The organism is Eikenella sp. NML03-A-027 (assembly GCF_001648395.1).
Lineage (GTDB): Bacteria > Pseudomonadota > Gammaproteobacteria > Burkholderiales > Neisseriaceae > Eikenella > Eikenella exigua.
This window is the reverse complement of the sequence record NZ_LXSM01000005.1, coordinates 1-57,223: the sequence shown is the minus strand read 5'-3', so window position 1 is coordinate 57,223 and position 57,223 is coordinate 1. Positions and strand designations below refer to the sequence as shown.

Annotated in this window: 55 protein-coding genes and 1 pseudogene; 31 read left to right on the top strand and 25 right to left on the bottom strand. The window is 55.2% G+C overall.

The features are described 5' to 3' along the window. Window positions 1-157: 157 nt before the first annotated feature. The 5 genes from A7P96_RS02260 to A7P96_RS02240 all read left to right on the top strand — a co-directional run bounded on the left by A7P96_RS02260 (window position 158) and on the right by A7P96_RS02240 (window position 5,526). On the top strand, window positions 158-907 hold the full coding sequence (locus A7P96_RS02260; protein WP_067524434.1) for an electron transfer flavoprotein subunit beta/FixA family protein: 750 nt from the start codon (window positions 158-160) through the stop codon (window positions 905-907). A gap of 10 nt (window positions 908-917) precedes the next feature. Then, window positions 918-1,853 (top strand): electron transfer flavoprotein subunit alpha/FixB family protein, encoded by a 936-nt coding sequence (locus A7P96_RS02255; protein ID WP_067524432.1) that lies wholly within the window; start codon window positions 918-920, stop codon window positions 1,851-1,853. A 113-nt stretch (window positions 1,854-1,966) separates the two neighbouring features. Further along, the gene (locus A7P96_RS02250; protein WP_156496244.1) at window positions 1,967-2,605 is read left to right on the top strand and encodes a YigZ family protein; all 639 of its coding nucleotides are present in this window, start codon (window positions 1,967-1,969) and stop codon (window positions 2,603-2,605) included. Between the two features lie 65 nt (window positions 2,606-2,670). Then, a complete protein-coding gene (gene purD / locus A7P96_RS02245; RefSeq protein ID WP_067524429.1) occupies window positions 2,671-3,936 on the top strand; it encodes a phosphoribosylamine--glycine ligase in 1,266 nt (421 codons plus the stop codon). Between the two features lie 390 nt (window positions 3,937-4,326). Then, window positions 4,327-5,526, top strand: a complete 1,200-nt coding sequence (locus A7P96_RS02240; RefSeq protein ID WP_067439993.1) for an acetate kinase — start codon at window positions 4,327-4,329, stop codon at window positions 5,524-5,526. Window positions 5,527-6,182: 656 nt separating this feature from the next. On the opposite strand, the gene A7P96_RS02230 is transcribed toward A7P96_RS02240, so the two are convergent. The 3 genes and pseudogenes from A7P96_RS02230 to A7P96_RS02225 form a co-directional block, all read right to left on the bottom strand. Beyond that, a complete protein-coding gene (locus A7P96_RS02230) occupies window positions 6,183-7,580 on the bottom strand; it encodes a dihydrolipoyl dehydrogenase (RefSeq protein WP_067524426.1) in 1,398 nt (465 codons plus the stop codon). Between the two features lie 64 nt (window positions 7,581-7,644). Continuing rightward, window positions 7,645-7,769, bottom strand: a pseudogene (locus tag A7P96_RS10610) (IS5/IS1182 family transposase); the annotation flags it as partial. 92 nt (window positions 7,770-7,861) lie between these two features. Next, the gene (locus A7P96_RS02225) at window positions 7,862-8,617 is read right to left on the bottom strand and encodes a glutathione peroxidase (RefSeq protein WP_003824569.1); all 756 of its coding nucleotides are present in this window, start codon (window positions 8,615-8,617) and stop codon (window positions 7,862-7,864) included. Window positions 8,618-9,022: 405 nt separating this feature from the next. Here A7P96_RS02225 and dnaK point away from each other — a divergent pair, with 405 nt between their 5' ends. After that, on the top strand, window positions 9,023-10,954 hold the full coding sequence (gene dnaK, locus A7P96_RS02220) for a molecular chaperone DnaK (RefSeq protein ID WP_067524424.1): 1,932 nt from the start codon (window positions 9,023-9,025) through the stop codon (window positions 10,952-10,954). A gap of 134 nt (window positions 10,955-11,088) precedes the next feature. On the opposite strand, the gene trkA is transcribed toward dnaK, so the two are convergent. Then, window positions 11,089-12,498, bottom strand: a complete 1,410-nt coding sequence (gene trkA, locus A7P96_RS02215; protein WP_067524422.1) for a Trk system potassium transporter TrkA — start codon at window positions 12,496-12,498, stop codon at window positions 11,089-11,091. Window positions 12,499-12,580: 82 nt separating this feature from the next. Continuing rightward, entirely contained in the window at window positions 12,581-13,306 is a 726-nt protein-coding gene (locus A7P96_RS02210; protein WP_082880726.1) for a helix-turn-helix domain-containing protein, read from the bottom strand. 642 nt (window positions 13,307-13,948) lie between these two features. Here A7P96_RS02210 and A7P96_RS10605 point away from each other — a divergent pair. The 5 genes from A7P96_RS10605 (at window position 13,949) to A7P96_RS02190 (ending at window position 17,074) form a co-directional block, all read left to right on the top strand. Then, window positions 13,949-14,107, top strand: coding sequence for a hypothetical protein (locus A7P96_RS10605; RefSeq protein WP_156496243.1), 159 nt, complete (start codon window positions 13,949-13,951; stop codon window positions 14,105-14,107). Between the two features lie 124 nt (window positions 14,108-14,231). After that, on the top strand, window positions 14,232-15,005 hold the full coding sequence (gene rnc, locus A7P96_RS02205) for a ribonuclease III (RefSeq protein ID WP_231863620.1): 774 nt from the start codon (window positions 14,232-14,234) through the stop codon (window positions 15,003-15,005). 137 nt (window positions 15,006-15,142) lie between these two features. Then, window positions 15,143-15,586: a hypothetical protein gene (locus A7P96_RS02200; RefSeq protein WP_067524420.1), complete on the top strand. Its 444-nt coding sequence runs from the start codon at window positions 15,143-15,145 to the stop codon at window positions 15,584-15,586. Window positions 15,587-15,672: 86 nt separating this feature from the next. Next, window positions 15,673-16,587, top strand: coding sequence for a GTPase Era (gene era / locus A7P96_RS02195; protein WP_067524419.1), 915 nt, complete (start codon window positions 15,673-15,675; stop codon window positions 16,585-16,587). Between the two features lie 118 nt (window positions 16,588-16,705). After that, window positions 16,706-17,074 carry a DUF4298 domain-containing protein gene (locus A7P96_RS02190; RefSeq protein WP_067524417.1) on the top strand — a complete coding sequence of 123 codons (369 nt, stop codon included), beginning with the start codon at window positions 16,706-16,708 and terminating at the stop codon, window positions 17,072-17,074. 48 nt (window positions 17,075-17,122) lie between these two features. Here A7P96_RS02190 and A7P96_RS02185 read toward each other — a convergent pair whose 3' ends face one another. Further along, a complete protein-coding gene (locus A7P96_RS02185; protein ID WP_067524415.1) occupies window positions 17,123-17,911 on the bottom strand; it encodes a DsbC family protein in 789 nt (262 codons plus the stop codon). Between the two features lie 161 nt (window positions 17,912-18,072). Then, entirely contained in the window at window positions 18,073-19,263 is a 1,191-nt protein-coding gene (earP, locus tag A7P96_RS02180; RefSeq protein ID WP_067524562.1) for an elongation factor P maturation arginine rhamnosyltransferase EarP, read from the bottom strand. A 346-nt stretch (window positions 19,264-19,609) separates the two neighbouring features. Here earP and A7P96_RS10600 point away from each other — a divergent pair, with 346 nt between their 5' ends. Beyond that, window positions 19,610-19,756 carry a hypothetical protein gene (locus tag A7P96_RS10600; protein ID WP_156496242.1) on the top strand — a complete coding sequence of 49 codons (147 nt, stop codon included), beginning with the start codon at window positions 19,610-19,612 and terminating at the stop codon, window positions 19,754-19,756. A gap of 162 nt (window positions 19,757-19,918) precedes the next feature. After that, entirely contained in the window at window positions 19,919-20,731 is an 813-nt protein-coding gene (prmC, locus tag A7P96_RS02175; RefSeq protein ID WP_067524414.1) for a peptide chain release factor N(5)-glutamine methyltransferase, read from the top strand. Window positions 20,732-20,882: 151 nt separating this feature from the next. Here prmC and A7P96_RS02170 read toward each other — a convergent pair whose 3' ends face one another. The 6 genes from A7P96_RS02170 to rarD form a co-directional block, all read right to left on the bottom strand. Further along, entirely contained in the window at window positions 20,883-21,863 is a 981-nt protein-coding gene (locus tag A7P96_RS02170; RefSeq protein WP_067524412.1) for a peptidoglycan DD-metalloendopeptidase family protein, read from the bottom strand. A gap of 87 nt (window positions 21,864-21,950) precedes the next feature. Next, entirely contained in the window at window positions 21,951-22,616 is a 666-nt protein-coding gene (locus A7P96_RS02165) for a protein-L-isoaspartate(D-aspartate) O-methyltransferase (RefSeq protein ID WP_067524410.1), read from the bottom strand. After that, window positions 22,613-23,368 carry a 5'/3'-nucleotidase SurE gene (surE, locus tag A7P96_RS02160; protein WP_067524408.1) on the bottom strand — a complete coding sequence of 252 codons (756 nt, stop codon included), beginning with the start codon at window positions 23,366-23,368 and terminating at the stop codon, window positions 22,613-22,615. The genes A7P96_RS02165 and surE overlap by 4 nt, the downstream gene beginning before the upstream one ends. A 166-nt stretch (window positions 23,369-23,534) precedes the next feature. Next, entirely contained in the window at window positions 23,535-23,918 is a 384-nt protein-coding gene (gene panD, locus A7P96_RS02155; protein ID WP_067524406.1) for an aspartate 1-decarboxylase, read from the bottom strand. A 139-nt stretch (window positions 23,919-24,057) separates the two neighbouring features. After that, window positions 24,058-24,555, bottom strand: coding sequence for an acyl-CoA thioesterase (locus tag A7P96_RS02150; RefSeq protein WP_067524404.1), 498 nt, complete (start codon window positions 24,553-24,555; stop codon window positions 24,058-24,060). A 61-nt stretch (window positions 24,556-24,616) separates the two neighbouring features. Next, complete coding sequence (gene rarD / locus A7P96_RS02145) at window positions 24,617-25,516, bottom strand: EamA family transporter RarD (protein WP_197476433.1); 900 nt, start codon at window positions 25,514-25,516, stop codon at window positions 24,617-24,619. Between the two features lie 292 nt (window positions 25,517-25,808). Between rarD and A7P96_RS02140 the strand changes: the two genes are divergently transcribed. The 3 genes from A7P96_RS02140 to A7P96_RS02130 all read left to right on the top strand — a co-directional run bounded on the left by A7P96_RS02140 (window position 25,809) and on the right by A7P96_RS02130 (window position 26,967). Beyond that, window positions 25,809-26,120, top strand: a complete 312-nt coding sequence (locus tag A7P96_RS02140; RefSeq protein WP_003824529.1) for a YqjD family protein — start codon at window positions 25,809-25,811, stop codon at window positions 26,118-26,120. A 125-nt stretch (window positions 26,121-26,245) separates the two neighbouring features. Beyond that, on the top strand, window positions 26,246-26,668 hold the full coding sequence (locus tag A7P96_RS02135; protein WP_067524401.1) for a phage holin family protein: 423 nt from the start codon (window positions 26,246-26,248) through the stop codon (window positions 26,666-26,668). Then, complete coding sequence (locus A7P96_RS02130) at window positions 26,665-26,967, top strand: hypothetical protein (RefSeq protein WP_067524399.1); 303 nt, start codon at window positions 26,665-26,667, stop codon at window positions 26,965-26,967. The genes A7P96_RS02135 and A7P96_RS02130 overlap by 4 nt, the downstream gene beginning before the upstream one ends. A gap of 235 nt (window positions 26,968-27,202) precedes the next feature. Here A7P96_RS02130 and hslV read toward each other — a convergent pair whose 3' ends face one another. The 8 genes from hslV to mnmG all read right to left on the bottom strand — a co-directional run bounded on the left by hslV (window position 27,203) and on the right by mnmG (window position 34,171). Next, a complete protein-coding gene (gene hslV / locus A7P96_RS02125; protein WP_064106263.1) occupies window positions 27,203-27,736 on the bottom strand; it encodes an ATP-dependent protease subunit HslV in 534 nt (177 codons plus the stop codon). A gap of 127 nt (window positions 27,737-27,863) precedes the next feature. Then, window positions 27,864-28,142: a hypothetical protein gene (locus A7P96_RS02120; RefSeq protein WP_197476432.1), complete on the bottom strand. Its 279-nt coding sequence runs from the start codon at window positions 28,140-28,142 to the stop codon at window positions 27,864-27,866. Between the two features lie 40 nt (window positions 28,143-28,182). Continuing rightward, complete coding sequence (locus tag A7P96_RS02115) at window positions 28,183-28,956, bottom strand: ParA family protein (protein WP_023887486.1); 774 nt, start codon at window positions 28,954-28,956, stop codon at window positions 28,183-28,185. A 58-nt stretch (window positions 28,957-29,014) separates the two neighbouring features. Then, entirely contained in the window at window positions 29,015-29,644 is a 630-nt protein-coding gene (gene rsmG / locus A7P96_RS02110; protein WP_003824470.1) for a 16S rRNA (guanine(527)-N(7))-methyltransferase RsmG, read from the bottom strand. A 123-nt stretch (window positions 29,645-29,767) separates the two neighbouring features. Further along, window positions 29,768-30,193, bottom strand: coding sequence for a PACE efflux transporter (locus A7P96_RS02105; protein WP_067524397.1), 426 nt, complete (start codon window positions 30,191-30,193; stop codon window positions 29,768-29,770). A gap of 118 nt (window positions 30,194-30,311) precedes the next feature. Further along, window positions 30,312-31,370 carry an AI-2E family transporter gene (locus A7P96_RS02100; protein ID WP_067524395.1) on the bottom strand — a complete coding sequence of 353 codons (1,059 nt, stop codon included), beginning with the start codon at window positions 31,368-31,370 and terminating at the stop codon, window positions 30,312-30,314. 322 nt (window positions 31,371-31,692) lie between these two features. Further along, a complete protein-coding gene (locus tag A7P96_RS10595) occupies window positions 31,693-32,130 on the bottom strand; it encodes a hypothetical protein (protein WP_156496241.1) in 438 nt (145 codons plus the stop codon). A gap of 145 nt (window positions 32,131-32,275) precedes the next feature. Further along, complete coding sequence (mnmG, locus tag A7P96_RS02090) at window positions 32,276-34,171, bottom strand: tRNA uridine-5-carboxymethylaminomethyl(34) synthesis enzyme MnmG (protein WP_067524392.1); 1,896 nt, start codon at window positions 34,169-34,171, stop codon at window positions 32,276-32,278. Between the two features lie 303 nt (window positions 34,172-34,474). On the opposite strand from mnmG, the gene uvrA reads away from it, so the two are divergent. Further along, complete coding sequence (gene uvrA / locus A7P96_RS02085; protein ID WP_067524390.1) at window positions 34,475-37,324, top strand: excinuclease ABC subunit UvrA; 2,850 nt, start codon at window positions 34,475-34,477, stop codon at window positions 37,322-37,324. 269 nt (window positions 37,325-37,593) lie between these two features. Continuing rightward, on the top strand, window positions 37,594-38,259 hold the full coding sequence (locus tag A7P96_RS02080) for a hypothetical protein (RefSeq protein WP_067524388.1): 666 nt from the start codon (window positions 37,594-37,596) through the stop codon (window positions 38,257-38,259). An 886-nt stretch (window positions 38,260-39,145) separates the two neighbouring features. Here A7P96_RS02080 and A7P96_RS02075 read toward each other — a convergent pair. Beyond that, entirely contained in the window at window positions 39,146-40,174 is a 1,029-nt protein-coding gene (locus tag A7P96_RS02075; protein WP_067524386.1) for an ACP S-malonyltransferase, read from the bottom strand. 312 nt (window positions 40,175-40,486) lie between these two features. Then, a complete protein-coding gene (gene lpdA / locus A7P96_RS02070) occupies window positions 40,487-42,289 on the bottom strand; it encodes a dihydrolipoyl dehydrogenase (RefSeq protein ID WP_067524384.1) in 1,803 nt (600 codons plus the stop codon). 240 nt (window positions 42,290-42,529) lie between these two features. On the opposite strand from lpdA, the gene pssA reads away from it, so the two are divergent. The 12 genes from pssA to pyrE all read left to right on the top strand — a co-directional run bounded on the left by pssA (window position 42,530) and on the right by pyrE (window position 55,056). Continuing rightward, on the top strand, window positions 42,530-43,318 hold the full coding sequence (gene pssA / locus A7P96_RS02065; protein ID WP_067524382.1) for a CDP-diacylglycerol--serine O-phosphatidyltransferase: 789 nt from the start codon (window positions 42,530-42,532) through the stop codon (window positions 43,316-43,318). A gap of 143 nt (window positions 43,319-43,461) precedes the next feature. Further along, window positions 43,462-44,274 (top strand): sulfite exporter TauE/SafE family protein, encoded by an 813-nt coding sequence (locus tag A7P96_RS02060; protein WP_067524380.1) that lies wholly within the window; start codon window positions 43,462-43,464, stop codon window positions 44,272-44,274. Window positions 44,275-44,518: 244 nt separating this feature from the next. Next, on the top strand, window positions 44,519-44,944 hold the full coding sequence (ndk, locus tag A7P96_RS02055; RefSeq protein ID WP_067440086.1) for a nucleoside-diphosphate kinase: 426 nt from the start codon (window positions 44,519-44,521) through the stop codon (window positions 44,942-44,944). A 125-nt stretch (window positions 44,945-45,069) separates the two neighbouring features. Continuing rightward, entirely contained in the window at window positions 45,070-46,161 is a 1,092-nt protein-coding gene (gene rlmN / locus A7P96_RS02050; RefSeq protein WP_067524378.1) for a 23S rRNA (adenine(2503)-C(2))-methyltransferase RlmN, read from the top strand. Between the two features lie 5 nt (window positions 46,162-46,166). After that, window positions 46,167-46,940 carry a type IV pilus biogenesis/stability protein PilW gene (gene pilW / locus A7P96_RS02045; protein ID WP_082880724.1) on the top strand — a complete coding sequence of 258 codons (774 nt, stop codon included), beginning with the start codon at window positions 46,167-46,169 and terminating at the stop codon, window positions 46,938-46,940. Continuing rightward, window positions 46,937-47,827, top strand: a complete 891-nt coding sequence (locus A7P96_RS02040; protein ID WP_067448737.1) for a RodZ domain-containing protein — start codon at window positions 46,937-46,939, stop codon at window positions 47,825-47,827. Before pilW ends, A7P96_RS02040 begins: the two co-directional genes overlap by 4 nt. Window positions 47,828-47,839: 12 nt before the next feature. Next, a complete protein-coding gene (gene ispG, locus A7P96_RS02035; RefSeq protein ID WP_067524376.1) occupies window positions 47,840-49,117 on the top strand; it encodes a flavodoxin-dependent (E)-4-hydroxy-3-methylbut-2-enyl-diphosphate synthase in 1,278 nt (425 codons plus the stop codon). Window positions 49,118-49,416: 299 nt separating this feature from the next. After that, the gene (locus tag A7P96_RS02030; RefSeq protein WP_067440095.1) at window positions 49,417-49,812 is read left to right on the top strand and encodes a hypothetical protein; all 396 of its coding nucleotides are present in this window, start codon (window positions 49,417-49,419) and stop codon (window positions 49,810-49,812) included. A 93-nt stretch (window positions 49,813-49,905) separates the two neighbouring features. Next, complete coding sequence (locus A7P96_RS02025; protein ID WP_067524374.1) at window positions 49,906-50,325, top strand: hypothetical protein; 420 nt, start codon at window positions 49,906-49,908, stop codon at window positions 50,323-50,325. Between the two features lie 99 nt (window positions 50,326-50,424). Next, the gene (gene typA / locus A7P96_RS02020; RefSeq protein ID WP_067524560.1) at window positions 50,425-52,236 is read left to right on the top strand and encodes a translational GTPase TypA; all 1,812 of its coding nucleotides are present in this window, start codon (window positions 50,425-50,427) and stop codon (window positions 52,234-52,236) included. A gap of 126 nt (window positions 52,237-52,362) precedes the next feature. After that, entirely contained in the window at window positions 52,363-54,276 is a 1,914-nt protein-coding gene (locus A7P96_RS02015) for an acyltransferase family protein (RefSeq protein ID WP_067524372.1), read from the top strand. A gap of 135 nt (window positions 54,277-54,411) precedes the next feature. Then, the gene (gene pyrE / locus A7P96_RS02010; protein WP_067524371.1) at window positions 54,412-55,056 is read left to right on the top strand and encodes an orotate phosphoribosyltransferase; all 645 of its coding nucleotides are present in this window, start codon (window positions 54,412-54,414) and stop codon (window positions 55,054-55,056) included. Between the two features lie 320 nt (window positions 55,057-55,376). Here the strand turns inward: pyrE and A7P96_RS10930 are convergent, their stop codons facing one another. Both A7P96_RS10930 and A7P96_RS02005 read right to left on the bottom strand, forming a co-directional pair. Then, window positions 55,377-55,547, bottom strand: coding sequence for a hypothetical protein (locus A7P96_RS10930; RefSeq protein WP_167508176.1), 171 nt, complete (start codon window positions 55,545-55,547; stop codon window positions 55,377-55,379). Beyond that, window positions 55,531-55,872, bottom strand: coding sequence for a hypothetical protein (locus tag A7P96_RS02005; protein WP_067524369.1), 342 nt, complete (start codon window positions 55,870-55,872; stop codon window positions 55,531-55,533). Before A7P96_RS02005 ends, A7P96_RS10930 begins: the two co-directional genes overlap by 17 nt. 384 nt (window positions 55,873-56,256) lie before the next feature. Between A7P96_RS02005 and A7P96_RS02000 the strand changes: the two genes are divergently transcribed. Further along, window positions 56,257-57,030: a KilA-N domain-containing protein gene (locus A7P96_RS02000; protein WP_082887888.1), complete on the top strand. Its 774-nt coding sequence runs from the start codon at window positions 56,257-56,259 to the stop codon at window positions 57,028-57,030. Window positions 57,031-57,223: the final 193 nt, after the last annotated feature.

Below are 57,223 nucleotides of genomic sequence, written 5' to 3'. Positions count from 1 at the left end.
TTTGCTATATCAAAATAGGCAGAAGGTTTTCGGGTAGCCTCAAGTGTTTACAGCTGGGTCTGGGTCATACTTGCATTATTTCTGCCAAATCGGCACAATCAGCCCGTTTTGCAGGATAAGTGAATCACTAAAATAGAGAGAAGGAAAAGGAAATTTCATGAAAGCACTGGTTGCCGTAAAGCGGGTAGTGGATTACAACGTGAAAGTGCGGGTGAAGGCCGACTGTTCGGATGTAGACATCGGCAATGTGAAAATGTCGATGAACCCGTTTGACGAAATCGCCATGGAAGAGGCGGTGCGCCTGAAAGAGGCTGGGAAGATCAGCGAAATCGTGGTCGTATCGCTGGGCGTGAAGCAGTGCGAAGAAACGCTGCGCACTGCGCTGGCTATGGGCGGTGATCGTGCCATCCATGTACAAACCAATGATTGTTTAGAGCCTTTGGCTGTGGCCAAGCTATTGCACAAAATTGCCGAGCGTGAACAGCCGCAGCTGATTTTGCTGGGAAAACAGGCGATTGATGATGATGCCAACCAAACTGCACAAATGCTGGCCGCCTTGCTTAACGCACCGCAGGGCACGTTTGCCAGCAAGGTGGAATTGGGCAAAAACGAAGTAACCGTGGTGCGCGAAGTGGATGGCGGTTTAGAAACCGTGGCTCTGAAGCTGCCGGCAGTAATCAGTGCCGATTTGCGTTTGAACGAGCCGCGCTATGTGAAACTGCCCAATATTATGCAGGCCAAGAAAAAACCACTGGAAAAGCTTGCGGTGGAAGAATTGGGCGTGGACATCGCGCCCAAATTGCAGCGGCTGAAAGTGGCCGAGCCCAAACCGCGCAGCGGTGGCGTGAAGGTGCAAAGCGTGGCCGAACTGGTGGCCAAATTGAAAAACGAAGCCAAAGTAATTTGAGGATAATGCCATGACTGTATTGATTATTGCCGAACACGACAACCAACATTTGGCCGCTGCCACGCGGCATGCCGTTACTGCTGGCAGCAAGCTGGGCGAAGTGCATGTATTGGTGGCCGGTAGCGGCGCGGCAGCGGTGGCCGAGCAGGCCAAACAAGTGGCCGGGGTGGCCAAAGTATTGCTGGCCGATGCCGAACATTATGCTGGCGGGCTGGCCGAAGAACTGGCGCCTTTGGTGGTGAAACTGGCGGCGGATTACCGCTACGTTGCCGCCGCCGCCAGCACCTTCGGCAAAAACCTGCTGCCGCGTGTGGCTGCCCTCTTGGATTGCCCACAGGTTTCCGATTTAACCGAAATCGTAGACGGCAAAACTTTTGGGCGCCCGATTTATGCCGGTAACGCCTTCGCCACCGTTTCCAGTGATGCGGAAACTTTGGTGCTTACCTTCCGAACCACTGCCTTTGCCGAAGCTGCTGCCAGCGGCGGGCAGGCTGAAGTGGTGCAGGCAGAAGCCACACCGGCTCAGGGTTTGAGCCGTTTTATCAGCCGCGAGTTGGTAAAATCTGATCGTCCGGAGCTCACGCAGGCTAGAGTAGTGGTTTCCGGTGGTCGTGCCTTGGGCAGCGTGGAGCAGTTCAACGAATTGCTGCTGCCTCTGGCTGACAAACTCGACGCTGCTATTGGTGCTTCACGCGCGGCGGTGGATGCCGACTATGTGCCCAATGATTACCAAGTGGGCCAAACCGGCAAAGTGGTGGCACCGGAGCTGTATATTGCCATCGGTATTTCTGGCGCCATCCAGCACACCGCCGGCATGCAGGACAGCAAAGTTATCGTGGCCATCAACAAAGATCCGGAAGCAGCTATTTTCAATATTGCCGACTACGGCTTGGTGGCCGACCTGTTTGAAGCCGTGCCTGAGCTGACTGTGGCATTGGGTAATTAAGCGTTTCATGCGTTCGTGTTTCACGTGAAACACGGCAGGCTATCTGAAAACAATCTGCTTTCAGGTAGCCTGTTTCTTATATAATCAGCTTATTTCCTGATACCACCATTGCTATGTCAACTTCTGATATTCCCTGCACCTACCGCACCTTGGCCGAACCCGGCCAGGCCGAGTTTAAAGACAAAGGCAGCCGCTTTATCGCCTTTACCTATCCCGTGCGTACGGCAGCAGAAGTGAAAAACCATGTGGACGCACTACGGCAGGAACACCACAAGGCGCGGCATTGGTGCTATGCCTACCGTTTAGGCACAGACGGCTTGCAGTTTCGCGCCAACGACGACGGCGAGCCTTCCGGCAGTGCCGGCCGGCCGATTTTGGGTCAGATTGATTCGGCCGGGCTGACCGATGTTTTGGTGGTGGTGGTGCGCTATTTCGGCGGTACGCTGCTGGGCGTGCCTAGCCTGATTCATGCCTACAAAACCGCCACCCAAATAGCCTTGCAGCAAACCGCGCAGGTGGAAAAAAATATTGAAAAAAGGGTAACCCTGCGCTGCGACTACCCGCATTTGAGCGAGGTTTTACGGCTGGCCAAACAACACGGCGTGGAAGTGTTACAGCAGGATTTGCAACTGGATTGCTGCCTGCATTGCGCTGTGCCGCTGGCTAATTATGCTGCTTGTATTGATGCCTGGCAGAAAACACGTGCGGTGGAAATTTTAGAAGATACGCAAAGCAACGAAGAGGCTACCTGAAAACCAACAAATGGTTTTCAGGTAGCCTTTATTATAAATTACGCCTTCTTTAAAAGGATAATACTATGAAATTACTCGTTATCGGCAGCGGCGGGCGTGAACACGCGCTGGCGTGGAAGCTGGCGCAGTCACCCAAAGTGCAAACCGTATTTGTTGCGCCGGGTAATGCTGGTACGGCACAAGAACCCAGGCTGCAAAATCTGCCTTTGAAAACACATCAGGAACTGATTGATTTCTGCCGCCGTGAGCAGATTGTCTTCACTGTGGTCGGCCCCGAAGCGCCGCTGGCAGCCGGCATAGTGGACGATTTTCGCGCCGCCGGTCTGCCCGTGTTCGGCCCTACCCGCGCTGCCGCACAGTTGGAAAGTTCCAAAGATTTCGCCAAGGCCTTTATGGCGCGGCACGGCATCCCCACCGCACAATATCAAACCTTTGCCGATGCCGATGCCGCCCATAATTATGTGGCTGCCAAAGGCGCACCGATTGTGATTAAGGCAGATGGCTTGGCTGCTGGTAAAGGCGTAGTGGTGGCACAAACCGAAGAACAGGCACATCAAGCCATCGACCAAATGCTGCTCGACAATAAAATGGGCGATGCCGGTGCACGTGTGGTGATTGAAGATTTTTTACAGGGTGAAGAAGCCAGCTTTATCGTGATGGTAGATGGCGAAAACGTGCTGCCGATGGCCACCAGCCAAGACCATAAACGCCTGCTCAACGGCGACCTTGGCCCGAATACCGGTGGCATGGGTGCATACAGCCCCGCGCCCATCGTTACGCCCGAGGTGTATCAGCGTGCCATGGAAGAAATCATCCTGCCCACCGTGCGCGGCATGCGCGAAGAAGGTCATGAATTCACAGGGTTTCTCTATGCCGGCCTAATGATTGGTGCCGATGGTGCGCCTTATACCGTGGAATTCAACTGCCGTTTCGGCGACCCGGAAACCCAGCCGATTATGAGCCGTTTGGACAGTGATTTGGTGGATTTGATCCAAGCTGCGTTGGATCGGAAACTGGATACGGTTAAAGCCGAATGGAAAGCGCAAAGCGCCGTGGGCGTGGTGCTGGCTTCCGCAGGTTATCCCGAACGCTCCAGCAAAGGTGGCATCATCGAAGGCATCGAAGCGGCTAACCGCATCAGTAAAGTTTTTCATGCCGGTACAGCCACAGAGGCTGGTCACACCGTTACCAACGGCGGTCGTGTCTTGTGTGTGGTAGGCTTGGGCGATAATATGGCGGCCGCCAAGCAGCAGGCCTACCAAGCCGTGTCCGAGATTAATTTTCCCGGCGTGCAGTATCGCCATGATATTGCCGATAAGGCTTTGCGCTGAGATATAATCGCTCCAAGGCATGATACAGCTGTTGTTGTTTCGCCTTGCTGTACTACTTGTACTGTCTACGGCTCGTCGCCTTGTTTCATGCCTATTTGAAACGACTAAATATTGAAACAAAAACGTGGTTCCAACTGGAACCACGTTTTTGTTAGATAGGTGAATTAAGCTGTGCGCGGCGAGTTTCAGGCAGCCTGCCAATATCTGAAGGCTACCTGAAAGCATAGTTTATACCCTGCCCGTACAAGATTGGCTGCAGGCATGGAGAAGATAGAGTAGTTTTGTTATAATAGCCGCTGGTTTTCTTAGCAATTTCATTGTATTCGCAAGAAAAAACAAGCAGCTGGCGGGCACCGCCGTTTTTGTGTAATTTACATATAAAGGGACATCATGTCTGATAAACTGATTCTGGTATTAAACTGTGGCAGCTCCTCTGTTAAAGGTGCCGTATTAGACAGCACCAACGGCGAAGTTCTGCTGAGCTGCCTGGCCGAAAAACTCCACCTGTCCGACGCGCGCATTATTTTTAAAGCAAACGGTGAAAAACGTACCGTAAGCCTCGCTGGGAAGCCCGATCACACCGGCGCTGTTGAGGCTTTGATGAGTGAATTGGAAGCACGTAAGCTTGACAAACGCATTGGCGCAGTCGGTCACCGCGTGGTACACGGTGGTGAACGCTTCAAAGAATCTTGCCTGATTAACGATGAAGTGATTAAAGGCATTGAAGAGTGCATCATGCTTGCTCCGCTACACAATCCTGCCAACCTGCTCGGTATCCGTGCTGCCATGAGTATTTTCAGTCACGTGCCGCATGCTGTTGTGTTTGATACTGCCTTCCACCAATCTATGCCCGAGTACGCCTACACTTATGCCGTGCCGCGCGAGCTTTATCGCCAATACGGCTTGCGCCGCTACGGAGCCCACGGTACCAGCTATCGCTTCGTGGCCATCGAAGCTGCCCGCTTGCTCGGTCGTAGCGAAGAAGGCCTGCGCCTCGTGATTGCCCACCTTGGTAACGGTGCTTCTATTGCTGCTTCCAATAGCGGTAAATGCTGCGATACCAGCATGGGACTCACCCCGCTTGAAGGCCTAGTGATGGGCACCCGCAGCGGTGATATCGATGCCAACGTGTTCCCCTTTCTACACAACAACGTCGGCCTGAATATTGAGCAGATCACCGACTTGCTGCATAAACAAAGCGGCTTGCTTGGCATTTCTGAGCTTTCCAACGACTGCCGCGAAATAGAAGAAGCTGCCAGCAAAGGTCACGAAGGCGCCAAGCTCGCGTTGGAAGTATTTTCCTACCGTTTGGCTAAATACGTTGCCTCCATGAGTGTAGCTGCAGGCGGCCTGGACGCACTCGTTTTCACTGGTGGTATCGGCGAAAATTCCAGCACCATCCGCAGTAAAACCATCGGCTACCTGGGCTTCCTTGGCCTCACCGTAGATGAGAAAGCCAATCTTGCCGCCCGGTTCGGCGAAGGTGGTATCATTAGTCAAGCCGGCAGCACCTCGCTAGTCATGGTTATCCCCACCAATGAAGAGTTGATGATTGCCCAAGATACCGCCCATCTAGCCAGCATCGAATAAACCAAATCACTGTTGAAGCAAGGTAAAGGCTACCTGAAACCGTTTGTCTTCAGTTTCAGGTAGCCTTTACCTTGCCATATGTGTGCTATCGTCTTCTTTTGCTCGCATATGCTGCACGGCGGCGTGAGTGGTAAACGAGGCGGGCAGCTCAATTTGACCGATAGTTTTTGGATGAGGGGAGCAAGCGATGAAAAACTGTTTTCCATATTGGTATTGGAGCTGACCTTACTGCAGGCCGGTTGTGGTGACAAGCCGGGGGCAGAGTTTGTGGGAAAGTAGCAGAGCCCAATTAAATAACTATCAATATGAAATTAAACAAAATGAAGATGCCTTTAGTTGTTAAATCACAGGGGAGTAATCCTTTAGATGCTCATACACTAGAGGGCAAATTGCTGAATGACACGCTGATAGTAAATGAAATACTGAATTTGCTATTGACCAAACTACTGGAGAAATGATTCTTCGTGATACAGGCGAAAGATTTAAAAGAATTGAATAGCGTTGTATAAAATTAAGTTATTTAGCGTAAGATTGGGTTATTAATTTCAATCTAACTTAACCTATATGAATTATCCAACACCCAAATGATTCAAATTCCCTTTTCAGGTAGCCTCACGTTACTAGGTAGGTTACCTGAAAATGTTTTTCTGTAGCCTTTAGGCCAGTTTGGCGGCTACGTCACGCAGGGCGGTGCGCAAGCCTTCTTCGATTACGGGGTGGTAGAAGGGCATGTTGAGCATTTGCGGCACAGTCATGTGCTGCTGGTGCGCCCAGGCGAGGAGGTGGGCGATGTGTTCCAGTGCGGGGCCGATGCCTTCAGCGCCGAGGAAGCGGCCGGTTTCGCGGTCGGCATACACGCGCAAGCTGCCTTGGTTTACCAGCATCACGCGGCTGCGGCCTTGGTTGTGGAAGGATACTTGGCCGGCCACGAGCTTGCTGCCGTATTCTTTTTCCAGCTGGGCAAAGCGCGCGCCCACGCTGATGATTTGCGGGTTGGAGAACACCACGCCGATCATGCTGCGGCGCAGGCCGTCCCGCACATCGGGGTAGCGGCCGGCGTTTTCACCGGCGATTTTGCCTTGGTCGGCGGCTTCGTGCAGCAGGGGCAGCTGGTTGGAGGCGTCGCCTGCAATGAAGATGTGCGGGATGCTGGTTTGCATGGTACGCGGGGTGGCTACTGGCACACCGCGTGCGTCTTTCTCGATATTGAGGTTTTCCAGCCCGATGTTGTCCACATTGGGGCGGCGACCGATGGCGGCGAGCAAGCAGTCGGCGGTGAATACGCCGCTTTCGCCGTCTTGCGTCCATGCCACTTCTACTTGGCCTTTATCGTTGAGCCGGGTTTCGGTTTGGGCGTTGAGGTGGAGCGGAATTTCCTGGCCGAAGATGGCTCTGGCATCTTCCAGCACCACAGGGTCGGAAATACCGCCGATGAGGCCGCCCAGGCCGAACATTTCCACGCGTACGCCGAGGCGGCTCAAGGCTTGGCCAAGTTCGAGGCCGATCACGCCGGTACCGAATACGGCCACGCTCTCGGGCAGGGTGTCCCATGAGAATACGTCATCATTGATGACGAGACGGTCGCCCAGTGCCTGCCATTGCGGCAGTACGATGGGGCGGGAGCCAGTGGCGATTACGATGCGTTCGGCGCGGATTTGGGTGTGGCCGTCGATTTGCACGGTGTGGTCGTCGATGAATTTGGCCTGCCCTATGATGCGGCGCTCGGCGGGCCAGGCTTCTACGTCTTCCAGCACGAAGCCGACGAAGCGGTCGCGCTCGGATTTGACGCGGTTCATCACTTCTTCGCCGTTTACGCTGATGCTGGATTTATCCAGATGCACGCCGAAGGGATCGGTGTGCAGAGCGTGGTGGCGGGCTTCTGCGGCGGCAATCAAGAGCTTGGAGGGCATGCAGCCGACGCGGGCGCAGGTGGTGCCGAAAATGTGGCTTTCGATGAGATAAACGTTTTCGGTGTGGAGGCGGGCATTGCGGAAGGCGCCCATGCCGGCGGTGCCGCCGCCGATAACGACGACGTCTGCGGTGAGGTGTTTCATGTCTGCTTTCCTTAGGTGGGAAGACCATTCAGGTAGCCTGTATGGCTGGTAAAAGGCTACCTGAAAAATATCGGCTGCTGCTGTATAGTGAATTAAATTTAAACCAGTACGGCGTTGGCTCGCCTTGCCGTACTATTTGTACTGTCTGCGGCTCGCCGCCTTGTCCTGATTTAAATTTAATCCACTATAACAGGCTACCTGAAAGGTCTTGGGAAAAGAGCCGCCCTATTCGGGCGGCTCGCAAAGCTATCTACTGTATTGGCAACTGGATAGCTGGAAAATTAGGCGTGTTTGGCCAGGTATGCGTCCAGGTCTTCGCTGCCGCCGATGTATTTGCCGCCGATGAACACTTGCGGGGCGGTTACTTTACCGGTGATGGCGCGTACGGAAACGATGCTGGCGTCTTTACCCAACACGATTTCTTCGTAGGCCAGGCCTTTTTCCTGCAAAGCGGCTTTGGCTTTGGCGCAGAAGGGGCAGCCGGGTTTGGTGAAGATGGCGATGGATTCTTGCGGTTTCCAGTTCGGAGCCACGAATTTCAGCATGGTGTCGGCATCGGAAACTTCAAAGGGGTCGCCTTCTTTGATCGGCTCGATGAAGGCTTCTACGATTTTGCCGTCGTCCACCAGCATAGAGTAGCGCCAAGAGCGCGGGCCGAAGCCGATGGCTTCTTCGTTCACTTCCATGCCCATACCGCGGGTGAATTCGCAGTTACCGTCCGGGATCATGGTGATGTTGTGGGCTTCTTCGTCGGCAGCCCAGGCGTTCATTACGAAGGTGTCGTTTACGGATACGCACAGGATGTCGTCGATGCCGTTTTCTTTAAATGCAGAAGCCAGCTCGTTGTAGCGCGGCAGGTGGCTGGAAGAGCAGGTGGGGGTGAACGCGCCGGGCAGGGCGAATACCACTACTTTTTTGCCTTTGAACAATTCGTCGGTGGTGACGTCTTTCCAAGAATCAGCCACGCGGGTGTGGAAGGTTACGTTCGGAACTTGCTGACCAACCAATTGGTCGCGGGATTTGATGTTGATAGACATATAGAGCTCCTTATATCAGGGTGTCAGAAATAATGCGGATGAATTTGCGAAATACGGTGTATCGACAGGGCGGCATTCTAGTCGCCGCCAGGCGATTTGTATAATTTATAGTTCAAATAATATGAATTGCTTTGATCTATAAATGGCTCGTGCGCACCTCGTCGGTGCATATATACGGGAAACAACGTTTGTTTTTATTAGGGCTGGCGGCAGAAATTCAATAGGCTAGGCAGAAATTTGTTGCCCAAGGCTACCTGAAACTATTTTATCTAATAAAAATCAAAATATTAAAATGAAAATAGCCTTTTCCCTTGAAAAAAAAACGGCCAAACCCATTTACTGGGCAAGTTAAAGCGCCAGCAAGGCGCTGTCTGAATTCTACTAATCTCTAAGGAGCAATCCATTATGGCAAAAGTTATCGGTATCGATTTGGGTACCACCAATTCCTGCCTGGCCATTTCCGAAAACGGCCAGACTAAAGTAATCGAAAACGCCGAAGGCGCACGCACCACTCCCTCTGTTATCGCTTATCTGGACGGTGGGGAAATCCTTGTGGGCGCGCCGGCCAAACGCCAGGCTGTTACCAACGCAAAAAACACCATCTACGCAGTAAAACGCCTGATCGGTCACAAATTTGAAGATAAAGAAGTGCAGAAAGACATCGACCTGATGCCCTTCAAAATCGTAAAAGCCAAAAACGGCGACGCTTGGGTGGAAGCGCAAGGCAAAGAGCTTTCTCCGCCGCAAATTTCCGCCGAAGTGCTGCGCAAAATGAAAGAAGCCGCCGAAGCCTATTTGGGCGAAAAAGTAACCGAAGCTGTGGTTACCGTGCCGGCCTATTTCAACGACAGCCAACGCCAAGCCACTAAAGACGCAGGCCGCATCGCCGGTTTGGATGTGAAACGCATCATCAACGAGCCCACCGCAGCTGCACTGGCTTTCGGTATGGACAAAGGCGCCAAAGGCGACCGCAAAATCGCCGTATACGACTTGGGCGGCGGCACCTTCGATATTTCCATCATCGAAATTGCCGATTTGGACGGCGAAAAACAGTTTGAAGTGCTCTCCACCAACGGCGATACCTTCCTCGGCGGTGAAGACTTCGACCAACGCCTGATCGACTACATCATTTCCGAGTTCAAAAAAGATCAAGGCATCGACCTGAAAACCGATGTAATGGCCTTGCAGCGCCTGAAAGAAGCCGCCGAAAAAGCCAAAATCGAGCTTTCCAGCGGCCAGCAGACCGAAGTGAACCTGCCCTACATCACCATGGACGCCACCGGCCCCAAACACTTGGCCATGAAGATTACCCGCGCCAAGTTTGAAAGTCTGGTGGAAGACCTGATTGAGCGTTCCATTGCCCCCTGCCGCACTGCCATCAAAGATGCCGGCCTGAGCGTGAACGAAATCGACGACGTAATTTTGGTGGGCGGCCAGAGCCGTATGCCCAAAGTTCAAGAAACTGTGAAAGAATTCTTTGGCAAAGAGCCGCGCAAAGACGTGAACCCCGACGAAGCCGTGGCTTTGGGTGCCGCCATTCAGGGCGAAGTGTTGGGCGGTGGCCGCAGCGATGTATTGCTGCTGGATGTAACCCCGCTCTCCCTCGGCATCGAAACCATGGGCGGTGTGATGACCAAACTCATCAACAAAAACACCACCATCCCCACCAAAGCTTCGCAAGTGTTCTCCACCGCCGAAGACAACCAGAGCGCCGTAACCATCCACGTGTTGCAGGGTGAACGCGAACGCGCTTCCGCCAACAAATCGCTCGGCCAATTCAACCTCGGCGACATCGCTCCCGCCCCGCGCGGCATGCCGCAGATTGAAGTTGCCTTCGATATCGACGCCAACGGCATCCTGCACGTGTCTGCCAAAGATAAAGGTACCGGCAAAGCCGCCAATATCACTATCCAAGGCTCTTCCGGCTTGAGCGAGGAAGAAATCGAACGCATGGTGAAAGACGCCGAAGCCAATGCTGAAGAAGACAAAAAACTGCACGAACTGGTGCAGAGCCGCAACCAGGCCGAAGCCTTAATTCACTCAGTGAAGAAATCACTGGCCGACTACGGTGATAAACTCGACGCAGCCGAGAAAGAAAAAATCGAAGCCGCGCTGAAAGAAGCCGAAGAAGCCGTGAAAGGCGACGACAAAGCTGCCATCGATGCCAAAACCGAAGAGCTGGGCAAAGCCAGCCAGAAACTGGGCGAAATACTGTATACCGATGCCCAGAAACAGGCGCAGGAAGCCCAAGCTGGTCAGTCTGCCGATAGCGAGCAGCCGAAAAAAGGCGATGATGTGGTAGATGCCGAGTTTGAAGAAGTGAAAGATGACAAATAAGTATTGTCCGCTTTAGCGAATGATGAAAAGGCTACCTGAAAGCGAAGCTTCAATGCAGTTAAAACGCAGCACAGCAAAGTTTCTGCGAAGCTAAATTCTTCAGGTAGCCTTTTTGTAAATCCAGGCCGTTGTCGCTAGCCAAAGAAACCCATGCGCACTTGAATCAGTTTCTCCAATTCGCTCACCACGCGGCGGCGAGCCACAAACAGGATGATGTGGTCGCCGTCGGCCAGTTGCACGTCTTGATGTCCCATAAATACTTCTTCACCGCGCACCACGGCGGCAACGTGGCAACCGTTGGGCCAGCGCACGGCGCTCACGCGGCGGCCGACCAGCTTGGAGGTATCTTTGTCGCCGTGTGCCACGATTTCGATGGCTTCGGAATTGCCGCCGCGCAGGGGGTGTACAGCTTCCACGTCGCCGCGCCGGATATGCGCCAAAATTGAACCGATGGTCACCAAGTGGGGCGACACGGCGATGTCGATGGTGTTACCTTGCAGCAAATCCACGTAGCTGGAGCGGTTTACGATGGCGATAACGCGTTTGGCACCGAGGCTTTTGGCCAGCATACCGGCCATGATGTTGTTTTCGTCATCGTTGGTGAGTGCGCAGAACACATCGATTTCGTCGATGTATTCGCCTTCAAGCAGGCTTTCGTCTGCGGCAGAACCGTGCAGCACGAGAGTGCTGTTGAGGTTTTCAGAAAGCCATTCGGCACGTTTTTCGTTGATTTCGATGATTTTCACATCGAAGCGGTCTTCCAGCTGGCGGCTGAGGCGGAAGCCGATTTGGCCGCCGCCGGCGATCATCACACGCCGCGTGGGCTGCTGCTGCGGGCGTAATTCGCGCAATACTTCGGTCACTTGAGAAGTGGCGGCGGCCACGAATACTTCGTCGCCCGGCTGAATTACGGTTTGCGGCGTGGGCATAATCAGCTTGTTGTTGCGGTAGATGGCGCAGATTTGGCAGTCGGTGTCTTCGGGCAGGTGTTCGTGGATGGTGTGGATGGGCTGCCCCAAAAGCCGCCCGCCGCTTTGTGCGCGTACCACGAGCATACGCACTTTGTCTTCGGCAAAGGTGAGCACCTGCAGGGCGCTGGGGTGGCAGAGCAAATCGGCCAGCCGCTCGGTAACCAGCTGTTCGGGGCAGATGGATTCGCTCACACCGAATAAATCGAGCGTGCTGCGGCCAGCGTTATCTTCTTCGACATCGCAGTCGGTGAATTCCAAATAATCGGAAAGGCGCACGCGGGCGATGCGGTTAGGAATGTTGAACAGGCTGGAAGCCAGTTTGCAGGCAGCTAGATTGGTTTCATCGTGGCGGGTGAGGGCAAGCAGCAGATCAGTGTCGTAGGCGCCGCCTTCGGCCATCATGGCTGGTGAGGAGCCGTTGCCTAGCAGGGTTTGCACATCGAGCTTACTGCCGATGTTGTGCAGGGCTTCGGGATCGTTGTCGATGATGGTAACGTCGTGGTTGGGGATTTCCACCAGATTCTGTGCTACGGCAGTGCCTACTTGGCCGCTACCTAAGATGAGGATTTTCATATTGGAAGATTAGACTTGGCGGCCAAAGTTTCAGGTAGCCTGCCAAAGGGTTAGGAAATAAAGGTAAATGCGAGAGGCCGCTTTAAACCATAGCGGGCTGAATGCCGGAAACTAGTTGCTTGAGCTGCTCAGGTTTGAGCAAGCGGATGTGTTTGTATTCCACTTCAATCAGCCCTTCTTGGCTGAATTTGGAGAGTGTTCGGCTCACTGTTTCCAGCTTCAGCCCCAAATAGCTGCCGATTTCCTCGCGCGACATACGCAAAATAAAATCGTTGGCCGATAGGCCACGTTTTTTCAATCGTTGTGACAAATTCAGCAAAAATGCCGCCAGCCGCTCTTCGGCACGCATATTGCCCAAAAGCAGCATCACATTTTGGTCACGTACGATTTCTTGGCTGAACAGGCGGTAGAAATGTAGCTGCAATTCGGGTACCGCCGCGCACAGCTCTTCCATATTAGCATAGGGCAACTCGCACACTTCCGTATCTTCCAGCGCCACCGTATCGCAGTAGTGTATTTGGTTACAGATGCCGTCCATGCCCACCAGTTCGCCCGACATAAAAAAACCAGTAACTTGATCCCGCCCGTCTTGGTTGGCTATAACCGTTTTCAGGAAGCCGGTGCGTACCACAAACAGCGAATCGAACCCGTCACCATTACGGAACAGGAAATCACCTTTTTTCAGGCGACGGCTGCGTTTGATAACCGCATCAACACGTTCCACTGCCACCGCAATCGCGGCATTGGGCTGGCATAGTTCTTTAAAAACGCACCGCGAGCAAGTTGTGGAATGGGGCATGGCTTTCATGTGTGTGCTAACTTTCTAAGCAAGAAGAGCCTATAAAGCGGCGGCAATTATCGTTTATACTTGCCACCTTGCAATATTTGGGGCAGATTGCCGAACACTGGCATTTTACCCGATTTCACAAACAAAACCTATACTGCATATTTATCAAATAGTAACAGCAACATAAATACAACCATGCTTACCGACCACACTCAAGAAATTATCTTCGGCCGCTAGCTTATCGCCCCCCTACCCGCCAATGATTCATACTACATCCCTATCTCCACCGCTGACCACTTCTACAACAGCTTCACTGCCGAATACTACATCCGAGCCGTGAGTCTCCCCTGGCCTCCTCTCGCTATATTAATCCACATTCCCTTCCGCGACACCATCTGCCTCCAATACCGCATTGACACCAACATCGTGCCCGATAGCAACACCAAGCTAGACATGTTCCAGCAAATTGTGCAGCACTGGCCAGTGAAGACTACATTTTTATCGGTGTGGATACACCACTTTGCCAAACCTAAAGACGAACCCTCTATAACCTTGCGTGAAGGTTGCATGCTCCTTCTTCCGAGGATACTTGCTCAACGAAAATGACTTGCTGCTCCGCCGAATATCGACAGCCCTCTGTCCCAGTACTTTGCCGCCGAAGGCTTGGTTGAACTAAATGAAACCAGCCTGAGCGTTACCCCAAAAGACCATTTCCTCATCTGCAACATCGCCATGATGTTCAATCGCCATCTGCACTCCCGCGATACTGCCGCCAAATATTCGCAAATCGTGTTAGCCATTTTTTTCTTCACAGAAACTTAACCTTGGTTGCGCCAAGACATTGTTTTAATTTTGTTGAATCTAAGGTGAGCCAACGCAATAGGAAGAAAGAAGTGCTTTAGTTATCCTGCGCCTCTCCCTCCAAACCCGATATAATCCCACCATCATGAGCAAACCCACCGCCAAACCCCGCAAGCTCCCGAAGCCCGATCCGCGCCGCGCCCGGGCTGGCGAAGAGCTGCAACGCCACCTCGGCCATAATTTCCAAAATCCCCGCCTCTTCGAGCAGGCGCTTACTCACCGCAGCTACAGCGCCCAAAACAACGAACGCTTCGAGTTTGTCGGCGACGCCATCCTCGATTACAGCGTGGCCAAAATGCTGTTCGACGCCTTCCCCGGCTATAGCGAAGGCGAACTCTCCCGCCTGCGCGCCAATCTGGTCAACCAAGACGTGCTCGCCGAAATCGCCCGCAGCATGGGCGTGGGCGACGCGCTGTATTTGGGCGTGGGCGAACTCAAAAGCGGCGGTTTTGACCGCCCCTCCATCCTGGCCGACGCTGTGGAAGCCCTGCTGGCCGCCATCAGCTTCGATGCCGATTTTGCCGCCGCCGAGCAAACCGTGCGCCGCCTGTTTGCCCAGCGCATTGCCAACATCGACTTGAGCAACCAGGGCAAAGACCCGAAAACCCTGCTTCAAGAAGCCCTGCAGGCCCGCCGCCTGCCCCTGCCCAAATACCGTATCGAGCATCAATCCGGCGAGGGCTGCGACGCCCGTTTCGATATCGCCTGCGACCTGGGCGAACTCGCCCACATCACCCGCGCCCAAGCCGCCAGCCGCCGCGCCGCCGAACAAGCCGCAGCCAAAGAGGCGCTGGATTGGCTGCAGGAATATCACCCCCTGCCCGGCAAAAGCAAAAAACAGCGCAAATCCCGTGCCTGAATCGTTGCTGATGCCGCCATCATTCAGGCCAATAATGTTTGAGCTAATGCAAACAAGCCTTGCAGGCAGGATTTACCGACAGAAAACGGCATGTTATATATTAGCCACTCATTTTCAACTTAATAAAGGATTCAATCATGGTTTTTGTGTTCAGCGTCTTATTCGGCGCATTTATCGGCATTTTCTTCTTATGGTTCTCCTCCAAAAACGCGGTAAAAGACTATCCCGAGCTGCGCATCCACGTGCCGGAAGGAGCGGAAAACTCACCCGAATGGCAGGCTTGGGCACAGGAGAACGGCTATAAACTGAACGACAAAGGCGTGTGGGCCAAAGGTACCGGCATGCTCACCAGCGCCACCGAAATCCGCTTTGAAGGCAACGATATGTTGGTGCATATGTTGGTGCAAGAGTGCATCAACTTCCTGCTCGGCATCAACCGCTTCGCCATCAACGCCCCCATTCTGGCCGGTAAACCCGTGCGCATGGTGAAAATCAAAGCGCTGAACAAACTCATGGCACAGTGGAATCTGCCCGAAATCGTGTTCGGCAACCCAGAAGACAAAGTTCGCATTAAAAACTAAAGCCGCTATATTTTAGCTTTGTTGAAGCCCACGTTTTCAGGTAGCCTATTGAGCATTCCGCACAGGCTACCTGAAAATATATCCATATGAACAACATGAATTATTCCAACACCAAACACCCAACCTCCTTTCGCTGCGGCTTCGTGGCCATCGTCGGCCGGCCGAACGTGGGCAAATCCACACTGATGAACCACCTCATCGGCCAGAAAATCAGCATCACCAGCAAAAAGGCCCAAACCACCCGCCACAAAATCACCGGCATCTACACCGATGCCGACACCCAATTCGTGTTCGTGGACACTCCAGGTTTCCAAACCCGCCACCGCAACGCGCTCAACGACCGGCTCAACCAAAACGTTACCGAAGCCATCGGCGGCGTAGATGTGGTGGCTTTCGTGGTGGAAGCCATGCGTTTCAGCGAAGCCGACTGCGCCGTGATCCGCCTGCTGCCCAAACATCTGCCCGTGATTTTGGTGGTGAACAAAATCGACCGCGCCAAAAGCAAAGCCGAGCTCGACGACTTTATCCAACAGCTGCAGCAAGAATTTAATTTTGCCGGCGTAGAGGCTGTGAGTGCCAAACATGGGCTGCGCATCGGCGAGCTGCTCGCCATCTTGCGCCCCCACCTGCCCGAGGGCGTGCCGCTCTACCCCGAAGACGCGGTCACCGACCGCTCCGCCCGTTTCCTTGCCGCCGAAATCGTGCGCGAAAAACTGTTCCGCCACCTCGGCGAAGAGCTGCCCTATGCCGCCAACGTGGCGGTGGAACAGTTTGAAGAAGAAAACGGGCTATACCGCATCTACATCGCCGTGTTAGTGGATAAAGACGGCCAAAAAGCCATCATCATCGGCAAAGGCGGCGAAAAACTGAAAAAAATCTCCACCGAAGCCCGGCTGGATATGGAAAAACTGTTTGAAACCAAAGTATTCCTCAAAGTTTGGGTGAAAGTGAAATCCGGCTGGGCAGATGATGCCCGCTTCCTGCAAGAATTTGGGCTGTAGGGCTGCTTCGTTGCAGCTCACGCTTTCAGGTAGCCTCAACGCTTCTGCCCGCTAACCGCCCATATCGGCAACACACCGCCACCCATCACTCCATCCAACCATCCCCACTGGAGGCCATATGTCGCACCCCATCACCCCTGAAGCCGCCCAAGCGCGCATCGACCGCATCCAAGCCCTCTACCGCGAATGGGAGCGCCTGCTGCCCGAACTGGAGGCTGCCCAGGAACAATGGCAGCACGCCATGCAGCTGATGCGCGAAATGTCCGATTTCTACGACCGTGAATACATGCCGCTGCACCAAGCCATCGAAAACGGCCTGCCCGTTTCCCTGGCCACCGAAGGCGAATACAGCATCATGAGCGAAGATGCCCTGTGGAATGCCTTCCAGCAGCAATACGACTTATCCTGGGCTTGGCTGCGCGCCGCTACCCACGAGCTCGATCCGCAAAACCGCTTTCGTTTCGACCCGGCAACAACCGATGAATAAACAAAGGCTACCTGAAATTTCAGGTAGCCTTTCGTTTGGGCAGATGCCTTATTTCTGGTTGGCTTCCAGCGCTTGCTGCAAAGCATCTTTCGGCATATAGCCGGGCACTACTTTGCCATTGGGGAACACCATGGTGGGGGTGCCGTTGAAGCCGTAGTGGTTGCCCAGCGCCATGGTTTCTTTCACCGGGTTTTCGCAGCCGGCGGATTCAGGCGGCACGGTACCTTTGCGCATCCAATTGATCCAGGCGGCGGTGCGGTCGGGGCTGCACCAGATGCGCACAGCTTTGGCTTCTGCAGCGGGGTGCAAATCGGGGATGGGCATCATGAAATTGTAGATGGTGATGTCGGTCATCTGCTCGAATTCTTTTTCCAAACGGCGGCAGAAGGGGCAATCGGGGTCGGAGAACACGGCCACTTTCAGCCTGCCGTTGCCGCGCACTTCTTTAATGGCGGAATCAAGCGGCAGGGCGGCGAAGTCGATGCGGTTGAGCTCTTCGCGGCGGGTTTCGGAAAGGTTGCTGCGTTTGTTCACATCAATCAAATCGCCGGTAAACATATGGTTGCCGTCGCCAGTCATGTACACCAGCTGATTGCCAGAAAGGAACACTTCATATAGGTTGTCTACGGGAGCGGGGGTAACGCTCAGCACTTCCAGGCCTTGGTTGCCGTAGGTTTGGGTGAGCTTGCTGCGGATAACGGCTTCGGGGCTGCCGGCAGGCGCGGCTGCAGCCGAAGCGGCAGTACCGGAGGCGTTTTGCTGCACGGCGGGCTGGGCATTGCAGGCAGCTAGGGGCAGCAGTGCGGCCAGCAAGATGGCGGAGAGGGTGTGCTTCATTTGTTTGTTCTCATTAAATGGTTAAAAACAGGGGCGCATTATACCGAAATCTGCGCAGGCGGGCTTTTGTGGCGTGTAAATGTCATTTATCGTCCGGATTGGCTTTCAGGTAGCCTTTGTAAAGGCTACCTGAAACTGTTTGGGCAGCAGCAATGTATTTTTCAGCCCAACAGCCCCGGCCAGCGTGCCAATACGCGCTCTACAGCATCGGATTGGCGCAGCAACTCACCCTGCCATTTCTCCGCAGCCTGCCGCCATTGCGGCAGCTGTTGCAGCAGCTGCCGCCAGTTTTCGATGCGGGCGGCGGGCGTGAGCACGGCGGCGTGGTTCAAGTCGTCGGAAAGGGCTTGGTGGGCGGCGGGCAGCGGGGCAAGCGCGGCAGCTTTATGCCAGAAGGCGTGCAGCTTGGGCAGGTGTGCCTGCTCGGCCTGCGGATAGATGTGCCACAGCAGGGGCTTGCCAGCGAGCTGGGCACGCACGAAGCTGTCTTCGCCGCGCACGATGGCCATATCGGCCAGCCACAGCACGGCGTCAAATTCGGCCTGCGGCACAAAGCCGATGCGGATAAGCCGCACCGCGCCATCCTGCCACACGCTGCCGGGCTCGCGCAGGGCATGCTCCGGAATCGCGCCGGCTTGGCGCAGGCTGTGGATAATTTGCCGGTCGGCCAGCCATACGTCTAAGGCTTCTCCTGCTGCCTGCCAGGCGGCGAGCCAACCGGCCCATTGTGCGCCGGCATAGCCGAAGCAGAAACATTGCACGGCGCGGTGCGGGGTTTCAGGTAGCCCCAAGCGGCAGCGCAAGGCGGCTTGGGCGGCGGGGTTGGCGAGAAAGGCCTGCTTCTTTTTCAGGTAGCCTGCTTCGCGCAGGAGGCCGCCGCTGGTTTCGCTAAAACCCATCAGCCAAAAATATTTTTCTTCGCCGTCGGCTTGCAGCGAAGGCTTGCCGTGCATGGCTTCCGCCCAAGGCTCGGCGCTGAGGTATTCCCAATTGAGCCACAGCGGGCGGTGTGTGCGGACGGCAGCCAGCGCGGCGGGAGGCAAATCGCAGCCGAAGGTTTCGATTACTAAGGCGGGCGCAACTGCGGCCAATTCGGCCGCAATGCTTTCGGCCGCATCGCCCTGCCAATGGTGCGCCCGAATCGCAGCAGGTAGCGGGGCTTCGCCGAGCAGTTTGGCCAGCGCGGCGGGATGGTCGTGCCAAAGGACTACCTGAAAACCGGCTTCGTTCAGCCGGCGCGCCAGCCGCAGGGAAACGCCGATGTCGCCGTAGTTGTCGATCACGCGACAAAATAACCAGGCGGCGGGCGGGGTGTCGGTATGTTTGGGTGGGAAAAACGGGTTTGATGGCACGATAAATCTTTCGCTGGGCAAATTCTCAGACAGGACGGCAATTTACGTTAGCTACGCGCTCTGTCAAGCGTTTTGACGGAAATTTTTTTGGTTTTCCCACAAGGGGCTAAGGAAGCCGCTTTCGGATTGGCATAAAGGCTCAAATCTGCCGCTTGACAAGACCCGCTTTCATTTAACATATTGATATTTATATACTTTTAAAAAATTGGCCATTTTTTACGCAACCTAAGCCAAGGCCTGATTTATCAGGAAATCTTACGCTTCCCACAGGGTTTTCCACAAAGTTTTCCACAGCTTTTGTGGGTAAGGGATAAAGCTGCAATAGCCGCGTTTTTTTGGCAGATTATTGCCTGCGGCAGATGGGGCAGACAGCTCGGAGGCGATGCTGTTCCCGCACGAGCCGTCGACCAAGTTTCAGGTAGCCTTGCGCATTGCTGCACCACTCAATGACGACGGCAAAAATGGCCTGTTGGGCAGGGAAAAGCGTTTCTAAGCTTGCGGGAGCTGGAGGCTACCTGAAAATGCTGCCTCAATGGCTACCACCATTCTTAACTTGGTTAGAAACTACATCCAAGCCGACGCTTTCAGGTAGCCTTTTGCCGCGCCGCCGTTTCGGCTACCATAGCCGCCGTTTTATTGATTTAAAGAAGCGATCATGACTTTCCAACAATGGCTGGATACCTGCCGCCTGCCCCGCCTGGAAGCGCGGCTGCTGGTGGAAGCCGTGTGCCGCATCAATCATGTGCGGCTCATCAGCCGGAGTGGCGACGAATTGCCGCAGCCGCAACGTGCCGTACTCGACATGCTGGCCGCGCGCCGCCGCCGTGGCGAGCCGATGGCTTATTTGCTCGGCAGCCGCGAGTTTTACGGCAGAAGTTTCCGTGTGTCGCCCGCCGTGCTGATTCCGCGCCCCGAAACCGAGCTTTTGGTGGAGGCCGCACTTGCGCGCCTGCCCCCGGGCGGGCGGCTGTGGGATTTGGGCTGCGGCAGCGGCATCATCGGCCTTACCGTGGCGCTGGAGCGCCCCGATGCCGCCGTGCGCGCTTCCGACATCAGCCCAGATGCGCTGGCTGTGGCGCAAGCCAATGCCGCCGCGTTGGGCGCAAGCATCGAATGGGCGCAAGGCTCATGGTTTGCGGCTCTGCCCGCGGCAGAAGGCCTGTTCGACATCATCGCCAGCAATCCGCCCTACATCGAAGCTGGAGACGAGCATTTGCAGCAAGGCGACCTGCGCTTCGAGCCCGCCGCCGCGCTCACCGATTTTGCCGACGGCCTCAGCCATATCCGCACCCTCGCTGCCCAGGCCCAAGGCTACCTGAAATCCGGCGGCTGGCTGCTGCTGGAACACGGCTGGAACCAAGGTGAAGCCGTGCGCGGCATGTTGGCCGAACACGGCTGGCAGCAGGAGGAAACTCTGCGCGACTTGGCCGGGCTGGATAGGGTGAGTATCGGGCGGAAAGCGGTATAGCCAACACGCTTTCTACGGCCTTGGCTTGCCCTTAGTATGGGCAGAGTTCCGCCATACACGGCAATAACTGGCTTTATTTTGTCGGCACACTCAAAAGGCTACCTGAAAACCAGTTTGCAGTTTTCAGGTAGCCTTTGTTTCGCCTGAGGGATTAGTTCGGAATATATTGCAGCGGATCTACCGGCTGGCCGTTTTTGCGCAGCTCGAAGTGCAGCTGCACGCGCTGGCTGTCGCTGTTGCCCATGGTGGCAATGCTTTGGCCGCGGCGCACGGTTTGGCCTTCGCGCACGAGCAGGCGCTGGTTGTGGCCGTAGGCGGTGAGGTAGGTTTGGTTGTGCTGCACGATGATGAGGTTGCCGTAGCCGCGCAGGCCGGAACCGCTGTACACCACTTTGCCGTCGGCAGCGGCCACGACGGGCTGGCCGGCAGTGCCGCCGATGTTGATGCCTTTTTCACTGCCGCCAAAGCGGGTGAGGATGTTGCCGGCGGTGGGGCGCTGCCAGGTGATACCGGCGGCGCTGCGGGTGCTGCCGGATACGGAAGGCGTGGCGGCGGGGGTGGCCGCGGTGTTAGCCGACGGGGCGGGAGTGGGCACCGGCGCAGGGGTGGTGCGCGGCGGAGTAGCGGGCGGCGGGGTTTGCGCGGTGGCGGGCGGGGTGTAGCCGGCGGGCTTCACGCGCAATACTTGGCCGACGCTGATGTTGTTGTCGGACAGATTGTTCCAAGCGCGCAGATTGTCTTGGCTGATGCGGTAGCGCAGGGCGATGTTATACACGGTATCGCCACGCACCACGGTGTGCTGGGCAGCGTTTACGTCTACCGGGGCATAAGACGGGGTGTAGCCGCTGCCGCCGGCAGGAGCGGCGCTAGCTGCGGGCGGGGTATAAGGAGCGGGCGCAGCAGCCGGCGGGGTGTAGGGGGTAGTGTTAGCAGCTTGGGTGGCGGCAGGCGGGCTGTAGGGTTGCGCGCCGTAGGGATTGTTGTCGGCCGCGGCGGTGTTGCCGCCGTAGTTGTTGCCGTAGCTGGCACCGTTGCCTGACACCACCGGGGCGGGGGGCTGGGTGAGGGCGCAAGCGCCGAGGAAAACGGTGAGGGCGAGGGGAAGAGTGCGGAAGGTAAACAATTGATTCATGGGGATGCGGGCTTTCTGTGCACGGGAACAGCGCAATCATAAGCAATCCGTGCGGTTTCATGCAAGGTTGGGCGGCGTTTATCGCGGTTAAGTTCCGTTAATCAGCGGTACAAAGCGGGCTTCGTGCACGCAGGTTTCGTGGAAGCCGTGGGCGGTTTTTTCGATGAGCCACAGGTATTGCTGCCCGCCTTCGTCCAGCGGGATCACCATGCGGCCGCCCACGGCGAGCTGTTGCAGCAGGGGCAGCGGCACTTCGGCCGGGGCGGCGGTCACAAGGATGCCGTTGAACGGGGCGACTTCGGGCAGGCCGAGGTAGCCGTCGCCGCACACCAGCCGCGTGCCGCCGAGCAAACGGGCGGTGCGCAGGTTTAGCTTGGCTTTTTCGTGCAGCGCCTGCAGCCGCTCCACCGAATAAATCTGCTTGAGCCCCACGGCTTGCAGCACGGCGGTTTGATAGCCGCAGCCGGTACCGATTTCCAGCACCGGGCCGAAGTTTTCCGCCGCCGCGTCGCCGAGCATGAGCTGGGTCATCACGGCCACGGTGTAGGGCTGGGAAATGGTCTGCCCCAGCCCCAAGGGCAGCGACATATCGTCATAGGCGCGCGAGCGCAGGGCTTCTTCCACAAACACATGGCGCGGCACGTTGCCCATGGCGGTGAGCACGTCGGCGCGGCTGATGCCCATTTTGGCCAGCCGCTGCACCATATTGCGCCGCCGCCAATCGAAGCTGCCGCTGGTGTGTGCTGCGTTCATAGTGCGGTATCCTGCCAGAATTGCGCCACGCCGCCTAAACCTGTGTGGTCGGTTAAATCCACGGAGAGCGGGGTAATCGTAATCATGCCGGCTTCGTTTTGCGCGAAATCGGTGTCTTCTTCGCGGCCGAGCACTTCGCCGGCCGCGCCAATCCAATATACATTCTCGCCACGCGGGCTGCGGGCAGCCACCACGCTTTGCTGATGATGACGCCGCCCCAGGCGCACGGTGGTGATGCCTTGGATTTGGTTTTCCGGCACGGCGGGGATGTTGACGTTCCACAGTACGGGCGCGGCGGGCTTAGGCGCGGCGAACAAATGGGTGAGCAGCCGCCACACGGCCTGTTCGGCGGTGCGCCAATAGCGGCCGCTTTTGTCGTTGAGCGAAAAAGCAATCGCGGGAATGCCGAGCAGATAGGCTTCAGTGGCGGCGGCTACGGTGCCGGAGTAGAGAGTGTCGTCGCCCATATTGGCGCCGTGGTTGATGCCGGAAAATACCCAGTCGGGCTGGAAATCGGGCAGGCTGTGCAGGGCGAGGTGGATGCAGTCGGTGGGGGTGCCGTCCACAAAATAGAAGCCGTTGGCGGCTTCCTGAATGCGCAGCGGGCGGTCGAGCGTAAGCGAATTGCTGGCGCCGCTGCGGTTGCGCTCGGGGGCGACCACGCGCACGTTGGCAAATTCGGCGGCCACCCGGGCGAGGATAGCGAGGCCTTCGGCTTGGTAGCCGTCGTCGTTGCTGATGAGGATATTCATGGTTGGCTTGTGGCTGCCTGAAAACGGGTAGTTTGGGGTTTCAGGTAGCCTGCAAACGGGGCGGCAGGCTACCTGAAACTCGGTTGGGGATTTGGGCTCTGCTGAAGCGGCCGCTTTGGCTACACAAAATCCAAGCCCGGCATTGCTTTCAGGTAGCCTTTGGGGTTTACAAAACGGTATTGGCCGGTTCGTAGTTGATTACATCGCGGATTTTGTTTTGTGCGTCCACCAGCACCACTTTCGGCCGGTGTGCGGCGATTTCCGGCTCGGAGAGCAAAACGTACGACATGATGATCACCACGTCGCCCGGCTGCACCAGCCGTGCCGCCGCGCCGTTGAGGCAGATTTCGCCGCTGCCGCGCTCGCCGGCGATAGTGTAGGTTTCTAGCCGCTCGCCGTTGTTGTTGTTCACAATCTGCACTTTCTCGTTTACGCAGATGCCCGCCGCATCGAGCAGATCCAAATCCACGGTGATGCTGCCTACGTAGTTTAAATCGGCGCGGGTAACGGTGGCGCGGTGGATTTTGCCGCCCAGCAAAGTTCGGAACATTTCGGGAATCCTGGAAAAAAGCGGTATTCTATCGCAAGCGGTGCACGGGCTGAAGGCTGCCGGTAATTTTCAGGTAGCCTCTTTCCGCCCATGCCGGTTTGCCGGGCATTTCTGCCTGGCCTGCAAGTTTCAGGTAGCCTTATTCTGCTCCGCAGCCGCAGGGCAGGGAAGCGGAGGCTTGCAGGCTGAGCTGTTTGCGCTGCAGCGCTTTTTCGTGGCGGCAGCGCTGGCGTTCGCCAGTGATTTGCAGCGGCGGCACGGGCACGGGCTTGCCGTTTTCCATGGCCACCATGGTGAAATAGCAGCTGTTGGTGTGGCGCACTTGGCCGGTGCGGATGTTTTGCGCTTCCACGCGGATGCCGATTTCCATGGAGGTGCGGCCGGTGTAGTTGACGCTGGCGTAGAACGTAACTAGCTCGCCCACGTGAATAGGCTCTTTAAACAATACTTTGTCCACAGATAGGGTAACGCAATAGTGCCCGCTGTAGCGGCTGGCGCAGGAATATGCCACCTGGTCGAGCAGGCGCAAAAGCTCGCCGCCGTGCACATTGCCGCTGAAATTGGCGGCGTTGGGCATCATCAGTTCAGACATCACCAGTTCGTGCGCTGGCAGCTGGCGGGTTTGGGATTCGGTCATGGTGCTCCTCGGTGTGTGAGAGTGAAAGATTATTCTATGCTATTAATGCGGTATGATTTGATTAAACTTGTTTATGGTGCGATTTCTGCATGCCACGCCAGCTATTGGCCACCAAAAGCAGCAGCCCCGCCCAAATCAGGCCGTAGGTGATGTAGGCCGAGGGCTGCACAGGTGTTTTCAACACCAACACCGCCAGCAGAAACAGCAAAGCCGGCTCCACATAGCTGAGCATGCCGAACAGGTTGACCGGCAGCAGCAGCCCCGATTTCATGTTCAGCGACATCGACACCGCGCTCAATCCGCCCAACAGCGGTAACAACAGCCAATAGCGCGGCTCGCCCAGCACCCAGGCAGTCATATCGGCATGCCACAGCAGGTAGGCCAGCGCAAAGGGCAGAATCAGGGTTAAATCCAGCGTGAGCCCCTGCAAGGCCGGGATTTTCATTTGGCGCCGCGTGGTGTAATACACCGGAAAAACCAGGCACACCCACAGCGTGGTCCACGAAAAAGCCTGCTGTGTCCATATTTCGTGTGCCACACCCAAGCCCGCCAACACCAGCGCCGCGGTTTGCAGGCCGTTGAGCCTCTCCGTGAGCCAAAACCGCCCCACCAACACCATCACTACCGGAAACAGGAAATAGCCCATCGCCACATTCACACCCTCGTTGTTGACCGGCGCCCACATAAACAGCCAAAACTGGCTGGCCGCATCCAACGTGCCCAGCAAAAACAGCAGCCAGCGGCGCGGGCTGGTGAGAAACTGTTGCACAAACCGCGGCATTGCTGCCAAGCCGAGCGTCCACGCCATCATCAGCCACAGCCCCGCCGCCGTCATCACCATACGCAGCGCAAACACATCCGTACCGCTAATCGGCTGCATCCAATGGCTAAACAGATACAGCACGCTAAACAGCAGCTGCGACAGCAGGCACAACACCACGCCTTTGCTCAAGTCCGACACAAACACCCCGGGGAATGAATACAGAAAAGCTTGATTATATAATGAATTAACACTATTCGATACCAATCGGGCAGCGGCTGGCTCACGGTGTGGCAAAAGTGAAATCAAACCGCCCTATCGGCTTACCACATACGATGCAGAGTTTCAGGTAGCCTCAGGCAGGGCGGGAAAGGCTACCTGAAAAGATGGCGGTATATTTTTCAGGTAGCCTTGATAAACCATTCCGTTGCTCCATATAAACCCAAGCGGCAGCCGGAATGCTGCTCCCCCAACCTAATCAGGAGACGAAAACATGAGTAAAGATTTTGACCAGCAGAAAGAAGAACTCTTGCAAGAAGTGCGCGCCGTGCTCGACGACGTGGAAGAGCTGTACCACAGCGGCGTTGAAGAAGGCAGCAAAGAAGCCGAGCAGCTGCGCGGCAAGCTGCAGCGCAAATTGCAGGCTGCCCAGCGCAAATTGGGCGACTTTGAAGAAGTGGCTGCCGAGCGCGTGAAACACACCGCCCGCCAGGCCGACCAACTGGTGCAAGACAAACCCTACTACGCCATGGGCTTCGCCGCCCTTGCAGGTTTGGTCGTGGGCGTGCTGCTTAACCGCCGTTAATACTTGCCACCCAGCCGCCCGCCCCGCCCTGTGCAGGCGGGCGTTTTATCATTGCGCCAAATAGACAGAGCATAGCGTTGTGCGCCTATTTGGCACCACTATCCCCATCCCACCGGGAGCGCCGCATGAGCCTCAAACACAACATCAACCACATCCGCTTCCTCATCAACCAAGGCGCGGACCTCTTGCTGCTGCGCCTGCAAATCCTCGGTATCGACCTTTCCGGGCAAGCCTCAGGCTTCATCAAAATCACCGCCGCCCTGCTCGCCGGCAGCGTGTTGCTGCTCGCCGCCCTGGTCAGCCTCTTCTTCGGCCTCGATGCCGTCCTGCCCGTACGCGCCAAAATCTGGGTGTTTTTCGGCCTACCCGTGTTGCTCCTGCTCATTGCCTGGCTTCTGCTTGCACGCGCCCTGTCCGGCTGGCGGCAGGCCGGCGTTCAAGTAGCCTCCACCCTCGCCGACATGCGCCGCGACCTCGATACCCTGCGCGGCCATACCGCCAGTGCAAGCACCCAGCCTACCGACATCACGCCGGAGCAGCCCGAATGAACGCCCAGCCTCAGCCCCAGCAGCCGCTCAGCAAGGCGCAGCAGCGCGAACTGCTCGCCCTGCAAGCCGAACTCGCCCGTCTGAAAATCCGCAGCGAACAGCTGCGCCAACAAGGCCGAAACCGCGCCAACAAGCCCATCGACTGGCTCAAACTGGCCGACAGCCTGCCCTTAGCCATGCTACTGTGGCAAGCCGCCGTCCTGCCCGCCCCCAAACAACGCCAACTGCTGCCCAAATTCGGCCGCCTGCTGTGGCGCTGGTGGAGCAGCGAGCCAGAGAAAGGGAAAAAGGGAAAATAAATATTGGATCTGATGGCAAAGGCTACCTGATTTCGATGCCGGTATTCAATTCAAACTGATGACTCCGCTTGGGCATTTGCTATTTGAGCCAGCCTGCGCATTTGCCGCAGGCTACCTGAAACCTAGCCCTTCCAACCATAGACAAGCTGCAAGCATGTTGGCGCCAAACGGCAAAGGCTACCTGAAAACCGGTTTGAACCGTTTTCAGGTAGCCTTTCTTACATTCGGCCGGGGCTTAGAGCGTTTCCACCGTGTGTTGGTCGTTGGTGTAGATGCAGATACTGCCGGCGATTTCCAATGCTTTTTTCACCACAGTTTCGGGCGGCAGCTCGGTGTTTTCCACCAGTGCGCGGGCGGCGGCCTGGGCGTAGGAGCCGCCGCTGCCGATGGCGGCGATGCCGCCTTCCGGTTCGAGCACGTCGCCGTTGCCGGTGATGATGAGAGTGTTGTCTTTGTCGGCCACAATCAGCATGGCTTCGAGGCGGCGCAGGGCGCGGTCGGTGCGCCATTCTTTGGCCAGCTCGATGGCGGATACGGTGAGCCGGCCTTGGTGTTTCTGCAATTTGGCTTCGAAAAGCTCGATCAGGGTAAACGCATCGGCCGTGCCGCCGGCAAATCCGGCCAAAACAGTGTTGTTATACAGTTTGCGCACTTTGCGCGCGGTGGCTTTGATGATGGTGTTGCCCAGGCTGACCTGGCCGTCGCCGCCGATGGCGACTTGGCCGCCCCGGCGCACGGAAACGATAGTGGTGCCGTCGAATTGCTGCATGGTGCTTCCTTTTTGAAACGGTTGGGAACAGGCGGCAGATTAGGGCGGCGGCGCGGATTTCAATTTTTCAGGTAGCCTCAAAGCGGGATGAGGCTACCTGAAAACATTTGGCCGCTGGGTTTCTGCTTTAGCGGGCATCGGCGGGGGCTTGGGCGGGGATGACGGCAAGCCATTCGATGTCGCTTTGGGCGAAAGTTTCGGGGAAGAGGTATTCGCCGCGAAATACGGCCAGGTCGATATTTTGCCAGGGCGGATTGAAGGCGGGCGCTTGGGTGCGCACGGCGTCGAGCAGGAGGATGGTGCAGTAGTAGGGCTGTTCGGTGCGGGCAGTGAGGCGGAATGGGCGGCCGGCCAGTGCAGCGGCGTGGCGGGCGTAGCGGTTTGTTGGGAGAGTCGGGGGTGGCAAACTCGGCCAACGGGGTTTCAGATAGCCTTTCCCACTGGCTTTAGGCCGCTTTGCAGCGGGCGATGACTTCGTCGGCCAGTTCCAGATAGGCGATGCTGCCTTTGGCTTTGGGGTCGTAGGCCAGGGCGGGCATGCCGTGGCTGGGGGCTTCGGCCAGGCGCACGTTGCGCGGGATGATGGTGTTGAACACGAGGCGGGAGAAGTGTTTTTCCAGCTGCTCGCCCACTTCCAGCGACAGGCGGCTTTGCGGGTTGTACATGGTGCGCACGATGCCGAGGATGTCGAGCTTGGGATTGATGGCTTTGCGGATTTTGCGCACGGTGGCGATGAGGTCGGAAATGCCTTCGAGAGCGTAGTATTCGCACACCATGGGCACGATGAGGCGGTCGGCGGCCACAAGGCCGTTGAGGGTGAGCAGGGTGAGGGTGGGCGGGCAGTCGATGAGGATGTAGTCGTATTCGGGCAGAAGCGGCTTGATGGCGGTTTTGAGGCGCATCTCGCGGGCGATTTCCTGAATCAGCTCCACTTCTGCCCCGGCCAGGGAGCGGTTGGCGCCGAGGATGTGGTAGCGGCCGTGCGGGCTTTTGAGGCGGGAATCGGCAGCTGCGGCCTGCTCGAGCAGCACTTGATAGGTGCCGCTGCGCAGGCTGCTTTTGTCGATGCCGCTGCCGGTGGTGGCGTTGCCCTGTGGATCGAGATCCACCACCAGCACGCGCTGTTTGCGTTCGGCCAGGGAAGCGGCCAGATTGACGGCGGTGGTGGTTTTGCCCACGCCGCCTTTTTGGTTGGCTATGGCGATAACGGTAGCGCTCATCATCTGGCCTTTCTAGGGGAAGGGTTGGGGAAACTGGAAATTCGGGCTAATTTCGGCTTCATGCACGCTTGGGGCGCATAATCACCATATGCCGCTCGGCTTCCAGCATGGGCACATCGAGCTTATCGGCAGACACCACTTCGATATTCGCGGGCAACTGCTCGATTTCTTCGTAGGGATACACGCCTTTCATGGCGGCCCAGTAGCCGTTTTCGTTGAGCAGGTGTTTGGTGAGCGCGGCAAAATCGGCCAACTCGGCAAAGGCGCGGCTGGTTACCACGTCCACTTTTTTATCGTAGATGGTTTCCACACGGCCGGCGGCCACGGTAACGTTGCTCAAGCCCAGCTCGATCACGGTTTGCTGCAGGAATGCGGTTTTTTTGGTGTTGGCGTCGAGCAGGGTGATTTGCAGGTCGGGTCGGCAGATGGCGGTGGGAATGCCGGGCATGCCGCCGCCGGAGCCTACGTCCATCAGGGTTTTTGCCTCTTTCACATAGGGCAGCAGGGTGAGGCTGTCGAGAATGTGGCGGCTGATGATTTGGTCGTTGCGGCGCAGGGCGGTAAGGTTGTAGGTGCGGTTCCACTTTTGCAGCAGCGAAGCGTGTTCGAGCAGCAAAAGCTGCTGGGCGGTGGAAAGGTTGAGGCCGAGGGCGGCAAGGCCTTCTTGCAGTTGTTGTTTGTTGTCCATAATTGTGTGTTTGAATTTTGGATAAAGATTAGGGCTACCTGAAAAGGGTTTGGCTGTTTCAGGTAGCCTGTTGGAATGTTGGGCGGATTTTACTCCATCTATACAAAGAATAAAATCTGGCGGCTAGGAAACCTTGTGCCGACTGGCCAGCCAATAGGCACGGATGTGGTCGAACGCCCAGTTGTAGACCAGGGAGTAGAGCACAATCAAGAGGGTGAGGCTGATGTCGGTGAGCAGTGCCTGCCACAGCGTAATTTGCAGAAACCAGGCAATCAGCGGCGTGGTGAAAAACAGCAGCCCGCCTTCAAACGCGCCGGTTTGCAGCATCCTCACGCCCCAACCGCGCCGCTCGCGCCGGCCGGTGAAGATTTTGTCGAACCCCCAGTTGAACAGGAAATTCCACACCATCGCCGTGACCGACACCGCCACGCTCATGCCAAACGCCGTGCCGGCATGGGAAAGCCCAAACAGCAGCACGGCCGCAGCAGAAATCAGCACCGCGCTGGTTTCAAACAGCAAGGCATGGATAAAACGCTCGAAAAAGCTCACGATTCGGCTCGCGTGGGGGGTGAAGCAATATTATAGCGCAGAGGCTACCTGAAAGTTTCAGGTAGCCTCTTATTCTAAATAGCCGTGGCTTGCCAAATTTCAGGTAGCCCCTATTCCGCTAAATCAGCCCCGCCTGCTTCAGCTCGTTCTTCAAATAAGCGTAATACACCGGCGAAATGATGATGCCGCTGATGCCGAAGATTCGCTCGAACACCACCATCACCAGCAATAATTCCCACGCGCTCGATTCAATTTGCGAACCGATGATTTTGGCGTTGAGGAAATATTCCAGCTTGTGCACCACCACCAAAAACACCAGCGATGCCGCCGCCACGTAGAGCGACGCGCCCAGGCTGAGGATGATGATGACTGTGTTGGACACCAAATTACCGGCCACCGGCACCAGCCCCACCACAAAGGCAATCACCAGCACGGTGAGGCGGAAAGGCAGTTCCACGCCGAAGGCGGGCAGAATCAGATACAGATAAACGGCGGTAACGGCGGTATCGATTAAGGAGATTTTCACCTGGGCGATAAACACGCGCTCGAAGCTGGTTTGGAAGTTGGTAATACGCCGCACCAGCTGGGCTTTGAACGGCGGCATCTGATGGCGGCTGCGGCGGGTGTTGAGGCGGTGGAAGCTGAGCAGCGCGCCGATAATCACGCCGATGAGCACGTACACAAAGGAAGTGAAGCTGTTTTTGCTGATGCGGGTGAGCGTGGCGCCGTATTCGGTAAGCAGTTCGGCAGCGGCAGCTTTAATTTCAGCCAGATTTTCGGGCAGCATGTTCAAAATGGCCGGCGGCAGCTCGCCGTTATTTTTGGTGTTGGCCAGAATGGCGGCGAGCTTGGCCAGCATCACCGTGATGTGCCCGCTGTGAATCAGGCGGTACACGCCTAGCGCCATCAAGGTGATGGCCAAGAGCACCAGGCTGATGGTGAACGTGGCGGAAACGAGGTTGATGTTGCGCACATTGAGCGAGCGGTGCAGGAAGGTGTTGTGCGGCAGCAGGCGGTGGCGCATCCACAGAATCAGGCCGTTGGTGCGGTTGATGAAAATGTAGGTGAGGATGATGGAGAGCAGCAGCGGCAGGAAGCGGAAATACAGGATAACCAACAGCGCGGCGGCCATCAGGATATAGGAAGCAGTGCGGAATTTGGCGGATTCGGTGTGCATGATGTGGTGGTGTGTAAAAGGGTGGGGCTACCTGAAAAACAGGGATTGGGTTTCAGGTAGCCTTTAAACAGCGGATTATAGCGCGGTGGGTGGAGGGATAGGCTCGGCGATTCTGCTAAAACTAGAATTTCTTTTCTTTATATTAAGCCTTTCTTTCAGGCTACCTGAAAAGGAGAAGCGGATACCAGAAGCAGAAGCTGCACGCACTTCTTCGCACACTTCAATCCGCACATCTAAATAGTGGAACAAGCATTGATTTTTCATTTAAAACCACTGAATTTTACATAAAGTCAATGCAATGTTTTCTGAAGAGCATTAAAAATCAATGCTCAAAAGGCATTTTATTGACTATAGCGGAACTAATACATATTGCGGTATCGGGGCGGGTTTCGGGGAAGCAGAGATAGCCGTCATCCGTTTTTTCACTGCATTGGAATGCGTTATCCACATAAAATTTGGCGCTGTTTCGGACATCATAAGTAATGTTGGCCGGATTTTTGCCGAAGCTAATCATATGGACAGCATGGACAACTTGTCTAGTTGGCTTCGGCTCTAAAAATCCACTTACAAAGGAGTGAACCGAACAGCGTTCGGTATGGTGGCTACCGTTTGCCTGCAACATGATGCAATCTTCTATATGTATGATGTTGCAACGACCGCCGATACCACCACAAGTTATTGACTCTACATATGCTTGAGCAGGCATAACAAAGCCAAGCAGCAGAGCCGATAGGAATTTGGGGAAATGGGCAGTATTCATTTTTTACCTCCTTATGTGGTTTATGCAAACAATACAAGCAGCTTGCAAAGCATGGTGTGCATTGCGTGGGCAATATGCGGAATGTTGGTTATTCATACTTACACAGTTTCAGGCAGTCTTTATTAAAGCTACGCTTTCAGGTAGCCTACTTCGCCCCTTTAAACCCGCGCTTCAGATGCACCATCAGCAGCGCCACTGCCGCAGGTGTGACGCCGGAAATACGGCTGGCTTGTCCGACGGTTTCAGGTTTGTGCTGGTTGAGTTTTTGCTGCACTTCGGCGGATAAGCCTTTGACTTTGCTGTAATCGATGTTTTCAGGTAGCCTCAACGTTTCCAAATCGCGGCGGCTGTCGATTTCTTCGTTTTGGCGGTCGATATAGCCTTGGTATTTGACTTGGATTTCGACTTGCTCAATCACGTTTTCAGGCAGCCTGCACTCAGGTTGCGCGCCTTCGAGCGTCATCAGTACGGCGTAGTCGAGGTTCGGGCGGCGCAGGAGGTCGTGCAGGTTGGCTTCGCGGCTGAGTTTTTGTCCGAACACGCGGATTTGTTCGTCTTCGGCGAGTTTTTGCGGCGTGTACCACGTGGTTTTCAAACGTTGGATTTCGCGTTCGATGGCTTCGCGTTTTTCGTTGAACATGCGCCATTGCGCTTCGGATACCAAGCCGATTTTGTGGCCGTCTTCGGTCAGGCGCATGTCGGCGTTGTCTTCCCTGAGTTGCAGGCGGTATTCGGCGCGGCTGGTGAACATGCGGTAGGGTTCGTTCACGCCTTTGGTGATGAGGTCGTCCACCAATACGCCGAGATAGGCTTGTTCGCGGCGCAGCAGGAGCGGGTCTTGTCCGCGCACGTATTGCACGGCGTTCGCGCCTGCGAGCAGGCCTTGTGCGGCGGCTTCTTCGTAGCCGGTCGTGCCGTTGATTTGTCCGGCGAAGAAGAGGCCTTGGATGGTTTTGGTTTCGAGGCTGGCTTTGAGGTTGCGCGGGTCGAAGTAGTCGTATTCGATGGCGTAGCCGGGGCGCAGGATGTGGGCGTTTTCCAGGCCTTTCATGCTGCGCACGAGCGCGATTTGGATGTCGAACGGCAGGCTGGTGGAGATACCGTTGGGGTAGTATTCGTTGGTGGTCAGGCCTTCTGGTTCGAGGAAAATCTGGTGGCTGTCTTTGTCGGCGAAGCGGTTGATTTTGTCTTCGATGGACGGGCAGTAGCGCGGGCCGACGCCTTCGATTTTGCCGGTGAACATGGGGCTGTGGTCGAAGCCGCTGCGGATAATTTCGTGTGTTTTCAAATTGGTATGCGTAATCCAGCAGGACACTTGGCGCGGGTGCATTTCGGCATTGCCGCGCACGGAAAAGACAGGCACAGGCGTGTCGCCGGGCTGTTCGGTGAGCTGGGAGAAATCAATCGTGCGGCCGTCGATACGCGGCGGCGTGCCGGTTTTCAGACGACCTTGCGGCAGGTTCAATTCGCGCAAACGCCCGCCCAGCGATTTGGCGGCGGGGTCGCCCGCGCGGCCGCCTTCGTAGTTTTCCAAACCGATGTGGATTTTGCCGGACAAAAACGTGCCTGCGGTCAGCACGACGGCGCGGGCTTTAAATTCCACGCCCATCGCGGTAACTACGCCTGAAATGCGGTCGCCGTCGAGCGTTACGTCGTCAACCGACTGCTGGAAAAGCTCCAGATTTTCTTGGTTTTCCAGCATTTCGCGGATGGCGGCTTTATACAGGATACGGTCCGCCTGCGCGCGCGTGGCACGAACCGCCGCGCCTTTGCTGGCGTTCAGACGGCGGAACTGGATGCCGGATTTGTCGGTGGCCAACGCCATCGCGCCGCCGAGTGCGTCGAGTTCGCGTACTAAATGTCCTTTGCCGATGCCGCCGATGGAGGGGTTGCACGACATTTGTCCGAGCGTTTCGATGTTGTGTGTGAGCAAAAGCGTCTGCGCGCCCATGCGTGCGGCGGCGAGCGCGGCTTCCGTGCCTGCGTGGCCGCCGCCGACGACGATGACGTCGTAGGTTTTGGGGTAGAGGATGGTGGGCATGATTGTGTGGGTAGTAAAAAATCAAGCGATTATACGCGGTTTTACCGCCGGATGAGGCTACCTGAAAAACGGAAAAGGGTTTTAGGCTTGGCAGAAACCCGGCTTCCTCCGGAAATCTCGTTTTGGCGAAATTCGCTTTGCTTATTTTCAGGTAGCCTGTGCCGGGATAGAGGCTACCTGAAAAAGTTGTGCGCTTGAAAAACGGCTTTCAGGTAGCCTTTCCGGTTTGCAGCGCGGGGCAATAGGCGGGCTGAAAGTGTTACAATACGCGGTTTCTTTTTATTCGAGTTTTCCGACTTCATCATGTGCAACCACAACCACCCACACCACACCCGCGACAACGACACCATCCGCATCCGCGGCGCGCGCACGCATAATTTGAAAAACGTCGATTTGGACATTCCGCGCCACAAGCTGGTGGTGGTAACGGGGCTGTCGGGTAGCGGCAAGTCGTCGCTGGCGTTTGACACGCTGTATGCCGAAGGGCAGCGGCGTTATGTCGAGAGCCTGTCCGCCTATGCGCGGCAGTTTTTGCAGATGATGGACAAACCCGATGTCGATTTGATCGAAGGCCTGTCGCCTGCGATTTCCATCGAGCAGAAATCCACCAGCCACAACCCGCGTTCCACCGTCGGCACGGTAACGGAAATCCATGATTATCTGCGCCTTTTGTACGCCCGCGTCGGCACGCCGTATTGCCCCGAACACAATCTGCCGCTATCCAGCCAGACCGTGTCGCAGATGGTCGATGCCGTGTTGAAGCTGCCGGAAGACACGCGCGTGATGATTTTGGCGCCGGCGGTACGCGAGCGTAAGGGCGAGTTTGTCGATTTCTTTGCCGACTTGCAGGCGCAGGGTTTTGCGCGGGTGCGCGTGGACGGCGAGGTCTATCAGCTCGACGAAGTGCCGAAGCTGGAAAAAAACATCAAACACAATATCGACGTGGTCATCGACCGCGTGAAAGTGAAGGCGGACATCAAGCAGCGGCTGGCGGAAAGTTTTGAAACCGCGCTGCGCCACGGCAACGAGCGCGCGCTGGCGATGGAAATGGACAGCGGCGAAGAACATTGGTTTTCCGCGCGTTTCGCCTGCCCCGTGTGTTCGTACAGCCTGCCCGAATTGGAGCCGCGCCTCTTTTCGTTCAACAACCCGATGGGGTCCTGCCCGACTTGTGACGGCTTGGGCAACACCAATTTCTTCGACCCCGAAAAAGTGGTCGCGCATCCCGAATTGTCGCTGGCAACGGGGGCGATTGACGGCTGGGACAAGCGCAACCAGTTCTATTTCCAAATGATTCAGTCGCTGGCGCGGCACTACGGTTTCGATGTGCAGGCTGCTTGGGAAACGCTACCTGAAAAAGTCAAAAAAGTCGTATTACACGGCTCAGGCAAAGAAGTCATTGATTTTACTTACCTGTCCGAACGCGGCACCACCTTCAACCGCAGCCACGCCTTCGAAGGCATCATCCCCAATCTCGAACGCCGCTACCGCGAAACCGACAGCGAAACCGTGCGCGAAAAACTGCGCGAATACCAAAACCACCGCGCCTGCCCGAGCTGCGGCGGCGCACGTTTGCGCAAAGAAGCCCGCTACGTTTACGTCAGCGGCGAACCTTTACACGAAGTTTCCGCCTGGCCGCTGACCAAAACCCACCAATTCTTTGAAACGCTGGATTTGGACGGCAACAAAAAACAAATCGCCGAAAAAATCCTCAAAGAAATCACCGAGCGGCTCGGCTTCCTGATTAACGTCGGGCTGGATTACCTGAATCTCTCCCGCTCCGCCGAAACCCTTTCCGGCGGCGAAGCCCAGCGCATCCGCCTCGCCAGCCAAATCGGCAGCGGCCTGACCGGCGTGATGTACGTTTTGGACGAACCCTCCATCGGCCTGCACCAGCGCGACAACGACCGCCTGCTCGCCACCCTCAAACGCCTGCGCGATTTGGGCAACAGCGTGATTGTGGTCGAACACGACGAAGACGCCATCCGCGAAGCCGATTTCGTCGTCGATATGGGCCCCGGCGCAGGCGAACACGGCGGCAACGTACTGATTGCCGATACCCCCGAAAACGTCGCCAAATGCGAAAAATCCATTACAGGACAATACCTCAGCGGCAAAAAATCCATTGCCGTGCCGTCTGAACGCACACCCGTCAATCCCGACCGAATGCTCGTCCTCAAAGGCGCGCGCGGCAACAACCTTAAAAACGTTACCCTCGAATTGCCGCTCGGTTTGATTACCTGCATCACCGGCGTATCCGGCAGCGGCAAGTCCACCCTGATTAACGACACCCTCGCCAAAATCACCGCCCGCGAACTCAACCGCGCCCAAGAAGAACCCGCCCCATACGACGACATCCACGGCCTCGAACACCTCGACAAAGTCATCAACGTCGACCAATCCCCCATCGGCCGCACTCCGCGCTCCAACCCCGCCACCTACACCGGCCTGTTCACCCCCATCCGCGAACTCTTCGCCGGCGTACCCCTCTCGCGCGAACGCGGCTACAACGTCGGCCGATTCTCCTTCAACGTCAAAGGCGGCCGCTGCGAAGCCTGCCAAGGCGACGGCGTCATCAAAGTCGAAATGCACTTCCTGCCCGACGTGTACGTCCCCTGCGAAGTCTGCCACGGCAAACGCTACAACCGCGAAACCCTCGAAATCCAATACAAAGGCAAAAACATCAGCCAAGTCCTTGACATGACCGTCGAAGAAGCCCGCGAATTTTTCGACGCCGTCCCCACCGTATCGCGCAAACTGCAAACCCTGATGGACGTAGGCTTAGGCTACATCCGCCTCGGCCAGTCCGCCACCACCCTCTCCGGCGGCGAAGCCCAGCGCGTCAAACTCGCCTTGGAACTCTCCAAACGCGACACCGGCAGAACGCTCTACATCCTCGACGAACCCACCACCGGCCTGCACTTCGCCGATATTGCCCTATTGCTGGAAGTCATAGGTCGTCTGAAAGGTAAAGGCAACTCGATTGTGATTATCGAGCATAATCTGGACGTGATTAAAACTGCGGATTGGATTGTCGACTTAGGGCCGGAAGGCGGAGATGGCGGGGGGAGGATTATTGCTTCAGGTAGCCCTGAGGAAGTGGCAAAGGTGAAGAGGAGTTATACTGGGAGGTATTTGAAAGTGGTTTTGTAATCTGCCACAACAAGTAATTATTTCTAGGAGAATTTAAAATGTCAAAACTAAATATGAAAAAATACACTGTATATTTTTTTACATTACAAGCAAAAAATTCAGTACAAGATAAAATAATCAGTACATTTGATTTTTTTCAGGAAGAATTTATCCAAAAAATATTGAATTATCTAAGCCAATTGAATTAGGAGAAAATCGTTTCCAGTTAAGAAATATTTGTAGTTTATCTGATAACGAAATTGGGGGATCTTTAACACGGTTAAGAGAAGATGTCCCACCTGTTGGTTCAGCAGAACAAAACACTGAATGAGATATTGATAAAAGCGAACGAGGGATTTTTAGAAAAAAGTCATTTTATTATTAGTAAAGAAATTAGTGGGCGAGAACTTATCTCATTTCAATATGCAATAGAAGCTGGGACAGTTAACACTCTTGGTAAATTATTACAAAAACTAATCACTCATGCAGATGAAGTAGAAATTTTAGAAATTATTCGCCAAGATGCTATGCCTATGCATAGGGTAATGAATGGGGAAGTTCGTTATTTGGAATACACTATTGCGAAGCCACGTACAGAAGACTATATCGCAGAAGATGATTTTACCAAATCAGCATTGGAACTGATGAATGATAGCAATGCAACTAAATTTGATGGGAAAATATCAATACATGCTCGAAAAAAGGGATTATCTAAATGGATAAAGGAAAAGATAAGTACATTAATTAAACAATCAGAAACAACTAAAAGATTAAAAGTAAAGTTAAATGAGATAGAGATGCCTATTGATATTTTAAAAGATCAGATAAAAACTAAAATCTCTGTTGAAATAAAAAAGAAAAAAACGCGTTGTCCAGAAACAAGTCAAATGTTACAATCAATTTCTACAGGGAAAAAGAAAATGTATGATCAGATTAAAGAAGCAATAGAGATATAATAATGAAAAATAAAACAATTCTACTTGCTATTTTCATCATATTAATAGGATTATGGACATTTCTCTCTAGAAGTAATGTTATTATGAAGCTAGATAATAAATCAATTTCTAATTTATATGGTTCGATACATAATTTATCCGTATCTTTATTTAGCTTATTGCTAGCTGTTCTTGCGTTGTTTGCTTCATTAGTGAATTATGATTTCCTTACTAAAATGCAAAAAAACTGGACAATTTTATACTTTAATTAAATCAATATTCTGGAATACTTTTAGTTTCTTTAGTTTGATATGTCTAACATTCATCAACCCATTTCTTGAGATGCAGGAAAGTATTTTTATTCTAAAAATTAGTTTAATTATTCTTTCCATATCTCTGTTTTTACTATTTGATATTGGAAAGAAATTTTGGTTTGTTTTTTACGGATTAAGTAAAAAATCAAAGAAATAATTTAGCAAGCCGTAGCCTGCATACCCAAGCAACCGCGTGTGTGGCTGCGCCACACACCCTACCTGTGAATCACATGAAACTTCAAAACCAACGCGTAGGGTGTGTACGGTACGCACGCACACGGTTGCTTGATTGTCGGTTTGCCGTTTTCAAATTTGCTTTCGTTGAAGCTGCCACTTTTCAGACGGCCTCAAATACCAATACGGTCTATTCATCAATTCCCAAACCGCCCTCCCACCTAAAACAAACCAATGTGTAGGCTGCTTTTCAACTCCGTTGAAGCTTTGTTTTGAGCAAGCTACCATTCAAATATTCCAATCAATAAAGGCTACCTGAAAGCGTGGGCTTCAACGAAGTTAAAACTCACTTCGTTCGTTTTCAGGTAGCCTTTTCTTAACTTGGCGGCAGCCGCAGTTTCAAAAATTAGAAACCGCCGTTATCCGCCAAACAACGCCGCCTTGCCTTCCGCGCCGGAAACATCCAGCACTTCAATTCCTTCCCCGTCCAACACGGCCTGCGTCAGCATGGCCACGCCGCTGGAGGGGCCGATTTCCAAAATCCGCCGCACGCCCAGCGCGGCCATGCTGCGGCATTCGGCCACCCAGTCCACGGGATTGACCAACACATTTTGCGCGATGCCGCGCGCCTGTTCCGCATCCAAACTGCAGGCTGCCGCCCATTCGGCCACTTGCGCCACGGCGGGCAGCATGGCGGGGTGGTGGAAGCCGACTTCCACGTCCAGCCGCCACAGCAGGTTTTCGGGCGCTTGGCCGTTTGCGTCTTTCACCGTGTCCGACAACACGTTGCACACGCGCGCCACCGATTCGGGCTTGCCGCTAACGACAAAACCGTCCGCGCTGTTCTGCAAGCCGATACACGGGCGGTCGGCCGAATCTGTGGGGAACAGTTCGTCAATCACGGCGGCAAGCTGCCCGCGGCTCACGCCCTGCACCATTACCATCGGATGCAGGCCGTCGTGCAGATACATGCCCGTTGCGCGCCCTTGCAGCGTGGCCGCCGCGCCAATCAATTCGGCCAAAGCCAGCAGTTCGGCGGCGTGCTGCGGCTCGCGCATCAGATAACTCCCGAGTATGCCCTGCGAATGCCCGATAACGCCCGCTGCCTTGCCGCTGTCCAGCCCGCACGCTTCCAGCGTGTACAGATTGGCGATTTGCGACAGGAAAATGCCGGGCGCGCTCACGGCGGCACGCACCAAATCAATGCCGTCCGCGCCGTTTTCCGCCCATTTTACCGGCTCGAAACCCTGCGGTCGGGCTGTCGCAATCTGCCTGTCCACGGGCTTCAAGATTCGGGCGGCAGCAGCGGCCACTTCGTTTGCCCTGTCCCGCGCCCCTTCGGCCAAAGCCTCGCGCAGGCTGCTTATCCAATCAAAGCCCTGTCCGGAGAAGCAGAGGGCGAAGGGTTCGTTATGCAGTTGTTCAAGCAGGCGTTTTTGTTTAGCCATGATGTCGCTCCCGTATAAGTGATGGATTTCAGACGACCTGTGCCGTCCGCAAGATGCCAATCAATGCTGGCGAATGAACTGCTTACGATAACTATACGGGCTGCTGTGATAACGGGTGCTGTGTTAGGTCAAACATCGGGCTGTTTGTAGAGAGAAAGGATAGGATGCGGGGAAGGCCACCTGAAAACCATGTCTTGGCATAGCTAAGGCGAAGTTTCTGTGTAGCTTGGGTTCTGCCAAGCAATAAACCCTCTCCGTTGAAACGGTGCTTTCAGGTAGCCTTTTCTATTCAGCATTTAAGCTGTCAAACGCTTATTTCTTCTTGCGCTGCGGCGGCAAGTCGGTGCAAGTGCCGTTGGCCACTTCTGCCGCCATGCCGATGCTTTCACCCAAGGTGGGGTGCGGGTGGATGGTTTTGCCGATGTCGGTTGCATCGCAGCCCATTTCGATGGCCAAGCAGATTTCACCGATCATGTCGCCAGCGTGGGTGCCGACGATGCTGCCGCCGATAATCAGACCGCTTTCGGCATCGAAAATCAGCTTGGTGAAGCCTTCGTCACGGCCATTGGCGATGGCGCGGCCGCTGGCAGCCCACGGGAATACGGCTTTGGTGATTTTGATGCCGTCGCGTTTGGCGATTTCTTCGGTAACGCCCACCCAAGCCACTTCGGGGTCGGTGTAGGCCACGCCAGGAATCACGCGCGCGTCGAAGTAGGCTTTGTGGCCGGCGCAGTTTTCGGCTGCCACGTGGCCTTCGTGTACGGCTTTGTGCGCCAACATGGGCTGGCCAATCACGTCGCCGATGGCGTAGATGTGCGGCACATTGGTGCGCATTTGTTTGTCCACTTCGATGAAGCCGCGCTCGGTAACGGCCACGCCGGCTTTTTCGGCGGAGCAAAGTTTGCCGTTCGGCGCGCGGCCGGCAGCCACCAGTACCAAGTCGTAGCGTTGCGGCTCTTTCGGCGCTTTTTCGCCTTCAAAGGTCACGTAGATGCCGTCGGGCTTGGCTTCCACGGCCACGGTTTTGGTGTTGGTCATGATGTTGTCGAAGCGGTGGGCGTTCATTTTCTCCCACACTTTCACCAAGTCGCGGTCGGCGCCCTGCATCAGGCCGTCCATCATTTCCACCACGTCCAAGCGTGCGCCCAGCGTGCTGTACACGGTGCCCATTTCCAGGCCGATGATGCCGCCGCCGATGACCAGCATTTTTTCCGGCAGTTTGCCGCCGTTTTGGCGCAGTTCCAGCGCGCCGGTGCTGTCCACAATACGCGGATCTTCGGGGATGAAGGGCAGTTTCACTACGCGGCTGCCCACGGCGATGATACAGTTTTTGAAGGCAACGGTTTTTTTCGCGCCGGTTGTGGTGGCTTGTTCGTATTGGGTGGATTCGGTGAGCAACACTTCAATGTGGTTCGCACCCACAAATTGGCCGTTACCTTGAATAACGTCTACTTTGCGGGCTTTGGCCATGCCTGCCAAGCCGCCGGTGAGTTTGGCGATCACTTTTTCTTTGTAGCCGCGCAGTTCGTCTACATTGATTTCGGGTTCGCCGAATTTGATGCCGTTTTTCACCAAGTGTTTCACTTCGTCAATCACGGCAGCATTGTGCAGCAGCGCTTTAGACGGGATACAGCCCACGTTCAGGCACACGCCGCCCAAGGTGCTGTATTGCTCGATGATGGCGGTTTTCAGGCCTTCGTCGGCTGCGGCAAATGCAGCTGAATAGCCGCCGGGGCCGCCGCCCAATACCACCACGTCGTATTCGGCATCGGCAGAACCGGCAAACTGTGCTGCTTGCGGTGCGGGCGCAGCGGCTTTGGGGGCTTCCGGCGCCGGAGCGGCGGAAGCTTTCGGTGCTTCGGCGGCGGCAGCCGCACCAGCGGCTTCGATCACAGCAATCACGCCGCCTTCGGAAATTTTGTCGCCCACTTTCACTTTCACTTCTTTCACCACGCCTGCGGCTTCGGCCGGCACGTCCATGGTGGCTTTGTCGGTTTCCAGCGTAATCAAGGTGTCGTCTATAGCGATGGTGTCGCCTGCTTTGATTTCTACGGCGATGATGTCTACATTTTCGTGCCCGCCGATGTCGGGTACTTTCAATTCGATCAAGCTCATTGTGTTGCGCCTCATTTTGAGTGTTGGATTAATTCACAAAGGGCTACCTAGAAAAATGGAAACCCGCAATGTTGCCAAGTTTTCGGTATTGTCCGATTAATTGTTCAACAGAGTGAATTATAACGCACTTCGCTGTCTTCCCCGCAGCTTTATCGGTGCAGGTTTTTCTGCTGCAGGCGCAGCGATGTCGGGATAGGTATATAATAGGTTCCTAATTATCAAGTTTTCAGGTAGCCTCAAATGACCCAGCCACGCTCCCCCGAACAGCCCGCCAGCCGCCGCGAAGCCTTCCGCCAAAACAGCATCTACCTACTGCCCAATTCGTTTACACTGGCGGCCTTATTTTGCGCGTTTTTCGCCATCACCCAATCCATGCACGGCCACTACGACACAGCGGCGGTGGCGGTGTTTGTGTCGATGCTGCTCGACGGCATGGATGGCCGCGTGGCGCGCTGGACCAACAGCCAGAGCGCGTTCGGCGAACAGCTCGACAGCCTAGCCGATATGGTGAGCTTCGGCGTGGCGCCCGCGCTGATTGCCTATAAGTGGCAGCTTTTCGAGTTCGGGCGCATCGGCTATTCGGTGGCCTTCGTCTATTGCGCCTGCGCGGCTTTGCGCCTGGCCTTGTTCAATACTTTAATCGGCAAGGTGGACAAACGCTGGTTTATCGGCATCCCGAGCCCGACGGCGGCTGCTTTGGTAATCGGGCTGGTGTGGATGGATCACAGCCTGGGCAGCCTGCCGCTGGCGCGCTGGTGGTGCTTGATCATCACGCTATTTGCCGGGCTTTCGATGGTGGCGCAGGTGCGGTTTTGGAGCTTTAAGGAAATCAATGTACGGCGCAAGGTGCCGTTTTTCGGGCTGCTCTTGGCAGTGATCGGCTTTTTGGTGATTACTTGGGAGCCTTCGTTGGTGCTGTTTCTGCTGTTTTTGGCCTACAGCCTATCGGGCTATGTGATGTGGTTTTGGCAGCGCAGCCGCAAGCAGAAAAAGCAACAGGAAGCGGAAAAAGAACCAGAGGCTACCTGAAAAGTGGCAACAGCCTGAATTTAGGGATAGGCCAGTGCCAAACCAGATTGGTCTGGATGGCTAAAGGCCCCCTGAAAATTCAAATATGAAACGCCGCTGCCGATTTGCTTTCCGGCAGCGGTTTTTATAGTGGAGACAAGACAATGTGGAGCATGGAAGTGTTGCTGCCGCTGGCGGCAGTGGGCGCGGCGGCGGGGTTTTTGGCCGGGTTGCTGGGCATTGGTGGAGGGATGATTATCGTGCCGATTGTGCTGTGGGTGCTGGGCAGGCAGGGCGTTACGGGCGAGCACGGCCAGCATTTGGCGGTGGGTACGTCGATGGCAGTGATTGTGTTCACTACCTTTTCCAGCGCACTGGCGCAGCAGAAACAGGGGGCGGTGCGCTGGGAATTTGTGCGGCGTATGGCGCCCGGGCTGGCGGCGGGCAGCCTGCTGGGCTCGCTGGTGTCGAACTGGATTCCCACCTTCGGCCTGCAGGTGTTGTTCATCGTGTTTTGCTATTCGATGGCGGCAAAAAATCTATTTCAGCTCAATCCGAAACCGGCGGCCAAGCTGCCAAGCAGTCGGATGCAGGCGGGGATTGGCGGGTTGTTTGGGCTGCTTTCCAGCTGGGTTGGTATCGGCGGCGGGTCGTTGTCGGTGCCGTTTATGATGTATTGCCGCATGCCGGTGCATCAGGCAGTGGCCACTTCCAGCGTGCTGGCTTGGCCGATTGCGGTAGCGGGGGCGCTAGGCTATCTGCTTTCTGGCTGGAATGTACCGGGGCTGCCTGCGGGTGCAGTGGGTTTTTGGTATGTGCCGTGCATCGTGGTGTTGGGGGTGTGCACGGTGCTGTTTGCACCCTTGGGCGTGAGAGCGGCACACCGCCTGCCGCCTGCCGGCTTGAAGCGGGTATTTGGGGCGCTGATGGTAGTGATTGGTAGCCAGATGCTGTGGAAGTTGTTGCATGGGGCGTAGGGCCAAATGTTTTCACCCCTACAGAATCTGCCGGTATGTTTTTAACTTCGCTGAAGCTTACGCTTTCAGGTAGCCTTCAAGCCGCGCATGCGAGACCAAAGCCGACAAATGCAAAAATCCGTATCCAAACAAGCAATCGCGCGGAAAACTTGCTAAAATGCCGTCCGTCAGCCGCACGCCTTTGGGTAGGATGAAAAATCCAATGCGGCCGATATATTGATAGCGAATTAGATTGGAGAACCAAATGGCCACTGAACGCACCCTTTCCATTATCAAACCCGATGCCGTGGCCAAAAACGTCATTGGCAAAATCTACAGCCGCTTTGAAAGCAATGGCCTGAAAATCGTAGCCGCCAAAATGAAGCACCTCACCCGCGAGGAAGCCGAGGGCTTCTATGCCATACACAAAGAGCGCCCGTTTTTTGCCGATTTGGTGAAATTCATGACTAGTGGCCCGGTGGTGGTACAGGTATTGGAGGGTGAAAACGCAGTGGCCAAAAACCGCGAGTTGATGGGCGCTACCAATCCGAAAGAAGCCGCCCCCGGCACCATCCGTGCCGATTTCGCTTCCTCTATCGATGCAAACGCCGTGCACGGTTCCGACAGCTTGGCCAATGCCGCCATCGAAGTGGCCTATTTTTTCAGCGAGCAGGAAATCTGCCCGCGTTAAACCAGCCAAGCTGCAGGCTACCTGAAAGTTTCAAACGTGTTGAAACGCAGTTTTCAGGTAGCCTTTAAGCCTTATATATAAATCATAAAACCCAAGAACACAACCAGCCGATTTGCGGCGCTCATATGAAAACCAACCTGCTCAACTACGACATCGCTGGCCTCACCGCCCATTTCGCCCAAATGGGGGAAAAACCCTTCCGCGCCCGCCAAGTGATGCGCTGGATGCACCAAGGCGCAGCCGGCGATTTCGATGAAATGACCGACCTGGCCAAATCGCTGCGCGCCAAGCTCAACGAGAGTGCACAAGTGGGCGTGCCCGCGCTGCTGGCCGCGCAGGAAAGCCGCGACGGCACGCGTAAATGGCTGTTGGATGTGGGCACCGGCAACGGCGTGGAAACCGTGTTCATCCCCGAAACCGACCGTGGCACGCTGTGCGTTTCTTCGCAGGTAGGCTGTGCACTGGAATGCACTTTCTGCTCCACCGGCCGCCAAGGCTTCAACCGCAACCTCTCTACTGCCGAAATCATCGGCCAATTATGGTGGGCAAACAAAGCATTGGGTGCCACCCCCAAAGACGAACGAGTGATTTCCAATGTGGTGATGATGGGCATGGGTGAGCCGCTGGCCAACTACGATAATGTGGTGACCGCGCTCTCCATTATGCTGGATGACCACGGCTACGCCCTCAGCCGCCGCCGCGTTACCGTGTCCACCTCCGGCATGGTGCCGCAGATGGACAGGCTCAAAGAAGACATGCCGGTGGCGCTGGCTGTATCTCTGCACGCCCCAAACGACGCCATCCGCAACGAAATCGTGCCGCTAAACAAAAAATATCCGCTCAAAGAGTTGATGGTTGCCTGCCAGCGCTATCTGGTTAAAGCCCCGCGCGACTTCGTTACCTTCGAATATGTTATGCTCGACGGCGTAAACGACAAACCCGAACACGCCCGCGAGCTGTTGGAATTGGTTAAAGACGTTCCCTGCAAATTCAATCTAATTCCGTTTAACCCCTTCCCCAATTCCGGCTACAACCGCTCCAGCGATGAAAATATCCGCGTATTCCGTGACATCCTGTATCAGGCCGGTTTAGTGGTTACCGTGCGCAAAACGCGTGGCGACGACATCGATGCGGCCTGCGGCCAACTGGCCGGACAGGTGCAAGACAAAACTCGCCGCCAACAAAAATGGCTGCAATTACAAGTTGCGAAAGGTTGATTATCATGAGAAAAAATTTAGTTGCCTCCCTGACGGCATTCGCTTTGCTCGCCGGCTGCGGCGGCATCACTATCCACACCGGCAACAAAGAAGTGCGCAACCGGCCAGAGGAAATTGCCGCCATCAAAACCCAGCTTGCCATCGAATATATGAATTCGCGCGACTACCGTGCCGCCGTGTCTGCGATTGAAGAAGCCCTACAGGCTCAGCCACGCAACGAAAACGCCTGGCTGGTGCGTGCTGAAATTTATCAATATCTGAAAGTGCCGGAGAAAGCGGAAGAAAGTTTCCAACGCGCCCTGTCTATCAAGCCCGACAGTGCGGAAATCAACAACAACTACGGTTGGTTTTTGTGCAACTCCGGCAGCCGTGCAAACCAGGCCTTGGCTTATTTCGACCGCGCCCTGGCCGACCCTACTTATCCCAGCCCGCAGGTAGCCTACATGAACAAAGGCATCTGTAGCGCCCGCCTGGGGCAATACAACCTGGCCATGGCCTATCTGGAACGCTCCCAAGCCGCCGACCCGAGTTTCGCCCCCGCGCAAAAAGAAATGGCACGCGTGCGCATGCTCGAAGGCAATTTGGGCGAGGCCGACCGCCAGTTCCGCCAATATCAAAGTAAGGTAGACCGGCTAGGTGCCGACGATCTGCTGCTGGGCTGGAAGATTGCCCGCGCCCGCGGCCAAACCCAGGCTGCCTACGAATACGAAGCGCAGCTGCGCACCAACTATCCGTATTCGCCAGAACTTCAAGAAATTACCACAGGAAGACCCCAATGACCGAGATCTCAACCCCCCAGCTGGCCGCTGCTGAAGAACTGGGCAAATTGTTGCGCCACAACCGCGAACAGCAACAGCTGTCGCTTGGCGATGTGTCGGAACACCTGAAACTGCCCGCCCGCCAGGTGGAGGCGTTGGAAAACGCCGATTTCAGCAAATTGCCTGAGCCCGTGTTTGTGCGCGGCTTTCTGCGCAGCTACGGACGCTACCTGAATTTGGATGAAACCGTATTAAACAACTATCTGGAGCAGATAATTACCCCCAGCCAATTCCAAAGCCCTGCTGCCAAAGAAGACGGCAACGTGAAGATGACCTACCACAACGCTCTGATTAAAAAGCCATTTCCGCGCTGGATTTTCGGCGTGGCCGCCACTGCCGCGATTGTGGGCGTGGTAGTGTTGTGGCAGATGAAGTCCAATACCGAACACCAAAAACAGAATGCCCAAACCAGCATTCCGGAAAACCAAATCCTGCCGCCCAACTTAGACAGCAGCAATGTGCAGGTGTTGCCGCTGCAAGAAGCCTCCACGCCTGCTGCCTCCCTGCCGGCGGTTTCAGGTAGCCAGCCGCAGCCGGTAGAAAACCCTGCTTCTGCACCGGCCGCTGCTGCAGGCATCCAATCGGCTCAGGGCGAATTGGTGCTCAAACTGCGCTTCCGCTCTTTCCTCACCGTAACCGATAAAGACGGCCAAATGCTGGTAAGCAAAATCGTGCCTGCCGGCAGCGAACACCGCTTCTCCGGTAACGGTCCCTACCGCGTACGCATCGGCTTTGCCAAAAACAGCTTAGCCAGCTACAGCGGTCGCGACATCAATGTGGCCGAGCACATGGTCGACCAAAAAACCGCCGCCTTCACTGCCGGCGGCCAAGATGATGCCGCCCAATAACCATACCTGTTTATGAACACAACCCTTCCTTCCCGCCGGCGCACGCATCAGGTAGAAATTGAACACATCACCGTCGGTTCCGGCTCGCCGGTGGTGGTGCAGTCAATGACCAACACCGACACCGCCGACGCCGAAGCCACCGCCTTACAGGTAAAAGAACTCAGCGAAGCCGGCTCGGAAATGGTGCGGATTACGGTAAACAACCCGCAGGCCGCTGCCAAAGTGGCCGAAATCCGCAGCCGGCTCGACGACATGGGCTGCCCCACCCCGCTCATCGGTGATTTCCACTTCAATGGCGAACGCCTCTTGGCCGAATTTCCCGAATGCGGCAAGGCCTTGGCCAAATACCGCATCAATCCTGGCAACGTGGGCAAAGGCACGAAAGGCGATGAGAAATTCGCCTTCCTCATCCGCACTGCTGCCGAAAACGGCAAAGCTGTACGCATCGGCGTGAACTGGGGCAGCCTCGACCAAAGCCTAGCCAAACGCCTGATGGATGCCAACCGCAGCCGCTCCGAGCCGCAGCCGCCCGAAGCCGTGATGAAAGAAGTACTGGTGCTTTCTGCGCTGGAATCCGCACAAAAAGCCGTGGATTTGGGGCTACCTGAAAACAAAATCATCCTGTCGTGCAAAGTCAGTGCCGTGCAGGATCTGATTCAGGTGTATCGCGATTTGGGCAGCCGCTGCGCCTATCCGCTGCATCTGGGGCTTACCGAAGCCGGCATAGGCAGCAAAGGCATCGTGGCTTCTACCGCCGCGTTGTCTGTATTGCTGCAAGAAGGCGTCGGTGACACCATCCGCATCTCGCTCACCCCCGAGCCCGGCAGTTCGCGAACGCAGGAAGTGATTGTGGCGCAGGAAATTCTGCAAACCATGGGGCTGCGTTCCTTCACACCAATGGTTACCGCCTGCCCAGGCTGTGGCCGTACCACCAGCGCCGTATTCCAAGAGCTGGCGCGCGATATCCAGCTGCACCTGCGGATGCAGATGCCCGTGTGGAAACACAAATATCCCGGCGTGGAAAGCCTGAACGTGGCTGTGATGGGCTGCGTGGTCAACGGCCCGGGCGAAAGTAAACTGGCCGATATCGGCATCAGTCTGCCCGGCACCGGCGAAACCCCGGTTGCCCCCGTGTATGTGGATGGCGAGCGCAAAGTAACGCTTAAGGGCGACAAGATGGCTGCCGAGTTTTTGCAGATTGTGGAAACCTACGTGGCCGAAAACTACGGCGAAGGCGGCAAAAAACGCCTCAGCCAAGCCGCCAAAATCATCCCTATCCGCCAAGCTTAGCCGGATTGGCGTACGAAAACGAAACTTTTGCCTTGATTGGCAAAGGTTTTTTATTTTCAAGCAACCTCAGCTGCATCGTTGCAAGCCGCCTGAAACGCCGTAGCGAAAATTCAGCTAATCCGCCATATGTATAGTGGATAAAAATGAGAATAGGACAAGGCGAGCCACGCAGTAGCGTTCTTATTTTAATTCACTATAAAATATGTTTCGGCTATCACTTGCCCATGTAGAGCTTGCTCCGCAGATTGGCTATAATGCCCACCAACCGCAGCTATAGCGGGCACACAAAGGGAAACATCATGGCCGCCGACCTTCGTCAGCTTCTGCTCAAACTCTATCTGCTCAACAACCCCAAACTCGAACACAAAGTTTACATCTACTCCTATCGCGGCGTAACCGATGTGGCCACCAACCCCTTCCAATATGTTAGTGGTGATGTGGCCGAAAACGTGAAGAAAAGCCTGATCCTGCAAAATCTGGCCAGCGGCGAAATGCTGCAGGCCTTCATCGTGCCCACGCCCGATAGCAAAGGCAAAACCCACAGCGCCTACGAAATTGAAAACACCGTGCTCTACGGCAACAAAGCCGGCGTTATTATCGAAATCGGGCTCGATAAAGACAAAATCGAAAAAACCGATAAATACCGCCAGTTCAGCCATTTGGCAGTGAGCATGTTGCGGCAGTTTATCGACTAACCCGCAATTCAAATCCTAATCAGGCTACCTGAAAACCGAAAAGGCAGCCTGAGAAGGGCAATCCCATAAACCATAGAAATCAAGGAAAATACCATGCAAACATGGAAAACTGCCCTCTGCCTCACCGCCCTGCTCACCGCAGCTGCCTGCGCCAAACCGCCCGCCCAAGCTGCGGGCGAAGCGCAGCTGCAATCAGTAACCAACGTGGAAAGCTACTGCAAACTCACGGCAGCCGTCTCCCACGATGCCGCCCTGGCACGGCTGGAAGGCGAAAAGCCTGCCGACACTGAAGCCCGCCTGCGCCAGAAGTATGCGCCCGCCGCCCAAAGTGACGAATCCCGCAGGCTGGTGTACGGTACCATCAGTATGGTCGTCAGCAAAGCCCAACGCGCCCGTGGTGTACCTGCCGATTCAAAAACTTCGCTCGATGCCGATACCAAAAACCGCATCGCCGAACGCATCGGCGCAGAAGAATACCGCTCCTGCATGAATGTGCTTGCCGCCAAACAATAAACGGCCAACCCAAAGGCGGCCTGAAATCCCTTGCCCCGCCGTGCTATAATGCACGGTTTTTTCTATTTCCGATCCGATTACAAGGCAGCAGACAACCCCATGAAAAACATCCGCAACATCGCCATCATCGCTCACGTCGATCATGGCAAAACCACACTCGTAGACCAACTTCTGCGCCAATCCGGCACCTTCCGCGCCAACCAACACGTGGATGAACGCGTGATGGACAGCAACGACCTCGAAAAAGAACGCGGCATCACCATCCTGGCCAAAAACACCGCCATCGAATACGAAGGCTACCACATCAACATCGTCGACACCCCAGGACACGCCGACTTCGGCGGCGAAGTCGAACGCGTGCTCGGTATGGTGGATTGCGTACTGCTGTTGGTGGACGCGCAAGAAGGCCCGATGCCGCAAACCCGCTTCGTCACCAAAAAAGCCCTCGCACTGGGCTTGAAACCCATTGTGGTGATCAACAAAATCGATAAGCCCACCGCCCGCGCCAGCTGGGTGATCGATCAAACCTTTGATTTGTTCGACAACCTTGGCGCCAGCGAAGAGCAGCTCGATTTCCCCATCGTCTATGCCTCCGGCCTCTCCGGCTTCGCCAAGCTGAACGAAGAAGACGAGAGCAGCGATATGCGCCCGCTGTTCGACACCATCCTCAAATACACCCCCGCGCCTTCAGGTAGCGCCGATGCGCCGCTGCAGCTGCAAATCTCCCAGCTCGACTACGACAACTACACCGGCCGCCTCGGCATCGGCCGCATCCTCAACGGCAAAATCCGCCCCGGCCAAACCGTGGCCGTGATGAACCACGACAAACAAATCGCCCAAGGCCGCATCAACCAGCTGCTCGGTTTCAGCGGGCTGGAACGCGTGCCGCTGCAGGAAGCCGAAGCCGGCGACATCGTGCTGATTTCCGGCATCGACGAAATTGGCATCGGCGTAACCATTTGCGACAAAGACAACCCCATCGGCGTGCCAATGCTGAGCGTGGACGAGCCCACCCTTACCATGGACTTCATGGTGAACACCAGCCCGCTGGCCGGCACCGAAGGCAAATTCGTTACCAGCCGCCAAATCCGCGACCGCCTGCAACGCGAACTGCTCACCAACGTCGCCCTGCGTGTGGAAGACACTGCCGATGCCGATGTGTTCCGCGTGTCCGGCCGTGGCGAACTGCACCTCACCATCCTGCTGGAAAACATGCGCCGCGAAGGCTACGAACTGGCCGTGGGCAAACCGCGCGTCGTGTACCGCGACATCAACGGCCAAAAATGCGAGCCGTATGAAAACCTCACTGTGGACGTACCCGATGAAAACCAAGGCGCCGTCATGGAAGAACTCGGCCGCCGCCGTGGCGAGCTCACCAATATGGAAAGCGACGGCCACGGCCGCACCCGCCTCGAATACCACATCCCCGCCCGCGGCCTCATCGGCTTCCAAGGCGAATTCATGACCCTCACGCGCGGCGTCGGCCTGATGAGCCATGTATTCGACGACTATGCCCCCGTGAAGCCTGATATGCCCGGCCGCCACAACGGCGTGCTGGTTTCCCAAGAGCAAGGCGAAGCCGTGGCTTATGCCCTGTGGAACTTGGAAGAACGCGGCCGCATGTTCGTGTCGCCCAACGACAAAATCTACGAAGGCATGATTATCGGCATCCACAGCCGCGACAACGATTTGGTGGTGAATCCGCTCAAGGGCAAAAAGCTCACCAACGTGCGCGCCAGCGGCACCGACGAAGCCGTGCGCCTCACCACGCCGATTAAGCTCACGCTGGAAAGCGCAGTGGAATTTATCGACGACGATGAACTGGTGGAAATCACCCCCAAATCCATCCGCCTGCGCAAACGCTACCTGAGCGAACTGGAGCGCCGCCGCCACTTTAAAAAATTGGACTAAGGCTACCTGAAAAGCCTCAGGCCGCTTAAAATCCAGTAACAGGCTACCTGAAAACGAAGCTGAACATCTCCGCCATCTTTCAGGTAGCCTTTATTCCAATCCAACCTTTCAGCCATATCCACCAACATGAGCCTCCCCGCCTCCAACAGCAGCCTTTCCTACCGAGCCGATATCGACGGTCTACGCGCTGTGGCCGTGATTGCCGTTATCCTGTTTCATATTCATGCCAAGCTGCTCCCCGGCGGCTTTCTCGGCGTGGATATATTCTTCGTTATCTCCGGCTATTTGATTACCTCCATCATCCACAAGGAGCTAACCGGGCAACGCTTTTCGCTGCTCAATTTCTACCAGCGCCGTGCCAAACGCATTTTGCCCGCCTTCTTGTTTGTGCTCGCCGCCTGCACGGCCGTGGGCGCATGGCTGCTGATGCCGGACGATTTTTTTAACTATCTGCGTTCGCTGCGCTCCTCGCTGTTTTTCGGTGCCAACCTGTTTTTTGCCAAAAGCGGAGGCTATTTTGATATTGCTTCCGCCGAAAAACCGCTGCTGCACATCTGGTCGCTTTCCTTGGAAGAGCAGTTCTATTTTGTTTTCCCTCTCTTGATGTGGCTGGTGCACAAATATCTGCCCAAATACACCGTGCACGCTGTTATCGCCATGATTGCCGCCAGCCTGCTCTCCGGCTTGGTGCCTTATGAGGCAGATGCCTATTACCTGCCGCAAGTGCGCGCATACGAATTACTAATCGGTTCGCTGGCTGCCGTGGTACCGGCTCGCTGTAAAACCTCGAGCAAAAGCCTAAACCCAACTGCGTGGTTGGCCGCTATTGTTATGCTGGTTTGTTTGTGTTTGCCCGACGGCTTCCTGCCTGGCAAAGGCTATATTGAGCGCTTGGCCGTATGCAGCGCTGCTGCCTGGCTGATTGCCGCCGGCAACGGCAGTCGTTTCAACCAGCTGCTCGCTTGGAAGCCGATGGTGGCCATCGGCCTGATTTCCTATCCGCTGTATCTGTGGCACTGGCCGGTGCTGGCGCTGCTGCGTTATGCATATATGGACAGCGTATTGCCGTTGGATGTGGTATTGGTGTCAATGACCGGCGTGGTATTGGCTTCGTGGGTATCGTACCGATTGATTGAGAACCCGATTCGACACAGCAAAAAACTGTCTGGCAAGGCGTTTGCCAGCGTGATGGCGGTTTATTTCGCGCTGGGGATTGGGGTGAATGCAGGGCGTTCAGCTTACGATAAGCAGCTTCGTCACACTCCGGAAAAGCAAGAGTTGGGCTGGCATACTGGTATCTGTAATGACGGGGAAAAGAATGATTGCGTTAAAGGTGATCGTAGCAAGCCTGTAACTGTATTAGCAGTAGGCGATTCACATACTGGGCATTTCAATACTTTCTATGATTTAGTGGGTAAACACGAAGGCTGGTCGGCCTACGTCATATCTGTGGGGAGCTGTGGTTTTCTTCATAATACATCTACGGTATACAAAGATTTAGCTGATCAGCCTAAACGGAGTGAAACTTGTTTAGCTATGTACCGCCAAGTAGAGCAAGATTTAGATAAATATCCAATAGTGATTTTGTCTAACCGTTGGCAACAGCGACTGGGAGAGAATAACTTCCCTCAAGATTTTGAAAAAACCCTACAATTTTTGCTTGATCAGAACAAAATTGTTTATGTATTGAAAGATAATCCTAACGCTGGAGTAAACATCCTTCGTAGGAGATACCTCCAATCCATTGGCCTATTTCAGCAACTGACGGAACGGCAGCAATTTATCCGTCAAGACTCGGAAGCAGCCAACCAAACCATTTACGAGATTGTCCGCAAATATCCCCAAGTACACTGGATAGATTTTACTGATTTGGTCCCTTCAGACTTTACCGTTGATGGCCTGCCCATCTATGTTGATAGTGAGCATTTCAACCCATACGGCTCGGAACAAATGGGCAAACGCTTTATCGCTTCCGGCCGCCGCTTATTGCAGCCGCTGCCTGATAAACCAGCTGATCAACAACCGGTAAACCATCAATAGCACGATTCTGCTCTACCAAAAGGCTACCTGAAATCTGCCCATCGGTTTCAGGTAGTCTTTTCATATCAGCCGAAGAGTGCCGCAGAATCGGCTATAATGCCGCCGTTTCCAATGCTTGATTTCAGGGAAGGCATCATGAGCGATTTTCGGCAGGATTTCCTGCGCTTTGCGCTGGAGCAGGATGTATTGCGCTTTGGTGAGTTTGTTACCAAGGCCGGGAGGCTGTCGCCCTATTTTTTCAACGCCGGGCTGTTTAACGATGGCGCCTCTACCCTTGCGCTGGCGCGGTTTTATGCGCGTTCGATTCTCGAGAGCGGGGTGGAGTTCGATATGCTGTTCGGCCCGGCTTATAAAGGCATCGTGCTGGCTTCAGCCACGGCGATGATGCTGGCCGAAGCGGGGCGCAATGTGCCTTTTGCCTACAACCGCAAGGAAGCCAAAGACCACGGCGAAGGCGGCACGCTGGTGGGTGCGCCGCTGGCCGGGCGGGTGTTGATTATCGATGATGTGATTTCCGCCGGCACTTCGGTGCGCGAATCGGTGCGCCTGATTGAACAGGCGGGTGCCACGCCGGCCGGGGTGGCAATTGCGCTCGACCGCATGGAAAAAGGCACGGGCAGCCAATCGGCGGTGCAAGAGGTGCGCCAACAATACGGGCTGCCGGTGGTGCCGATTGCCAGTCTGGCCGATTTGCTCGCACTCTTGCAAGACGATGCACAGTTCCGGCAATACCTCGCGCCGGTGCAGGCCTACCGCGACCGCTACGGAGTGGCGGATTAAGAATAAAGGCTACCTGAAATTGGGAAAGTGGGTTTCAGGTAGCCTTATATATTGCACCCTTTTTTTTGCAGCCATATGAACGGATTTGAGGCTACCTGAAAGCGATGTCTTGGCAAAGACAAGGCCGAGCTTCTGCGAAGCTAAAATTTTCAGGTAGCCTTCAACGTTCCAGCCGCCCGCAGCCGCATTCTTCGGTAGAATATAACAAATCAAGCATCTATAATACTTCCAGCTATATTTCCGTTCCGCAATCGTTGCGTTTGAAGCGGATTTTTATTCAATATAATCAAAGGCTGGAAATTTTTTGCGGAACAGATTTTCTACCTCGGCCATGCCTTTATCAACCCATCATGTCGTGCCGCACAGTCGTTATACAGATGCACCACTTCCAGCGCCCACGGCAGCATCACCTTGCCCGTTGTTCCCGACAATTCGGGCAGCCTTGGGCAGGGCATAGCCAAATCGGCCGGCGGCTCAATGGCGCTCGGCAATGGCGGCGTTGAGGACTTGCACCCCGGAAGCATCAACGCAATCGCCAGTAAACACAGGCCGCTCGATAATTTGCTGTACCACTTCACGCCTTACCCTCACTTTCTCGTCCGCTTTGGACTTCTCTTGTTGATATTCCACGCTTGCCGTATGGGCGGTTTTTTGATGCTTCTGCTTCTGCTCGGCCAGTTTGGCATTGATGGCTGCCGTGGCCGCAGCATAGCCCGCTTGGTAGCGTTGCCTGCCATACCAATATTCCCCGCCTACCACCGCCGCCAACAGCGCGGCAAGGGCAAGTGGTTTCCAGTATTTGTATAAATAAGTCATATAATTACCAATGATATGTTTAATATGTCACTATTTTTAGTCACATTTACTTGATATGTACACGGCATCAACCTATACTGCAAATACCTTTAAAAATTCATAAAAAATAAACATGATCGCCCATGTGGCCGGATAGTTTCAGGTAGCCCCTTGCATTTGCAGGGGGTTTTGTTTATGATGAGCGCACTACTAAATTACGAGCGGTTCAATCGCCCCGACAGTGCGGCTTTTTTCTGCCTGATATTTTCAGGTAGCCTTCAATGGCGGGATGATAGCCGTAAATACAATACCCTTCGGGGGAATAGCGGCAGCCGTCTCGTAACGGTAGTTGAGTCCCGCCCACCTCATTCTGTGGGTTCTATCAACTAAATTACGAGGTTCATCATGAACGCAATTCAATCTTTCCAATTCAACAACATCCCAGTTTCTTTCCGTGATGACGGGTATCTCAATGCGACCATGATCGCATCTCACTTTGGAAAACTCCCTAAAGATTATTTGAAAAGTGAGCAAACTCAACAATATATCTCCGTACTTGCTGAAAATTTAAGCGTTAGGAGAAAAATCCTAACGAAAGAAAATCAAATAGTTATCGTGAAACGTGGTGGGATCGAACAAGGTACATGGCTACACCCGAAACTGGCCGTTCACTTCGCCCGCTGGCTCGACCCTAAATTTGCCGTATGGTGCGATGAACAGATTGAGCAGATTCTTTCAGGTAGCCCCCAAACCCGCAAAGCCCTACCGTCCGGCCTGACTTACGAGCAGCAGGAACAAGTCAAAGCCCTACACCGCATGCTGGTGGGAGCCGTGCCGAGAGAGCATCAGGCCAAGCTGGCAATTACCTTGTGGAGCAGCATCAAATCCAAATTCAAAGTCGGCTACAAAGACGTACCGCCCGAGCAGTTCCTCGAAGTGTTGAGCCTGATGAGCCGCGTGGCGGTGGAGAAGGGCGTACAGTACAGCGAAGCCGATACCGTGAATCTGGAAACCGTGCCGAAGCTGTTTGCCAATCAGGCCAATATCCCGTTCAACCTGAACCGCAACGCCTACTACGCCGTTACGGTGAAGGGCGGCAAAATCTACCGCCATCTCGTCAGCTACATCACCTCTCCGTATGAAGACGGCATGATTCCGTGTCTGGCGCATCAGGTGTAAGATACTATTGTTTCCGATAGCAATATCGGTAGGAATCTGTTTCCCGCTAGGTTGAGACAGTGACAACAGGGCATCGGGCAACCGGTGCCCTTTGCCTTACCCCTGGATTTCTGAGGGCAAATCGTTTATGATTCGCGTAGTCGTCAGTCTCCATGCCGCCGCTCCGAGATTGATGATTAGAGACCCCGCCAAC

Coding starts and splice junctions, on each gene's coding strand:
- prmC (WP_067524414.1), top strand. CDS start 19,919: ATGACTTTCCAACAATGGCTGGATACCTGCCGCCTGCCCCGCCTGGAA.
- A7P96_RS02135 (WP_067524401.1), top strand. CDS start 26,246: ATGAGCCTCAAACACAACATCAACCACATCCGCTTCCTCATCAACCAA.
- A7P96_RS10595 (WP_156496241.1), bottom strand. CDS start 32,130: ATGAATACTGCCCATTTCCCCAAATTCCTATCGGCTCTGCTGCTTGGC.
- A7P96_RS02130 (WP_067524399.1), top strand. CDS start 26,665: ATGAACGCCCAGCCTCAGCCCCAGCAGCCGCTCAGCAAGGCGCAGCAG.
- ndk (WP_067440086.1), top strand. CDS start 44,519: ATGGCCACTGAACGCACCCTTTCCATTATCAAACCCGATGCCGTGGCC.
- uvrA (WP_067524390.1), top strand. CDS start 34,475: ATGTGCAACCACAACCACCCACACCACACCCGCGACAACGACACCATC.
- typA (WP_067524560.1), top strand. CDS start 50,425: ATGAAAAACATCCGCAACATCGCCATCATCGCTCACGTCGATCATGGC.
- A7P96_RS02170 (WP_067524412.1), bottom strand. CDS start 21,863: ATGAATCAATTGTTTACCTTCCGCACTCTTCCCCTCGCCCTCACCGTT.
- trkA (WP_067524422.1), bottom strand. CDS start 12,498: ATGAAAATCCTCATCTTAGGTAGCGGCCAAGTAGGCACTGCCGTAGCA.
- A7P96_RS02000 (WP_082887888.1), top strand. CDS start 56,257: ATGAACGCAATTCAATCTTTCCAATTCAACAACATCCCAGTTTCTTTC.
- A7P96_RS02100 (WP_067524395.1), bottom strand. CDS start 31,370: ATGCACACCGAATCCGCCAAATTCCGCACTGCTTCCTATATCCTGATG.
- ispG (WP_067524376.1), top strand. CDS start 47,840: ATGAACACAACCCTTCCTTCCCGCCGGCGCACGCATCAGGTAGAAATT.
- A7P96_RS02040 (WP_067448737.1), top strand. CDS start 46,937: ATGACCGAGATCTCAACCCCCCAGCTGGCCGCTGCTGAAGAACTGGGC.
- era (WP_067524419.1), top strand. CDS start 15,673: ATGAACAACATGAATTATTCCAACACCAAACACCCAACCTCCTTTCGC.
- rsmG (WP_003824470.1), bottom strand. CDS start 29,644: ATGGACAACAAACAACAACTGCAAGAAGGCCTTGCCGCCCTCGGCCTC.
- A7P96_RS02255 (WP_067524432.1), top strand. CDS start 918: ATGACTGTATTGATTATTGCCGAACACGACAACCAACATTTGGCCGCT.
- A7P96_RS02210 (WP_082880726.1), bottom strand. CDS start 13,306: ATGAAAGCCATGCCCCATTCCACAACTTGCTCGCGGTGCGTTTTTAAA.
- A7P96_RS02240 (WP_067439993.1), top strand. CDS start 4,327: ATGTCTGATAAACTGATTCTGGTATTAAACTGTGGCAGCTCCTCTGTT.
- hslV (WP_064106263.1), bottom strand. CDS start 27,736: ATGCAGCAATTCGACGGCACCACTATCGTTTCCGTGCGCCGGGGCGGC.
- A7P96_RS02030 (WP_067440095.1), top strand. CDS start 49,417: ATGGCCGCCGACCTTCGTCAGCTTCTGCTCAAACTCTATCTGCTCAAC.
- A7P96_RS02140 (WP_003824529.1), top strand. CDS start 25,809: ATGAGTAAAGATTTTGACCAGCAGAAAGAAGAACTCTTGCAAGAAGTG.
- A7P96_RS02015 (WP_067524372.1), top strand. CDS start 52,363: ATGAGCCTCCCCGCCTCCAACAGCAGCCTTTCCTACCGAGCCGATATC.
- pssA (WP_067524382.1), top strand. CDS start 42,530: ATGACCCAGCCACGCTCCCCCGAACAGCCCGCCAGCCGCCGCGAAGCC.
- A7P96_RS02225 (WP_003824569.1), bottom strand. CDS start 8,617: ATGTCTATCAACATCAAATCCCGCGACCAATTGGTTGGTCAGCAAGTT.
- pilW (WP_082880724.1), top strand. CDS start 46,167: ATGAGAAAAAATTTAGTTGCCTCCCTGACGGCATTCGCTTTGCTCGCC.
- panD (WP_067524406.1), bottom strand. CDS start 23,918: ATGTTCCGAACTTTGCTGGGCGGCAAAATCCACCGCGCCACCGTTACC.
- A7P96_RS02250 (WP_156496244.1), top strand. CDS start 1,967: ATGTCAACTTCTGATATTCCCTGCACCTACCGCACCTTGGCCGAACCC.
- lpdA (WP_067524384.1), bottom strand. CDS start 42,289: ATGAGCTTGATCGAATTGAAAGTACCCGACATCGGCGGGCACGAAAAT.
- A7P96_RS02165 (WP_067524410.1), bottom strand. CDS start 22,616: ATGAACGCAGCACACACCAGCGGCAGCTTCGATTGGCGGCGGCGCAAT.
- mnmG (WP_067524392.1), bottom strand. CDS start 34,171: ATGCCCACCATCCTCTACCCCAAAACCTACGACGTCATCGTCGTCGGC.
- A7P96_RS02060 (WP_067524380.1), top strand. CDS start 43,462: ATGTGGAGCATGGAAGTGTTGCTGCCGCTGGCGGCAGTGGGCGCGGCG.
- A7P96_RS02005 (WP_067524369.1), bottom strand. CDS start 55,872: ATGACTTATTTATACAAATACTGGAAACCACTTGCCCTTGCCGCGCTG.
- A7P96_RS02200 (WP_067524420.1), top strand. CDS start 15,143: ATGGTTTTTGTGTTCAGCGTCTTATTCGGCGCATTTATCGGCATTTTC.
- A7P96_RS02260 (WP_067524434.1), top strand. CDS start 158: ATGAAAGCACTGGTTGCCGTAAAGCGGGTAGTGGATTACAACGTGAAA.
- rlmN (WP_067524378.1), top strand. CDS start 45,070: ATGAAAACCAACCTGCTCAACTACGACATCGCTGGCCTCACCGCCCAT.
- A7P96_RS02115 (WP_023887486.1), bottom strand. CDS start 28,956: ATGAGCGCTACCGTTATCGCCATAGCCAACCAAAAAGGCGGCGTGGGC.
- A7P96_RS02080 (WP_067524388.1), top strand. CDS start 37,594: ATGTCCCACCTGTTGGTTCAGCAGAACAAAACACTGAATGAGATATTG.
- A7P96_RS02190 (WP_067524417.1), top strand. CDS start 16,706: ATGTCGCACCCCATCACCCCTGAAGCCGCCCAAGCGCGCATCGACCGC.
- rnc (WP_231863620.1), top strand. CDS start 14,232: ATGAGCAAACCCACCGCCAAACCCCGCAAGCTCCCGAAGCCCGATCCG.
- A7P96_RS02230 (WP_067524426.1), bottom strand. CDS start 7,580: ATGAAACACCTCACCGCAGACGTCGTCGTTATCGGCGGCGGCACCGCC.
- A7P96_RS02150 (WP_067524404.1), bottom strand. CDS start 24,555: ATGACCGAATCCCAAACCCGCCAGCTGCCAGCGCACGAACTGGTGATG.
- surE (WP_067524408.1), bottom strand. CDS start 23,368: ATGAATATCCTCATCAGCAACGACGACGGCTACCAAGCCGAAGGCCTC.
- dnaK (WP_067524424.1), top strand. CDS start 9,023: ATGGCAAAAGTTATCGGTATCGATTTGGGTACCACCAATTCCTGCCTG.
- A7P96_RS02185 (WP_067524415.1), bottom strand. CDS start 17,911: ATGAAGCACACCCTCTCCGCCATCTTGCTGGCCGCACTGCTGCCCCTA.
- A7P96_RS02075 (WP_067524386.1), bottom strand. CDS start 40,174: ATGGCTAAACAAAAACGCCTGCTTGAACAACTGCATAACGAACCCTTC.
- purD (WP_067524429.1), top strand. CDS start 2,671: ATGAAATTACTCGTTATCGGCAGCGGCGGGCGTGAACACGCGCTGGCG.
- pyrE (WP_067524371.1), top strand. CDS start 54,412: ATGAGCGATTTTCGGCAGGATTTCCTGCGCTTTGCGCTGGAGCAGGAT.
- A7P96_RS02025 (WP_067524374.1), top strand. CDS start 49,906: ATGCAAACATGGAAAACTGCCCTCTGCCTCACCGCCCTGCTCACCGCA.